We start from the raw sequence: 57,671 nt of genomic DNA on the forward strand, positions 1-57,671 counted from the left end.
TAACAGTATGGTTAACTAAAAAACAAATTTTTAATTTACATTGCAATTAATGACAAAATTTCGTTTAATGAGCCGCCAGATTACGAGTGATGGATGACTTATGTTTTCATCTTTATGGCATCAATGTTTAACAATATTTGAGTCCAATGTTCCAGAAAAACAAATTACAACTTGGTTAAAGCCTCTTTCTTTACATTCTGAAGATGGCCTTAACTTTTATTTATTAGCACCTAACCGCTGGGTGAAAAATTGGGTTACCCAACATTATTTAACTACGATTGAACAAGCCATGTTGGAATTACATGAGCAAATGATGTCGGTTAAAATTGTTGATGATCTTAATGATGCAGGGGATGTTGCCGCTGAACCTGTTCCCTCACATATTCAATCTGCTAGAGAATTAGCAGAAATACCGGGTGTGATAATAAATAATGAAGCTATCGCTCAAAATGAGCCTGTAACCATTACACAACCTTTATCTAACCCTTCTTCTATATCTGTACAGCAAACTTCTCAACCCCAAGTTAATGCGATGCAAGGGGCTTCCTCGATGCCTAAAATTTCATCTCAAATGGATAATAGAAGACAGCAAACGAAAGCGCCGGTTAGAACTCATCCTAGTTTTCTTGAAACGGATTTTACGTTTAAATCGTTAATTGAAGGTAAGTCGAACGAAATTGCTTATGCCGCTGCGCAAAAAGCCGCTGAAAATCCAGGAAAAGTATATAACCCGTTATTTATTTACGGCGGGGTGGGGCTTGGTAAAACCCATATCATGCATGCCATTGGAAATGAAATTTTAGCGAATAATCCCGAAGCGCGAATTATGTATTTATCGTCTGAGCGTTTTGTTCGTGAAATGGTCAGTTCAATTCGTGATGGCGCCATCGAAGAATTCAAAAGTTTTTATCGTTCACTTGATGCGATTTTAATTGATGATATTCAATTTTTTGTGGGTAAAGAAAAATCTCAAGAAGAGTTATTCTTTATCTTTAATGCTTTATTAGAAGGCAAACAACAAATTGTATTAACCAGTGACAAATTAGCAAAAGAAATAGACGGTATTGAAGATCGATTACGCTCAAGATTTGGTTGGGGATTATCGGTTCCGGTAGAGCCACCAGAAGTAGAAACAAGACAGGCAATTTTGCAAAAGAAAGCAGAGTTAAAACATCATATTCATTTATTAGATGATGTGGCGTTTTTCTTAGCAAGCAAAATTCGCTCTAACGTTCGTGATTTAGAAGGGGCGTTAAACAAGGTAGTGGCGGATGCAAATTTTACGCAAAAACCAATTACAATTGAGACTGCTAAAGAATCAATTAAAGACATATTGGCCATGCAGGATAAACAGGTCAGTATTGAAAATATTCAGCGTGTGGTTGCTGAGTATTACAAGATTAAAATATCGGATTTACATTCGAAAAGTCGTAAGCGCAGAGTAACAAGACCAAGGCAGTTAGCCATGCTTTTAGCACGTGAATTAACCAAGCTCAGTTTGATCGATATAGGCGACAGTTTCGGTGGTCGAGACCACAGTACTGTTGTCAATGCATGCGAAAAAATAGAAGAGCTTAAACGTTCAAATCGTGATATCGTAGAAGACTATAACAACTTGTTACGTACACTAACAAACTAGAATATTGGATAACGTTCATGATCAAATTTTCCATTTCAAGAGACGCCTTAATTCACCCATTACAAATGGTTTCTGGTGTCGTTGAAAAACGTCAAACTTTACCCGTTCTTTCAAATGTATTATTCGTTGTGAAGGATGGTTTTTTATCATTAACCGGTACTGATTTAGAAGTTGAATTAGTCGGTAAAATTGCATTGGAAGGCGAGGTTAGTGAGGGCGAAATTACAATCCCAGCTAAGCGTTTAGTTGATATTATTAAATCACTTCCAGATGCAGCACAAATTAACTTTTCTCAAGGCGAAGACAAAATCGTTGTGAGTTCAGGTCGTTCTCGTTTTACTTTATCAACGTTATCTTCTGATGATTTTCCAAACGTAGATGACGAACCGGATTTACTAAGCTTTGAAATTAAACAAAGTAAATTAAAGCAGTTAATTGATGCAACCAGTTTTGCAATGGCGCAACAAGATGTGCGTTATTATTTAAACGGCATGTTATTAGAATTAACAGGCGAACATATTCGTACGGTTTCTACCGATGGTCATCGTTTAGCAATGGGTACGGTTAAATCAGAATCTGATATTACTGAACGCAAACAAGTGATTGTTCCGCGAAAAGGTATTTTAGAATTAAATCGTTTATTAACCAAACCTGATGAAAACGTTACGGTTTATCTGTCTGATCGTCATATTCGTTTAAAAACGGATCCATTTACGTTCACATCTAAGCTTGTAGACGGTAAATTCCCTGACTACGAACGTGTATTGCCAAAAGGCGGTAACAAAGACGTGATCGGCGATCGTGCCTCTTTAAAAACGATTTTCTCTCGTGCTGCGATCTTAGCAAACGAAAAATATCGTGGTGTTCGTATTAATTTATCATCTGGCAACCTTCAGGTGACGGCGAATAACCCTGAGCAAGAAGAAGCAGAAGATAACTTAGTAGTGGATTACCAAGGTGAAGATTTAGAAATTGGTTTTAATGTGTCTTATTTATTGGATGTTTTGAACGCGGTTCAAGGTGAGCAGGTTAAATTCATATTATCTGACACTAACAGTTCTGCACTTATCCATGACTTTGATACTGATGAATCGGTATACGTAGTTATGCCAATGCGTTTGTAATTCTACTTTAAGGCCTTTAATTTTTCTTTGAATTAAAGGCCTTTGATTACACTTCTGACTATCACTCTTATGTCTATATCCCAACTTTCCATTACTCAAGTTCGAAATCTTTCCCAAGCAAACCTTTCACTTTCTCCCCATATTAATATTTTTTTTGGTCAAAACGGCGCCGGTAAAACTTCGGTGTTAGAAGCTGTGCATTTATTAGGTTTAGCCAAATCTTTTAAACCTGCGCGCACTCGCTCCATGATTCAATGGGATCAAACAGAATCCGTGGTGTTTTGCAAAGTAGGAGAGGCGAACTTACCCGTTGGTATTTCCCGTAAAAAAGATGGAAAACATCAAGTTAAAATTTCGGGCGAACCTGCTACTTCTTCAGCAGAACTTGCCTCGCTTTTACCTGTACAATTAATTAACTCCGATGCGTTTTTATTATTAGAAGGGTCTTCTAAGAATAGAAGGCAGTTTTTAGACTGGGGTGTGTTCCACGTGGAACATACTTTTTTTCACCAATGGCAAAGGTTACAAAAAAGTCTTAAAAGCAGGAATATTCTGTTACGTTCTGGTAAAATATCCGACCCGCTGAGAGATACTTGGGATCGAGAATTTATAGAAGCCGCAACCGAAGTCGATAACCTTAGACAGCGCTTTTTAAAAGGCTTTGTTAAAGAGTTTGAGAGAGTATTAGGGCTTCTTATTGATTTGCCAGGTTTGAAACTGCATTACACTCGAGGTTGGGATAAAACCAAAACCGTTGAAGAAGTTTTAAAGCATAATCTACAACGTGATTTAAAATCAGGTTTTACTAATGCAGGTCCACAGAGGGCCGACATGAAATTAAAAATACACGGTGAGTTAGCCAGCGATGTGTTATCTCGCGGACAACAAAAGCTTGTCGTGTGTGCACTGAAATTAGCACAGGGTTATTACTTGTCTAAACAAACGGGTAAGCAATCTATCTATTTAGTTGATGATTTACCGTCTGAATTAGACAGCCGACACATTAAATTAATGTGTCAATTATTAGAAGAAATGGATGCACAAGCATTCATTACTTGTATCGAACAACAACAACTAGCGACATCTTGGCAGCGTCATCAGCCGAAAATGTTCCACGTGGAACACGGACGGATTGTAATCGCGCCAGAAAACGGAGTTCAAAAATGACAAATGAATATGATTCTTCCAGTATTAAGGTCTTAAAAGGCCTTGATGCGGTTCGTAAACGACCGGGTATGTATATCGGTGATACCGATGACGGTACGGGTTTGCACCACATGGTGTTTGAGGTGGTCGATAACTCGATCGATGAAGCCTTAGCGGGGCACTGTTCGGATATTAATGTTGTTATCCATACAGATAATTCAATCTCAGTATCGGATAACGGTCGTGGTATTCCGACTGAAATGCACGAAGAAGGCCAATCAGCAGCAGAGGTTATTATGACCGTACTGCACGCTGGCGGTAAGTTTGATGATAATTCATATAAAGTATCAGGTGGTTTACATGGCGTGGGTATATCCGTTGTAAACGCACTATCTGAAAAAGTTAAGTTAACCATTCGTCGTGGCGGTAAAATTCATGAGCAAAACTATGTTCATGGTGTTCCACAAGCGCCACTAGCTATCGTTGGCGATACAGAAACAACGGGCACCATGGTGACGTTCTTGCCGTCTAAAGAGACCTTTACTCAAACTGAGTACAGCTTTGACATATTAGCAAAACGTTTGCGTGAGTTAGCTTTCTTGAACTCTGGTATTCGAATCAATCTTAAAGATGATCGCTCAGGTAAAGAAGATAAGTTTATGTACGAAGGTGGTTTAAAATCTTTCGTAGAATACTTAAACAAAACTAAGCAATGCATCAACGAAATATTTTATTTCAATTACAACCGAGAAGCTGACGGTATTGGTGTTGAAGTTGCGCTACAGTGGAATGATTCTTACCAAGAAAACATCCTTTGTTATACAAACAATATTCCTCAACGTGATGGCGGAACGCATTTAGCGGGTTTTCGTGGCGCATTAACGCGTACACTAAACAACTACATCACTAAAGAAACAGCCAATAAAAAGACAAAAGAAAAAGTCGCAACAACGGGTGATGACGCTCGTGAAGGTTTGATGGCGATTATTTCTGTTAAAGTGCCGGACCCTAAATTCAGTTCTCAAACAAAAGACAAATTAGTATCAAGTGAAGTGAAGTCTGCTGTTGAACAAGAAATGGGTCGTTTATTTGCAGAATATCTAGATGAAAATCCAGCGGAAGCAAAAACAATCATCGGTAAAATGATGGATGCTGCGCGTGCACGTGAAGCAGCTCGTAAAGCGCGTGAAATGACTCGTCGTAAAGGCGCGTTAGATATTGCAGGTTTACCGGGTAAGTTAGCGGATTGCCAAGAGAAAGATCCAGCGTTATCAGAATTATACTTAGTGGAAGGGGACTCTGCTGGCGGTTCAGCCAAGCAGGGGCGTGATCGTAAAACTCAAGCAATCCTACCGCTTAAAGGTAAAATCTTAAACGTAGAACGCGCACGTTTTGACAAGATGATTAGCTCTCAAGAAGTCGGCACACTAATTACTGCATTAGGTTGTGGTATTGGTCGTGAAGAATATAACTTAGCAAAACTACGTTACCACCGCATCATCATCATGACCGATGCCGATGTCGATGGATCGCACATTCGTACGCTTCTATTAACCTTTTTCTTCCGTCAATATCCGGAGTTAGTTGAAAATGGTTACATTTATATTGCACAACCGCCTCTTTATAAGCTTAAAAAAGGCAAGCAAGAGCAATATATTAAAGATGATGAGTCATTAACCAGTTATTTAACAAGCGCAGCGTTAGATGGTACTACGTTACACGTAAGCCCTGACGCACCTGGTATTTCGGGTGCAGCATTAGAGTCGTTAGTGCATCAATACAATAATACGTTGATGATGATTAACAGAATGAGCCGTTTGTATCCACTTGAAGTGTTAAGTGAACTGATTTATCAGCCGTTAATCTCAGTTGCTGATTTATCTGATCAAGCTAAAGTAAGCGCTTGGGCAGATACTATTGATGATGGATTTGCACAAAATATTAAATCCGGTGATGCAACCTATGCCTTTGGTGTTGAGGAAGACAAAGAACGTCATTTATTCTTACCAAAAGTGACGCGGACAGCACACGGTATTGATCATGATTATGTATTTGGTTTAAACTTTTTTGAATCAACGGAATACAGAAAAATCTCTGAATTAAACAGTGCAATTAATGGTTTAATTGAAGAGGGTGCTTACGTTAAACGTGGCGATAAATCGTTTGAAGTTGATAGCTTTAAAACGGTTTTAGATTGGTTAATGAAAGAAGCAAAACGTGGTTATTATATCCAGCGTTATAAAGGTCTAGGCGAAATGAACCCAGAACAATTATGGGAAACAACGATGGATCCAGAACAACGTAGAATGTTACAAGTAACCATTGAAGATGCCATCACAGCGGATCAAATATTCTCAACACTCATGGGTGAAGATGTAGAACCGCGTCGTGAATTTATCGAAACCAATGCACTAAATGTTTCAAATTTAGATTTTTAAAAACAAAGTAAGAAATGGAAAAGCCACAGAATATTTTCTGTGGCTTTTATGGAAGAAATAGGAAAAGAATGAATATCTACAAATATATAGGAGTTTTATTTTTAATAACTTACAGTCAATTTATTTATGCAGAAAATGGAAATAATGCTTCATACAAAGATCAATTCAAAAATAAAATTGTTGAATTTGATGATAGAGAATATAAATTAGCTTGGGAAAGTAATAAAAATTCTACCGTTGCAAAAGAATTTGTAACAGGAAATGAAACGTTAAGTAATTGGACAACGTTAATTTCAATTAGAAAATTTATGTCACTGGAAATGAATAAAGTCATACCATTATATTTGAAAAAAATCGGTAATTATTTAACAGACAAACCCAAATTTTTTAAAAACAAACATATAATAGGTCGTCATGTTTTTATAGAAAATTTATTGACACCCAAAAATGAAGAATATACTGAATATAATTTAGTATTATTTGTAGAAAAACATGATGGTGTATTCATGTATCAGTATTCAGAAAAAATCCCAAGAAATGGATCAAACAAACAGGCACAAGCACTGGATGTTATTATGAACGCAATGACGGATTTATTGTAATCAACTTTTCAAATTAGCTTTATAAAAAATATTACAAAATAACTTTAAAATAAATAATAAAAAGAGAAATCTTATGGAAAACTACTCAGCACCAATATCTAATAGTTTTGATGAAGTGCAACAGCAACAAATGAATGCCCTACTAAATAATATAAATTCGAATGAAATTGTATATCACGATGAATTTATGATTGATTCAGAAGAAGGAAAGGCACCACCTACACCAATATTTATGTTTTTTCATATTTATGATGCAATACCAAAATGGTTAAAAAAATTAATAGACAGGCAAAACCAAACTCAATCTTATCAAATTGGTACAGAAGAATTTCGTGTAGGCAATGAGTTTAAGATAGGCGATATGCGTATTTCTGGATTTTCAAATGACAGGATTACTATTTTTGGTGAAGGGCAATACTATAAATTGAGCGGTTACCTTGGTATTCGTAGCACACTAAACCATGCAGGTTGCACAAATAATAATGTACATTTTGGCATACGCATTGGGGTGTTAACTCCTCAAGCACGTTATTTGATGTTTATGCTTAATCCAATAATAAAATATACATTAAAGAAAGTGATTCTAAAGGTTTATAAAGCGAAAAAAGCTGAAGAAGGAAAAGCAGAAAGCTAAAAATAAAAAAGGTCAATGATAATTATGAAATCATTGACCTTTTTAAATTTGAGCTAAAGAAAAATCAAATATAAAGGCTATGTTTAAAAGTTATGTTGCTGTATCTGCAACAGCTTGAATTCTAACAATTTTTCCTGCTCATTTAAATTTTCAGAAAACACCTGATATTTATGCCAAGCCAACATCCTAAACCACCCCAGATATTTCGGTAAATACTTACTCGCCACCCCATGCATTTTTAAATACCACTGCTTCAATTGTGAGTGATAATTGTTGATATTTTGAATATGAAACACGCCTTCTTTAGTACGCGCATTGGTTAAAACCACGTGATGCAAATGATGATTTTCACAAATTCGATGATACGCAGGCTGGCCGTCAGTACATAAAATGGATTCATCCACAATTTTTGAGCCTAAATACATCTCGATTTCGTCACCGGTTACCTGCTTTAAAACATGATCAAACTCGTGATGATTCCGATCCATCGCGGTTAACACTGCCACCCAATCTGTATTATTAAGCCCTTTTGTTGAGGCTTTTGTGCCGCGTTTTCGCGTTGGCCGATTAAGGTGTTTGTCGCCTTTTTTAGATTCTCGAAAGTAAGTTTCGTCAGCCTCAATAATGCCTTCAAGCCTGTCTTCAAAGGTGTTTTCGGCTGCATTCATATAACGGTGGCGCCAGTTAAAAGACGTCACCGAACTGATGCCCACTTTTTTAGCACAAACCCGAATGCTGTCTTGGTCCAGCATGTGCTCCAAATAGGCTTGCCAGTCGTCGGCTTTATGCTGATAAAAATACGCGCTGCCTCTTGTGCAGACAAATGTTTTTTGGCAATGATTACAATAAAACCGTTGGCGGCCGTTGCTTTTGCCGTATTTTCGCAAACGCTCACTTTCGCAATGAATGCACTTTCCATGAGAAATGCACTCTTTGGCTAAACGCTCTAATATGGGGTTTTCTTGCAATGTTAGTGTTTGGACAAGCTTTTGTTTTTGTACCGGGTCTAATTTAGCGGCTTGTTTAATTAATTTTTGAAATTGTTGGCGGTTCATACTTCGATCTATCATTAAGGTATAACTTTAGGATAGATCGTGAAATGAATTTTGCTAGTAGCAACAAAAATGTTAAACATAGCCAATATAAAGGTAGGGTATTCAACGAAGTGTTATTCATTAAAATCCAGAAAAATCCTGTTCAATTGCTTCTAAAGATTCAAATAAACATTGCGCACGTAAAACAGTATTATTAGCCTGCATAAGTTTGATTCGTACCTCTTCATTTAAAGGTAGCCACATGCATAAAAAATTCAAAAGTTGTAGGCTATTTGATGTGTCAGGTAATAACGATTGGCGCTGTAAATAAGGATGTTGCTTTAAAGTGTCATAAAGCGTGATTAAAAGTTGATGAGTCGCTACGTCAATTTCAGTATGGGTAAAAGGCAGTACATTGATTTTACTTTCCCATAAACCTGAAATAGATTGTACAGGATTGATGATTTTTACTAACTGTGTGGCTTCTAACAATAATTCCAAACTGTCATTTTGATTAAAATCTTTAATTTTTACCATACAACCAAAATTACTAAATTCAATAGACTGATTGGGTTGATGAATTTCACTGCCTTTTAATATTTGGGTGATCACAAAGGTAGAATCTGAACGCATCGTTTGACTGATCATGTTCAAATAACGTTGTTCAAATACCTTAATCTTGCATTCGCAATGGGGCATTAACGGAATATGCAGGGGAAATAAAGGCGTCATCATTTCACGAATCCTAGAATTAAATACACAATACATTGTCCTTATGAAATACAAACAGTAAAGTAGTCGATTTTTGCCTCATGAATCAAGCCTTTAGTTTTAAGTCGTCGTTACAAGCAGTGCACTTGATCGAGTTTCAAAGCGCCTGTTTAGATGAAATATATGAAAAATTACAATTTATTGAAAAAACCACCCCTAATTTAATTTTTGGCGCACCGATTGTTTTAAATTTAGAGCATATTGAGCAAGTTGTCAGTAAAGAGTACCTATATGAGTTATTGACGATGCTTAAAGGCTTTTCAATGCATCCTATAGCAGCGCAAACAAGTCGATATGAAATACAAACCTGGTTAACTGATGCCGGTTTAGCCTCTCATAAAATATCTCAAAAGAAAAATGCAAATTTCATTATTGAACAAAAACAAGAGTTATCCACAATGTTTATAGAAACAATGGATAAACAAATAGTGTATGCAAAAAATCAACATGTTATGTTGTTAGGTGATTTACCCAAACATCATGAGTTAATCGCTGATGGCAATATCACAGTTTTGGGGACAATATTTGGAAAGGTCATAGCCGGTGCTCAAAAAAGAACCAACAGTTTTGTGTTTGCATATCAATGTCAGGCACAAAAAATTAGTGTTGAACAAACTTGCTTTAAAACAGCTGAAATACCTATACTAGCCAGTCCGAGCCGTTTCTTTATTAAGAATAATCGGATAGAATATGCGGTCTTTTTTCAAGAGAAGGGAATAGTAAAATGTCAATCCAGTATAACCTAATAGAAGATGCTTTTGACTTTGCCAGTTTTGGTTATTACGGTCAAAGTGAAGCGTATATCAATATCGATACAGACGAAATCGTGCTGTATCGAGAAAATGATCCACAATATGGTGAATTACCAGCGGATATCGAAGACGATAAGTTCGTTAAAATACCTCATAAGCGTGATTTAAACCTTGGCTCAAGTTTACCAAAACGATTTGCCAAAATGTATCCAGCTATCGAATCTGAAGTTGCTGCTATTTTTAGAAAAGCAGGCGCGTATCAAAATTTCAGACAATTGCTAGCAAGAGAAGATCTGGTCATTGCTTGGCGTGATTTTGATAAGTCTGAGCAAAGCAAAGCATTATTAAACTGGTGTGAATTGAATCAAATTGATTTTGTTGAAACAGCAATAGATGATGAAGACGAAGACGATTCAGGCTTTTTTGAAGAAGATTAATTCAACGCTATTGAGTTAAAGATAGTGATAGTGCGTTATTGGTCAATAACGCACTTATTTTTCCTTTTCCTTATTTTCTACTTAAAATTATTTAAACCTCCCTACATCGCTGCATGAACCAGTTGGCTGATACAACTTGAACTCATCGACAGAACTTTAAAAAATATCGCCATCAGACAGGCTTAGTCCATTTGGGCAATAGATTGAATGGATTTACCCACTATACTCAATGCCACATTTAAGAGTGAATGAGGCAGTATATGAATTTATTTTTAAAGCATCTATGGGTCATAGTATTGCTTAGTTCTTGTTTAGATATTGAACAATTAAGCGATGATTCGACATTCAGTCAAACTGATACTTCAACCGATCAAGCCGATCAAATAGAAAACGAAACACAAACTGAAATAACTACTCAAACACACAGTGATACAACGGTACAAACTCAAACAGAATCTACTGATAGCCAGCAAACATTGTTTATCCAGGTAAAAGCCAGTTTGAATACATTAAACGACCCTTTACCAAAAACTTATTATTTTGAAGTCATTGTGCCTGCGCGTGAAAATTATGAGATTGCGCTTAATCAACAAGTTGTGACAACTGCAACTGCTGGACTGGGTGACATCATTGGGCCTGCCTCCGGTTTACGATCCACTCATACTAAAGTGTTGCAAAGTATCATGATTGAACAATCTGGCACCTACAACATTGCAGTGCAAAATGAGATCGAAACGCAGTTCTATTCTGTGGATATCGCAAATTCAGAATGTCTGAGCAATCAACAGTATTACGATCAATACGTAAAAAATAGTACAAACCAATGCTTAAACTGCCATAGCCAGACAGGAAGCGCACCATACTCTTTTAGCAGTTATTTAGACATTGAAAACTATATAGAAGGGCATCACACAACATTTGCTGCCCAACCTGGTAAAACCTATCACGGTGGCGGAAAAAGATTCGAGCAAAACGACAGCATGCATCAACGTTTTTTAAACTTACAGCATCGAATTGTGAATAACTGGGTATGTTTATAACTTGAGCAAATAACGAGCTGATTAAAATAAACGCTTGTGGATAACTTTAAACCGATTCAAATCGATGGCAAATTAATTGATAAAATCGTGTTAAATGAATCGGTTTATCCTGTTGATAAGGATGAATCGCATAAACAGGCCATTTAGGCCCTTGAATTTGCTTAGCAATGTGGACTAATTCACCAGATTCAATCAACGGTTTAGCCAAAATATCCGGTACTAACACAATCCCCAAGTGTCTCAACGCCATACCAACCGAGGCGGGTAGTGAGTTATTTTTGGCAAATTGCTTTAATTGAACGGTCTCTTGTTTTTGTGTAGATAAATCCGTTACCAATGTTTGAGCATGTTGCCACGAAGAAGCAATCCAACGATGTTCTGTTAAATCCTGTTGAGTATGAATCTCACCGTGTCTTTGAATATAAGTAGCAGACGCACAAAACACTTCCGTTAATGACCCCACTGGCAACGCCCGATAACTACTATCTGGAAGCTCGCCAATATGAATCGCCATATCTAATTGATTCTCGACCAAATCCAATGATTGATCATCTGCAATTAAAACAGGCTCAATATTAGGGTATTCAATACATAACTGTTCAATAGCAGGCAGTATGATCGAATCCTGCAAACTATGAGCAAATGTCACTGCAAAACGTCCACTAGGTGTAACGCCTTCTTCGCTTAAATCATTAAACAACAATGAAACCTGATCTTGTAATACCACACAACGCTCAAGCAATTGGGAGCCAAGCGCCGTTAAAGACAATTCACGAGTGGTTCGATTAAGTAAACGAATACCCAATTCACGTTCAAGCTGCGTAATTTGCTGACTGACTGCCGATTTAGAAATACCTAAATGTTTGGCCGCCTGAGTAAACGAATGCTTTTGTGCGACCACGGTGAATACCATTAATCGAGGTACTAATTTTAGATTGTTCATTTTTACTTAACTATATTGTCATTTTATAACTATTGTTTCATAAAATATGACTGTTAACATGGTTTTATTGAAGCGAATACACGCCTCTTTAAAATGGAGCAAACAAATGACAGCGTATGTACACGTGAGTTTTACAGTGAAAAATCCTGAATTAATGCAGGCATATAGCGCAAATGCCGCACAAACCATCAAAGCGTTTAAAGGGGAGTTTTTGGTAAAAGGGCCGGTTGTGAATCTACACGGTAAGTCTGACTATAACTTTATGGCAATGATCGCATTTGAATCTAAAGAAATGGCCACACAGTGGTATGAATCAAGTGAGTATCAAAAACTAATAGCACTAAGAAATGAAGCAATGGATTCGCAGTTTTCATTAATTAATGGCTAAACAAGTAAGTATCCAAAAGATTTAAATAGACTGGAAAAGTCTATATCATCTGTCTTTAGGATACTTAAAACAGCCACAATACAAAGAGAGCATAATGACAAATACAGAATTAATGGACTCGTTAAATATTCAGAGAAATGGATTAGACAATACAAACAGAGTGTTAGAATTAAATTTAAAAGAAATGGACACTCATAAAGATTTATTAACAAAAGATGAAAAAATAAAAGTATTGGATTTATGGCGTTGTGTTGCGCAAAGTATTATTAATATAGAGTTAATCAATGAAGAAACTTCAGGAAATTATTTATTAAACACACAACAAAAAATAGAACAATTTCATTTAAATTTATTGTCATTTTCAACAGCGTATCGATTTGCACTTCAATTTATAGCGTTAATTGAAAAAGATAAACGTTGTGTAAAAATATTAGAACAAAAAAATTCTTCATTAGGCCTTCAAAAAAGTGCATATAAATTATTTAAATTTCACTTTTTAAATATAAAAATGGCCAGCCGCTTCAGCGCATTATTATTAGTATATAAAACCAATTCCGAATTAATGGCTGATCCACAACAAAGCCAATTTTTAGAAGATAAGAACATTATTTATCAATATGCAAAAAGTGAAGGGGTAAAACTGACCCTTAAAAATGCATTAAATATATTAAAAACCGGCTCGTTTAAAGCGTGGTTTCCTATCCAAAAAGGCGTTGCCAATACCATTGGTAATATTAAAGTTTGGCGAAAAGGACAGTCTTTAATCACAACAGAGCAAGTTGAACAATTATTAACCACTATAGAACCTGGCGATATTTTGCTGCAAAGACGAGAATGGCAAGCCACCAATGTGGGCATTCCTGGGTTTTGGTCCCATGCAGCTTTTTATCTGGGTAATAATCAAGTTCGAGTTGCTTTTTTTGAAGATGTTGAAGTGAAAGAGTGGGTGAAAGGCAAAGGAATGGAAAGCGGCGAGTTTTCAGAGCTACTGCAAACCACTTATCCAGAAAAATACGCAATGATGCAACAAAAGCAAAATGAGAAAGACAGAAACGTCATTGAATCCATTGCGCCAGGAGTGGTCTTTACCTCATTACACCAGTCTTTATTATGCGACAGCGTTGTTGTTCTTCGTCCAAGATTATCCAAACTAGAAAAAGCCAAAGCCATATTTAACGCATTTTATTATGCAGGTTTGCCTTACGATTATAATTTTAATTTTTTAAAAGATGACGCGTTAGTTTGCAGTGAATTAATTTATAAATCCTATCAAAAAACAGACAAGCAAAAAGGCATTGAATTTCCAATCAATAAAATAGCAGGAAAAGTCATGATGCCTGCAAACGACATTGCAAAAATGTTTAGTGAACAAGTTGAAACTGACAAACAACAATTGGAAATGGTGTGTTTTTTAGATGGTAATGAAGCTGAAAAAATAGCCGTTGAATCGACTCAAGATGAATTTGTTAAAAGTTATAAGCGACCTAAGTGGCATGTATTTTTGAATGAGAAAATTTAAATAATGAAAGCGAAAATATTGAAAAAATTATGAAGTGTAGTTAAAAAAAATAAAAAATCAGTTGTTAATTTAACCAATCTCTCGCAGTTTGATTAATAGCAATTAGTGCAGGGTTTGATAATCGTCGTTCACTTGATATCGCAAAAAATTTTTCACGAATGTCTTCGCATTGTCCAATTATTTCAACTTGATATTGGTTAGCAACTTCATTGGCGATAGCGGATGGCACAATAAAAATGCCTGCGCCTGCTTGACCAAAGGCTTTCATCAACGCGCTGTCGTCAAATTCTCCTGTGATATTTGGATGAAGGTGCAATTTATCAAGCCATTGCAGAAGCTGGGTCTGTACTAATGACAGGTCGCTGGGGATCAATAATGGCGCACCTGATAAGCACTTTGGAAAGCTTTGAGTTAACTCTTTTGCTAAATTAGGTGCTGCCATAAACGACACACCACATTCTCCTAGAGAGTGACTAAATCCACGTACACCAAGGTGTTGGGGAATCGGTCCATCGGCAATAATTAAATCTAATTTATGAAGGGCTAATTCAGCTAAAAGGCTTTCAAGGCTATTTTCTTTACAAATGAATCGAATAGGATCATCTAAGTTCATAGCAGGAGCAAGAAGACGATACGCAATAGATTTTGGCACGACATCCGCCACGCCTACTTTAAGAACCTGGGTGCGATCTGTAGAGGCATTTTTTACCGATTGTTCTAACTCACTTCCCAAAGAAAAAATCTCATCAGCATAGCTTAATACCATGCGACCAGTTTCCGTCAATTCTAGATTACGGCCAGCTTTAGTAAAAAGCGCTTCGCCTAATTGTTCTTCAAGTAAGCTAATTTGCCCACTGATGGTTTGAGGAGTGATATGCAAATATTCACTGGCTTTAATGATGCCACCTTGTTTTGCTGCGGCCCAAAAATATCGTAAATGCTTGAAATTGATCATAATTATAATAGTTCGAGAAAAACTGATAATAGCGAATGATTATTCGATTATATATTATAAGATTTTGTTTGTATGCTTAAAACTCAAACGTAATTAATCCAATATTGGAATCAGGAGAGAAAGATGAAGATCAAAATTAAAGCCCGTCATTTAGCATTAACTTCAGAGTTAAAAAACTATGTAAAACGTCGTATTCTTTTTGCATTAGATTCGCGTCGTGAAAACATAAAACGCATTGAGGTGACACTTTCTGATATCAACGGACCAAAGGGTGGAGAAGATAAACGTTGTCAGGTACTGGTTAAGCTTAATGGTCAGCAAGATGTGATCATTAATGACAAGCAAGTACAAATATTTTCAGCGATCGACAAAGCCGCGGACAGAGCAAGTCGATCAGTATCTAAACGTATTGAGCGTTTACAGCATAAAGCGACTCGTATTAAATCGGTTTTTCGAAAAGTTAGACCACAAAAAAGTGAGAAGCCAGATATTTATGAAGAGTATGAAAATGAATATGGGTATTTTGAACACGCGTGAGTGGTCTATGCTCAAAATCTGAAAAACTAGAAAATATGTTATAAAGGCGAATTCATTATTTAATATGTGGTTCGCCTTTTTTGTTTCTTTAGTATTCTCCTGTCTGTCTTGATAGTCTGTTTGTTTTGGAATGGGAGAGCGATTTTACATTGGTTCAAACTTAGCGGTTATTGAAATGATGATGTGTCTGGGTATGATATTAAAAACGTTTGATATTCAAAAGGTAGACAATCAAAAAGCTCAAATGGATGTTTCAATCTATTTGAGAATGAAACATGGTTTGAAGTTGGTGTTGATTGAAAAATCCATTTAGTTAATAGATTCTAAATACTGTTCTACCACATCATATCCTAAATATTTATTTGTTAAAGTGATATACGGTGATCGTTGATTTATGCCAATAAATGCTAAAACGATGTTATTGTTTTCTGGATGATCGACTGCATTGCTAAGTAAGAAATTAATCAATAATATATTGGTTGATTTAGCTTGTTTCTCTTTCAATAACTCGATTACCCATTGATTTGATTCAATCGAAACTTCAATGCTTTGAATTAATATATTTTTTTCAAATACTTTAGAGTTGGGCCATTTCTCTTGAGCGTTATTTAAGTTTGTGGTTGTATTTGTACTAAAATTGTTTTGTACAAACGCTGAGAAGTCATCAATTAATGGGTGATCTTTAAAAGAAATGCCGTATTTGTTGTATAAATAGTTTTTTCTATTTTTTAAAGTTTCGACTATTACTGTGTGTTGAATATTCCTATTGTGCTTATTTTTCTGCAATCTATAAAAGCTTGAGTAAAGATTATGTTTGAAATTATTAGGTAATGTAGATTCAACTAATCCAAGTTCTTTTATGTCTTTTTCTTTAAACTCGATCGTTTCCAATACTGTATAAATAGGTAAATACAATTGTTTGATTTGAACTTCATTATAATGATCGTAGAATGTATTAAAATACATAAGATAATTAGAAAAAACATCAAAATTTGATTGATGTTCATTCATTAGTTGATGAGTTTTATAAAACTGATTAGCATGTTCTGAATTGTTATAAAATGAATTATTCTTCAAATATACAGAGTTAGTTTTATCGGTTGATGTAAAATTTGTAAAAAATGGGTCAGTTGTAATACGATTTATTTCAACTGATTCGGGTGCAAAAAAAATAAGAGCCAGACTTAAGGATTCGACTATGATGGATGATACGATAAGTACCTTCAGCCAGTTTATTCTCTTCTTGAACTTTTTCATATATTTAACGACCATCGGATTCCCAATCAAACAACCAAGCAGCCAACCCTAAAAACACAGCACTCATAATCAACAAAAACCAAATATGCGATTGTACTTCCATTAAGCTTGCGCCTTCATTACTGACTTTGCGTGCGGCTGTGACAATATGAGTTAAGGGTAAAAACTCGCTGAACGTTTGTAGGCTTTTTGGCGCACCTTCTAGGGTGAACCAAATGCCACTCAAACCCATCATTGGCCAAGCTAAAATATTGAGTAGTCCGCCTGTTAATTCTTCTGATCTTGTTCGCGCTGCTATCAGTAAGCTAAAACTTGTCAGACAAAATGCGCCAACTAAAAAGATTAAAAATAAATGCCAGTATTTGCCAAACATTAATGTTTCAAAAATAAAGTGTGTGCCCAAATAAATCACACAACTTGAAAACATGACAACTAATAAACGCGAACATAAATGTGCCAAAATAAATTCACCTGATCGAATCGGCGTGGCTCGAAAGCGTTTTAATACGCCATTTTTTCGATAACGTACAATCGCGTAACCCACTCCAAATAAACAGGAATACATGATACTCATGGCAATGATGCCAGGCAGTACCCAGTCGATGTAACGAATATAGGTGCCTTCTACACTGGTTCGACTGTAGTCATGATCGTCCGCTAATAATAAACGCTCTATCATGTAACCTTTTGGTGAGGTTCGGTTGACCCAATAATGGCGTTGGTCGATGTCTATTAATAAATCTAATTGGTGTCGTCGAATTAAATCTTCGGCGTAAGACGGATCGTCATAATGAATAAAATTTATATGTTTTAAATCCATAACAAGGGGTTTGTTGATGTACGCGTCTTGTTGACTTAATACACCCACTTGATATAAATCGTTTTGAGATTTAAAAATAAACGCAAATCCAAACACTAATAAAAATGGAAACAAAAATGACCACATAAAGGAATAACGGTCTCTAAAAAATTCTTTATTGCGCGCAGCAAAAACTGAATAAAAACGCTTAATCATTTAATGAGTTTCCCGTTAATTTTATAAACAAATCATCCAAGGTACGTTGCTGGATATTGATGTGGGCAATATTGATGTGGTTTTCTAGTAAAAATGAAATGGCTTCGGGTAAATTTTCTGTTTCTAATTCAGCGTTTTGTTTGTGAAAAATCCAGCCGTAGTTTTCTAGGGATTGTTTAAATTCAGTGATGTCTTCAATGGGTAAATTTAATACTGAACGATTAAAGTGTTTACGCAACAATTCTAAAGGCTGGCCTTGCTCTATAATTTTACCTTGATGCATGATGGCAATTTGGTCACACAATTGATGCGCTTCATCCATGTAATGGGTGGTTAAAATAATAGTTTTACCAAGTTGTTTGATCGACTCAATTAATGTCCAAAAATCACGTCGGGCATGTGGATCAAGTCCTGTTGTTGGCTCATCTAAAAAGATCACTTCAGGATCATTGATCAATGCTAAAGCAAGTAACAAGCGTTGACGTTGGCCGCCGGAGAGTTTTTTTACATCGCGATGTAAAATATCTTCTAACTGGCAAGATTGGATAATTTGGTTTTGATCAAGTGTAGATGGATATAGGTTTGAAAACAGCGCTAAGGTTTCTTTGACTTTAATGAAATCAGGTAATGCAGTGTGCTGAAACGTCATACCTATATATTGATTAAGATGCATTTTTTTAGGAAGTGCAGGAAACACAACACTGCCACTGTCTGCTTTGCTGATGCCTTCAAGAATTTCAATACAGGTCGTTTTACCTGCACCATTGGGTCCTAATAAACCAAAGCATTGGCCTTTAAAAACATTAAAATTAATGCCGTCGACAGCATTGATGCCTTTAAAGGATTTTTTTAAATCGGTGATTTGAATCACGATGTCTTGAAAATGAGGCATAAAATATTGTTAGACATGAAAAAACATCCATTCTAACAACTGAGGATTTATAGCGCGAATTTATATGTGTGTTGGGCAGGGACTTTTATATGGAATTAAGCGTGTTTAGCTTCGTCATCAAGGCTGTCTGTATTTTCATCAAACACACGGTATCTGCCTTTGCCTGATTCTTTTGCGTGATATACCGCAACATCGGCTTTTTTCATGATGCTAATATGATTGTCAGTTAAGTAATCGCCTTCGGCCACTCCTAAGCTTAAGCTGATTCTATAATCAAACGTTTCAAATTCAACATTGCCTGACACATGTTCTAAAATATTTTTTGCAACAGTTTCAACGGGTAAAGGGTGAATAAATGAATCCACAATAACTGTAAATTCATCGCCACCTAATCGACATGCAACGCCATTAGATCCGGTAGCATCTTGTAAGCGTGTGGCAATTCTTTGAAGTAATAAGTCACCAGAGTCGTGTCCTTTGGAGTCATTGACCCATTTAAAGTTATCTAAATCGATAAAAATTACTCCAACCTTTGAGTGATACGCTTGAGAGTGAGCAAAACTTCTAGCTAGCTGCTCTTTAAACATTCGTCGATTGGGCAGTTCAGTTAAGGCGTCAACATAAGCCATTTCTTCTAAAAGACTTTGGTCAGTTTCAATTTGAGAAAGCATTTGGTTAAAACCATCTACCAATTCGCCCACCTCATCATTGTATCGTTTTAACGCGCGTTGGGAGAAATCTCGATTTTCTTTAACATCATTAACCACATCTTTAAGCGCTAAAATTGGTGAAGTAATCATTGATAATAATCGATAAGTCGCAACGTAAGCCACAAATGCGCCAATTGTTCCGATACCAAGAATGCTAAATATTATGCTCCAAAATCGTTGATTTAATTCTGAGACATCAACATATAAAATCAATGCACCGCGAATTTGATCGTCTTGATAAATGTACTGATGACTGCGTAATAATTGAGTTTGAGGAAAATAGATGCGTTCAGGTGAATTTCTAATATCACATTTATAGTCATATTTGGGGTACTCAATTTTGGCCACAATTTTATTTAATGCATCAAACCCTTCAATTTCAGAAAAACGGTAAAGGCAGGCATAGAGTACATTGGTATCAAATTTTAAAGACTTTAAATTTTGGTCTGCTTGAGTGGCGTCATCAAAAGCAATTGCAGCGGATGAACGTTTGGATAATACATCGGAAATTGCTTGGTACTTTTCTATAAAATTAAGTCGGCTGTTATGTCGGTCTACAAAACTAAAGACAATAGATGTCACCGCTAACGACAGAGTTAGCAATATAGCGGCAGTGGTGACCACCTTGCGCTGTAGACTTAAATTATTAAACCAATTTCTCAAGTGACCTCTTAACTTCATAGAATATTTTGATCTCTTAATTAACTATAGCTTGGGAAAGTTAGTTCACAAAATTTGAATGTAAATAAACTTGAATTTACGTAAACAGTTGTAAGTTTTGAAACAGTACATTTATTCAAGCAAGTGTATGCAATATTCTGCATGATTTTTGTGCGGTCGGTCTGTTTAAAACATCTTGTTACATAACTAAGTAAATTTACAATATTCTTTGATCTACAATTAAGAGAAGCTTCTAAAATAGTAAGATAAATAGTGAGATAAATAGCGAAGCAAATTTTATGTAGCTCTCAAACTTATTAAATCCTCAGCGGGTTTATTAAGTTGAGCTGATCTTTCATTGAACTTAGAGTGATCATTTGCAAAAACATACTGTTAACCCTAAATTTTTGAAACCACTTTATTGCGCGAAACGTCTAAGCCGTTGGTTGGTTTTGTGTCTATTACTGACCAGTACTCAGCTTTTTGCGGTTCAGGTGGTTGGGTTTAAAGCGTACCCAGAGTTTGGCATTACCAAAGAAATGTTGCAGGCGCGATTAAAGGCGGCGGTCAGTCAACAACCGATCGTCTTAGCGGACGTGGCTCGTGATTTGACGTTGTTTTACCGAGACCAGGGTTTGAGTTTTCATCAAGTGATGGTGGTGCAAGGTAATCTTGTGTTGGTTGAGGGGCTTTTGACTAATGTTGTCGTGCCCAATTTGTTGTGGAGCGATTTAATTAATGATGCCCTTGCGGATTTAAAAGGCAAGGTGGTGTTTGAGCCTCGTATGCGCAATACGTTATTAAAGTTTAATCACTGGCCTGGCATTGAGTTGTTTTCTTTTTATTCCGTAGCTGACAGTAATGGCGGGGTTAATTTAAACGTGATTGTGAAGGCATCCAAAACGATAAATCTGCAAACCAGTGTGGATAATTTTGGTGCCGAGTCATTAGGCAAACATCGGTTACTGTTTAACGCCAATGCTTATAACGTGCTGGTAAGGCCTAGCCAATTGGGCATTAGTGGGCACGTCAGTAATGCGTCGAATAATTATTCACTGAACATGAATTTACTTAAATACCAAAAGTTTGATCAACTGTGGAAAGTTAACCTCAGCGCCCAGCGGTTGTCTTTGGATAACACTGGGCAAATTTTGGATTTAGAAGGCTCGAATCTTTCTGCCAAAGTCGCCGCCCAGTGGAACTTACAACCCAGTGCCTTAAAAAGTAACTCTAGGCAGCTGTGGTTTCGCTACAGCCAAAGTGAATTGAGCAGCATTTATAACATCACCAGTTTAAATAAATCCAGTGATTATCTGCAATTTGGAGCGAGTTATTCGGCCAGTTTTTTATCGCCCAATAACAAAAGCCAAGTGAATGCCGACACCCAGTGGATTGCAGGTTACACCTTAAAACAAGATACGTCAGAGCCAAATGCACTGTGGTCGGGCAAGGTAAAAATGAACAGCACTTGGCGACACACTTTAACGAAAGGGTTGTATCGCAACCAAGATGTGGCCTTGGGTTTTAGCGGACAATTGGGGAACCCAAATATGCACAGTTCCGAGCGATTTTCATTAACTGGACAGGGTGGTTTGACTCAATTTGAGCCCTCAAAAGGCAGTACCGAGCAAGCGTTGTTGTTGGACGCTAAGCTGTTTGCGCTTCAAGGTAATGTCAACGCACTGACTTATAATTTAGTTTTCAAAGCCCAAGCAGGATTAGGCTACAGCAAACCCACCGACGATGCCGAACTGATCATTAAACTGTCAGGCGCATCGGTGCAATCTAATGTGAGCTTTAAGGATGTTTCATTACAAGCCAGTTATGAACAACCCATCGTCGTGCCAGATGACGGATGGGATCAATCCGGACAAGTGTTATTTAGGGTGAGCTATGAAACGCAATTTTAATTTTATCAGGGTAAAAGTGATTCTGTTGCTGTGGTTGGCCGCATCACTTGCTTTTGCAGCGCCTGAACATGGCGAAGTGATCGAAGGCAGCGCGAATATTACTCAAAATGCCAATCTCACCACCATCACCCAGCACTCAGACCAGGCGCTCATTGAATGGCAAACCTTTGATATTGAACAGGCAGAAACCGTTGAATTTGTGCAGCCTGACAGCCAGTCATTAATTATCAACAATATTGTCGGCGGCGACACCAGTTATATTATGGGTGAGCTTACTGCAAACGGCCAAGTGGTATTGATTAATCAACAGGGGTTTGTGTTCACCGGTGGCAGTTTTATTCAAGCCGATTCCCTAACGATTGCCGCGGCAGATTTACTCAAAGACGAGTCCGGAAATTGGCTGCTTCAGTCCACATCCGACCACGCTCAAATACTCAATGCAGGTAAAATAGAAGTGCAAAATGGCCACTTATTATTAATGGCCAATCAAATTATTAATACCGGTGACATGATTAATCACTTTGGTGACATCACCGCCATTGCCGACCAAGGTGGATTTTATGGGCTGGATCCAACAGGGTTAACCTACTTAGCCTTGCCCAATGAAATGACCAATAATCAAGCCACGTTGATTGATCAATCGGGAAATATGCACGCAGAAAATGGCTCCATTGACTTAAAAGTGATCAGCCGAAACGACGCATTAGACGCCATGTTAAACCATCAAGGAACCAGCACAGCAGGCTTGATGGATTCCAATGAAGGAGAAATGATACATTTTGAAGCAGATAATATCGTGATTCAAAATGAAGTCATGGCGGATCAAATTAATATATTAAGTAAATACTCACTATCAACAAATGATGCAAAAATAGGCTTTAAATCAAGTCGTATTGAATTAAATGCCGACAGCATCCACATCAAAAACAGCCAGATTAATGCCGCTAACACCCACAAACCAGGCAGCATCAAAATCGGTGGCATGCATTTAAGTAGCGACAAACAAGCAAGTAAAGTGATCATCGATCGGCATTCTATTTTAGATGTGTCAGCACAGAACCAAGGCAATGGTGGCGATGCCGTCGTATGGTCAAAACAAGGTACGCATTTTACAGGCAAAATATACGCAACCGGTGGCAGTCAATCAGGTGATGGTGGATTCGTAGAAATTTCAGCCAAACAAAATTTACACTTTGATGGTCATGTTGACACTCGAGCAGAAAATGGAAATTGGGGCACATTACTGTTAGATCCAGATATTATCATCATCACCGATGGATCAGGCGGGGCAGACGATGCGCAAATCAGTGGCGACGGCGCAACGCTGGCCAATGAAGATGCGATGAGCACTTACACTATTTCCGAACAAGCTTTAGAGGCGGCATCGGCGACCTCCAACATCAGCTTATACGCCACGCATTCGATCATCATCAATGACCTGTCAGATGACACACTATCATTAGCTCAAACGGGCACCGTGACCTTAAATGTAAATAACTCCGATAACACCAAAGACAATGGCTCTGCATACATCACGATGTTGGATAAAAATGACACCATAGAATTAACGGGGTCAGGGGATTTAGAGATCCAAGCCTCAGGCCGCACGACAAATCTAGGGGAAGTGAGTGTTGATATAGGAAATATCAACAAACTGAGCACGGGTAATATTTTAATCACAGCCGATCAAATTGACGATGGAGCGGATGACAACGTTGGGCGAATGATTATATCAACGGGTGATATTGATGTAGCAAGTGGCGGTATTGTTTTTAGATCGGACAATAATGACTCAAATGTGGGGTCGCAATCTGTTGATGTAACGGTTGGCGATTTAACAGTCACCGCTGCAGTGCAAATTCATCTTAATAGTCATGACGCTATCAACCTAAGTACACAAACATTTACTTCAACTTTAAATGCAGGGGATGCATTGCAACCATTATTGACCTCAGGAACATCCGAGGCGCGTTATACCATGAACGGTAATTTTACTTCTTCAGGTGGAAATTTGAATCTAAATACAGATTATTTAATTTTAGGGTCAGATGTCTTATTAGATGCCGGCAGTGGATCGTTAAACTTGTCAGGAATTTCGACAAGTTTAGATGGGCAGAATAATAACTTTACAATAAATACAGCAGCGTCAACAAGTTTACTAATTGATTGGGCTGATGTAACTAATGTTAATGAATTGCATTTATATGGTCAGGTCGATTATTCATTTGGTAATACATTTGTTGGCGGTGCACTCAATTTTAATCAAACCAATTACGATAAATTAGCTTTATCAAGTTCGACAATAAAGTTAGAAACTACCGAAAATTTTACAAGTACAAATTTAGACTCAAATAACACAAATTTGATTGTTTTATTTGATACTGATCAAACCGGAGATTTAATTTCTGTTACAGACTTTGATTCAAATAATGGTGATATCACTTTTAATATAAATGAAAATACAACATTAACTAATATTAATATTACCAATGGTGATTTAACTTTATCAAATATCGATAACACTAAATCTGTAGGGGTGGGTTCATCTTTGGGTGCACATGATTTGATATTTGACAATGCAACTATCAATAGTTGGGCGGCTCAAAATGTTGTCATGCAAAATGCCTCGCAATATACTTTCAATAATGTCACGCATACCTCAAATTTTGTAATAGGTGATGGAACTCAAGCTGTTTCGTTTCAATCATTGGGAAATACAGTTAATGGATTAGATGTTAATGCTAGTCAGGTCAATATTTTCGGTCAAGTTACAACGACAAGTAATGATTTAAATTTGATATCAACAGGTGGTTTAAGTCTGAACGATGATTTGACTTCTGCAGATGATATTCTTCTATCGGTAAGTACGTTTGTAGGTTTGGGGAGTCAATCAACCTTTACCGCTGTAAATAATATAGATACTCAAAATGCGGGAATTTATGGATCAGATGATTTGGTATTTATTGGCGGCTCAAGTATGGATTTAGGTGTTGTGAGTATTGGTACTGCAAACCTGACTATTAACCTTGATCAAAATGCTGGATATATAAATAACAAAGTACATTTACGTAACGGTATTACAGCAGGTGCTGTCATTATTGAATCACATGGAATGTCTGCAACGACGCCAGATGATTATTTTATTGCAAATAGTACAATAACCGCTAATTCTTTAAGTGTGACCAATTTTGAATCTTTAGAGTTAAGAGGTGATTTGATAATTATAGGTGATATTGAATTTGATGCGTTTGATTTTTCATTTGATGGAGATATTCAAGCAAGTGAATTAAGCATATCCAGTTTGGATCCAGTAATTGCAGATCGAAATAATATCCAAATAATAAGTGATTCCATTATTACGGTGGATGATTTAATTATTAATACTGGAATACAAAGCTCAAACGATTTAGAAATCAATATTCAAAATCCAACGGCGGATGTCACATTGGAAAATATTGAAGTGACGGGAGCTGACTTAACTATTGCAGTTGATAATTTTGGATTAACGTTAGATCAAGTGGGCGCAACGAATATTAATCTTAGTAATAATAATACGGGAGACTTATTTTTAAATTCAATAACTGACGGCAGTCAAATATCGATAACGAATTTTAATAATATTGATATTTTAGAAGCTTTAAATTTGGCGGGATTGGATATGACATTTAATAATGTCTTATCTTTGCAAAACGATATTACTCTAGCCTCCGATTTTATTATAAATTCTGGACAGGTAGAGGTTGACGCGGACTCAAGTATTACAGCTAATAATATTGAATTAATAAATGTCGTTTCCAATAATGATTCAAACTTAATTCTAAATGCAACTGGTGATGTGTCGGCTTCGATGATTAATTTGGGCACTGGTAATATAGAGGTACACTTAGATAAAGATGCATTATCGGTTTCCAATTTTGATATGAATGGCGCAATTACAGCTGGAAGTATCTTGATTGATTCTCACTCAGTTACTTCTGGAACAGTAAATGACTCTGTTTTATTTGCAGGGGCAATTTCAGCTAATCAAATAACAGTGAATGATATATTAAATATCGATTTACAAAATGATTTGATTGTCTCAGGAGATATTGCATTAAATAATTCAGCAGTATCCATTTCAAATAATACAATTATTGATGGCGCGTCCGTTATTGTGGGTGACATAACTTCGGTTAATGATTCTTCGGTTCAAATCAATAGCTTGGGTGACATTATATTAAGTAATGTGAATATTGGCGCGGGGGATCTAACTATTGATTTGGATCCTAATGCGTTAATTGAAAGCACTTTACATTTACAAGGTAGTGTCGATGCAAATTCTTTATTAATTGAGGCGCAAAATTTAAATGCTTTAGCAAATAATGATCATTTAATAATAGATGGAAATATACAGGTTAATGATTTATCAGTGACAGGGTTTACAGATATTGACATTGGTGCTGATATTACTTCTGTAACGAATTTAGATTTACTTGATGCTAATCTGATTATTACTGAAGATGTGATACTGACTTCAGAAATTATGGAATTAAGTAATATTACTACCTCTAATGATTCAAATTTAACTTTGATCGTTGATAAAGATTTGGATCTAAATAATGTGAATTTAGATCTGGGTAACTTGAATGTAAATATAGATAATACAGGCACAAGAGCATCAACAGTTAATTTAGATGGCCAAATTGATGCAAATATTGTGAGTTTTGTAGCGCATGAAAATTCAATGAATGTACCAACGGATATTTTTAATCAAAACTCTAATATTAATGCTAATGATTTATCGATTACACAATTTGGTAGTCTAAATTTAAAGGCAGATATGAATGTTGCAAACGATGCTTTGTATTCATCGGAGCAAATTAATATTATTAATAACATTCAAATCGATGCAAGCAATTTAACAATGGATAATTTGGTGTCTTCAAATAATTCAAATATTACTTTAAATATTAATGAAGTACTAACATTGGAAGAAGTTTCTATTGGTACTGGGAATGTAATAATAAATATTGATTCAAACGCTGAAAGTATAGGTCACGCAAATTTAAATGGTGCGATCACTGCAGGTGATATAACAATTAGTGCACAGGATCAAATCACATCAACTTTAAATGACTCTGTCATAATTTCAGGTCAAATAGATGCCAATAATTTAACATTAAATGATTTTGCAAATACCATTATGAATGGAGAGATTAATTTAAATGGTAATCTTGATATTGACACACTGTCATCGCAACTTGGGGCAAATATAACGGCGAATGAATTTATACATACTAGTCAAGATTCAAGTGAGATAACTATTAGTAATGATGTTGTTATTAATGTAAATGATTTTTCAAAAGATTCGTTAATAACCGGAAACTCAGATTTAACCTTAAATATATTAAACCCTTCAGGTGCGGTTAACCTTGATGATATTATACTTATTAACGGTGATTTAACATTACAGATCCAAAATACATCAGATGTTTCGGTCGAAAATATTGGTGCTGACAATATTGAAATCAACAATAATAATACTGCCGATTTAAATGTTGGATCAGTGGTAGATCAAAGCCAACTTGATATCGACGGCTTCAATAATGTTACGTTTACAGATGATTTGATTTTGGCAGCAATTGATGTTGATGCAATTAATGACATCATTCAATCAGATGGCAGTAAAGTGGAAGTAAATGATGGAATTTTAAATTGGAATGCGGGGGATGATATTTATATTACTCAAATAGTATCCAATAATTCTGATGCAGATACCGTCAATATTGATGCCGGTAATTCTTTGGTTGATGTCAATGATACTCAAATTGATTTTATTGTTGAAAACAGTGAGGTATTAAATATTACAGTATCAGGTGGAGTGCCAAGTAATTTAGACGATTTTGTGATTGAATATACTGAGGCAGTTATTCCTGAAATTTCCATTCCAGATATTGATATCATCCAAGATTTAGTAGAGGGTGTGTTAACTCAGCCGAACAAAGATATAGATGAATCCCAAGAAGTGGTTGAAAAAACAAATGAAGTAAGAGTAAGTAAATTAGAAAAATCATTAGATGCACAGTTTGAACAATGTGACGATAAAGAAAAACAATGCAAAAAAGAAAAAGCAGTTAAAACCTTTTTAGGTCGATTATTAATTGGCGGGGAGTTACCAAACCAATGAAACATTTTGTCGTTATTTTAAGTGTATTATTTTCGTTACAGTATGCCCAAGCAGTTGCTCCTGTGGATGAACGAATGAAAGCGATGTTTATCTATAATTTTTCAAATTTTGTACAATGGCCAGATTCTGCCTTTACAAGTAAAAATGCGAATTTAAAAATATGCCTTTACGGGAATGTGCCTTTTTCTGGAGACATGATATTTTTTGAAGGTGTACCTGTAAGGGATCGAAAGTTACAATTTATCATTACTGATGAACGTAAAGATATTGAATCAGGATGTCATATTTTATATGTGGGCATTGATCAAGCAAAAAACTTAAATTCGTTTTTCAAAAATTTAAATCACAATTTTGTTTTAAGTGTGGGTAATGTTGACGAATTCGTTCAACAAGGTGGAATTTTAAATATTTTACGTACAAGTGATCAAAGAAAGTTCGAAATTAATTTACAAAAAGCGCAAAAAAACGGATTAAGCATGAGCTCTGATTTGTTAGAACTTGCTAGAATTATTAATCAATAAATAATTATTCAACTATAAAATAATTATTCAACTATAAAATAAATTTAAAATTACTAAAAATATATAAATCAAAAACAAATTTAAAGACAAGGATGTCTTATTCTAATCAAGCAATAAACCTTACTATATTTTTAATACATAAGGTTACATATCTTAGCGTCAAGTTTTTTTCAATCCCCTACAATTAAGAGAAGCTTCTAAAATAGTGAAGCAAATAAATAGTGAAGCAAATTTTATGTAGCTCTCAAACTTATTAAATCCTCAGCGGGTTTATTAAGTTGAGCTGATCTTTCATTGAACTTAGAGTGATCATTTGCAAAAACATACTGTTAACCCTAAATTTTTGAAACCACTTTATTGCGCGAAACGTCTAAGCCGTTGGTTGGTTTTGTGTCTATTACTGACCAGTACTCAGCTTTTTGCGGTTCAGGTGGTTGGGTTTAAAGCGTACCCAGAGTTTGGCATTACCAAAGAAATGTTGCAGGCGCGATTAAAGGCGGCGGTCAGTCAACAACCGATCGTCTTAGCGGACGTGGCTCGTGATTTGACGTTGTTTTACCGAGACCAGGGTTTGAGTTTTCATCAAGTGATGGTGGTGCAAGGTAATCTTGTGTTGGTTGAGGGGCTTTTGACTAATGTTGTCGTGCCCAATTTGTTGTGGAGCGATTTAATTAATGATGCCCTTGCGGATTTAAAAGGCAAGGTGGTGTTTGAGCCTCGTATGCGCAATACGTTATTAAAGTTTAATCACTGGCCTGGCATTGAGTTGTTTTCTTTTTATTCCGTAGCTGACAGTAATGGCGGGGTTAATTTAAACGTGATTGTGAAGGCATCCAAAACGATAAATCTGCAAACCAGTGTGGATAATTTTGGTGCCGAGTCATTAGGCAAACATCGGTTACTGTTTAACGCCAATGTTTATAACGTGCTGGTAAGGCCTAGCCAATTGGGCATTAGTGGGCACGTCAGTAATGCGTCGAATAATTATTCACTGAACATGAATTTACTTAAATACCAAAAGTTTGATCAACTGTGGAAAGTTAACCTCAGCGCCCAGCGGTTGTCTTTGGATAACACTGGGCAAATTTTGGATTTAGAAGGCTCGAATCTTTCTGCCAAAGTCGCCGCCCAGTGGAACTTACAACCCAGTGCCTTAAAAAGTAACTCTAGACAGCTGTGGTTTCGCTACAGCCAAAGTGAATTGAGCAGCATTTATAACATCACCAGTTTAAATAAATCCAGTGATTATCTGCAATTTGGAGCGAGTTATTCGGCCAGTTTTTTATCGCCCAATAACAAAAGCCAAGTGAATGCCGACACCCAGTGGATTGCAGGTTACACCTTAAAGCAAGACACGTCAGAGCCAAATGCACTGTGGTCGGGCAAGGTAAAAATGAACAGCACTTGGCGACACACTTTAACGAAAGGGTTGTATCGCAACCAAGATGTGGCTTTGGGTTTTAGCGGACAATTGGGGAACCCAAATATGCACAGTTCCGAGCGATTTTCATTAACTGGACAGGGTGGTTTGACTCAATTTGAGCCCTCAAAAGGCAGTACCGAGCAAGCGTTGTTGTTGGACGCTAAGCTGTTTGCGCTTCAAGGTAATGTCAACGCACTGACTTATAATTTAGTTTTCAAAGCCCAAGCAGGATTAGGCTACAGCAAACCCACCGACGATGCCGAACTGATCATTAAACTGTCAGGCGCATCGGTGCAATCTAATGTGAGCTTTAAGGATGTTTCATTACAAGCCAGTTATGAACAACCCATCGTCGTGCCAGATGACGGATGGGATCAATCCGGACAAGTGTTATTTAGGGTGAGCTATGAAACGCAATTTTAATTTTATCAGGGTAAAAGTGATTCTGTTGCTGTGGTTGGCCGCATCACTTGCTTTTGCAGCGCCTGAACATGGCGAAGTGATCGAAGGCAGCGCGAATATTACTCAAAATGCCAATCTCACCACCATCACCCAGCACTCAGACCAGGCGCTCATTGAATGGCAAACCTTTGATATTGAACAGGCAGAAACCGTTGAATTTGTGCAGCCTGACAGTCAGTCATTAATTATCAACAATATTGTCGGCGGCGACACCAGTTATATTATGGGTGAGCTTACTGCAAACGGCCAAGTGGTATTGATTAATCAACAGGGGTTTGTGTTCACCGGTGGCAGTTTTATTCAAGCCGATTCCCTAACGATTGCCGCGGCAGATTTACTCAAAGACGAGTCCGGAAATTGGCTGCTTCAGTCCACATCCGACCACGCTCAAATACTCAATGCAGGTAAAATAGAAGTGCAAAATGGCCACTTATTATTAATGGCCAATCAAATTATTAATACCGGTGACATGATTAATCACTTTGGTGACATCACCGCCATTGCCGACCAAGGTGGATTTTATGGGCTGGATCCAACAGGGTTAACCTACTTAGCCTTGCCCAATGAAATGACCAATAATCAAGCCACGTTGATTGATCAATCGGGAAATATGTACGCAGAAAATGGCTCCATTGACTTAAAAGTGATCAGCCGAAACGACGCATTAGACGCCATGTTAAACCATCAAGGAACCAGCACAGCAGGCTTGATGGATTCCAATGAAGGAGAAATGATACATTTTGAAGCAGATAATATCGTGATTCAAAATGAAGTCATGGCGGATCAAATTGACATAATAAGTAAATACTCACTATCGACAAATGATGCAAAAATAGGGTTTAAATCAAGTCGTATTGAATTAAATGCCGACAGCATCCACATCAAAAACAGCCAGATTAATGCCGCTAACACCCACAAACCAGGCAGCATCAAAATCGGTGGCATGCATTTAAGTAGCGACAAACAAGCAAGTAAAGTGATCATCGATCGGCATTCTATTTTAGATGTGTCAGCACAGAACCAAGGCGATGGTGGCGATGCCGTCGTATGGTCAAAACAAGGTACGCATTTTACAGGCAAAATATACGCAACCGGTGGCAGTCAATCAGGTGATGGTGGGTTCGTAGAAATTTCAGCCAAACAAAATTTACACTTTGATGGTCATGTTGACACTCGAGCAGAAAATGGAAATTGGGGCACATTACTGTTAGATCCAGATATTATCATCATCACCGATGGATCAGGCGGGGCAGACGATGCGCAAATCAGTGGCGACGGCGCAACGCTGGCCAATGAAGATGCGATGAGCACTTACACTATTTCCGAACAAGCTTTAGAGGCGGCATCGGCGACCTCCAACATCAGCTTATACGCCACGCATTCGATCATCATCAATGACCTGTCAGATGACACACTATCATTAGCTCAAACGGGCACCGTGACCTTAAATGTAAATAACTCCGATAACACCAAAGACAATGGCTCTGCATACATCACGATGTTGGATAAAAATGACACCATAGAATTAACGGGATCAGGGGATTTAGAGATCCAAGCCTCAGGCCGCACGACAAATCTAGGGGAAGTGAGTGTAGATATAGGAAATATCAACAAACTGAGCACGGGTAATATTTTAATCACAGCCGATCAAATTGACGATGGAGCGGATGACAACGTTGGGCGAATGATTATATCAACGGGTGATATTGATGTAGCAAGTGGCGGTATTGTTTTTAGATCAGACAATAATGACTCAAATGTAGGGTCGCAATCTGTTGATGTGACTGTTGGAAATATAACAGGAACCAGTACTTTGTATTTCCACTTAAATAGTTTAGCTGGCATTAATTTAAGCACTGAAAACTTAACCACCACACTCACTGCTGGCGATGCAATTCAACCCTTATTAGGTTCTGGCTCAGGTGAAGCCAGATTTACAATGAATGGAAATTTTTCATCACAGGGTAGTGGAATGAACATTGTCACGGATTATTTATTGCTCGGGTCTGATGTGAATTTCAATACAACAGGTTCAAATGCAACAAGTGGCGATATCAATCTATCTGGAGTGACAACCGAGTTTAATGGGCAAAGTAATAGCCTAACAATTGAAACAGGTAAGTTATCAGCTGTTTTATTAGATTGGTCGAAAGTATCAAATATTAATCAACTCAAATTTCAAGGAAATATTGATTATTCAGTAGGAAATTTTGTTGCAAGTACTTTTAATTTTAATCAAAGTACATTTGATGAAATTATAGCGTCTAGTGAAGATGTGATATTTAGTACCACGGAAAATTTAACAAGTTTGAACTTAGTCACCACAGAGGATGTCACGTTTATTTCTGATAGCGATTTAGTAGGTAATGAAATATTAACAGTCACAAATTTAAGTGCTGCCAATACAACAATCGGAATTGGGGTAGGGCCTAATACAGATTTAACTGGTCTAGATTTGGGCGCAGGTGCATTAAATTTAGTTGCTATAGATGAAACACAGTCCATTGGGTTTGGTAATGCATTAACAACTGATATTCAATTTTCAAATTTTATGATTCAAAATTGGAATGTGGCTTCTATTACTTCAACCAATGCTGATTCATATGAATTTAGTAATCTTGATTCTGTTCTTGATTTTACTATTGGTGATGGTTCTCAATATTTAAGGCATGTTGGGGCAGCCAATTCTTTTGGTAGTTACAATGCAAATGGTAGCTCTGCAACCATATCGGCTGATATGTTTACAACTACGGGTGATTTTAATCTTGAATCAATCTCAAATATACAAATTGTAAATGGCATTACCTCCGCAGGCAGTTTAAAAATTAACTCAGATGAAAATATCATTATTGGTGGTGATATCGTGCTTACTGCCGAAGAAGACGTACAAACAAGTTATATATGGTCAACAGATACAACCGATTTAATAATTAATGCAGGTGCAGGGAATGGAGTTGAAGATTCAATAATTGGCGGTATGGGAATTGGCTCAGGGAATTTAACTATTAATTTTGATGAAAACTCAACGGGTGAAAACAATCTTGTATTTAATTGGAATGTGGTAGCCAATAACATTGTTATTAATACAAATGGTCTGTCGGCAGATCCTGCAGACGATAAGTTTACAATTAAACAAACAATCACAGCAAACAGCATAATCGTGAATGATTTTTCTGAGGTTCAAATAAGAAATGATTTAACTATTTTAGAAGCTTTAGATTTTTCTATAATGGATGTCACTATTTTTTCTGATTCACAAATTCAAGCACAAAGTATTAATTTAGGCGATGTTAACTCAACAACAGATGCAAATTTAACACTGATTTCTAATGAAGCATTTTCGATTAATAATATTGATTTAGGTGAGGGTGATTTAACTGTTGAATTGGATTCTGATGGAGCATCTGGAGTAACTAATAATTTTATTACTGGTCAAATTGATGTGGGAGATCTGAATGTTACTGCACATTCAAGTTCGGCATTATTAAGCGATGATTTGATAAGTTTTGACGGATTAGTAAATGTAAGCAGTTTAAATATAGACGGATTTGATGATGCAAATTTTGAATTAGATATCACAGCCATAAATGATATTGATTTTAACGAAACAGCTTTACGTTTAACCAACGATATAAATATTAATGCAAAGCAATTAATAATGGGGTTGATTGAAACAGCAAATAATTCTAGCGTCACATTTAACGTCGCTGATAGTTTAAGTTTAGATAATATTGATTTAGAAAATGGAGATTTAATCGTCAATTTAGATGAAAATTCTGAAACAGTAGGGGTTGTAATATTAAATGGTGACGTGATTGCAAATAGTATTTTAATTGAGAGTCATTCAATAATAGGGAGTACACCTGATGATAGTTTAACAATAAATGGAGGTGTTACCGTGCAAAGTATTATTATCGACGGATTTTCAAATACAGCGATTAATAATGCAATTAATGTCGTTGATGTATTATCAATAACAGGGTTAGTCACCGAAATTGGCTCAAATATAACCGCTGATAATTTTACGAATGTCAGTCATAATAACAGCGCAATCCAAATCACAGAAGATTCCATTTTGAATATAAACACACTTAATGTTGATTCAGAAATTCAAGGTAGTTCAGATTTGACCCTTAATATGTTAAATCCATCTGGAGCTGTTAACATTGAAAATATTATTTTAACCAACAGTGAATTAAATATTTTGATTAACAACACGTCAACTGTGAGTGTAAATAATCTTGGGGCTGAGAATATTATTGTTTCAAATAATAATACGGCAGATTTATCAGTAGGGTCCATTGTGGATGACAGTCAATTAAATATTAATGGATTTAATAATGTGTTTTTTACAGAAAATATCATCGTTGCGTCTATTGATGTTGAAGCAATAAATAATATTACACAAACTGATGATACGAAAATCGAAGTAAATAATGGTGAATTAAATTGGGTAGCCGGTGATGATGTTTTTATCACACAAGTTGAATCAATAAATATTAACGCCGATTCAGTGAATATAACGGCAGGCAATGACATTATTGATAGCAATGATACGCAAATCGATTTTATTATTAATAATGAAAATGTATTGAATTTAATCGCAATAGGATCAGTTGATGAATTTGAAATAGACTACACTGAAGTGGTGCCACCGATTGTGGTTGTTCCTGTGATTGAAGGAACAGTAATTGAACAAATCCAAGAGCTTGCTGAAGATGCATTATCTCAACCAGATAAAGATGCCAATCAAACGGAAGAAATGGTTGAAAAAACAAATGAAGTGAGAGTAGCTAAAATAGAAAAATCGCTAGATGCGCAATTCGATCAATGCGATGAGCAAGATGAAAATTGTAAAAAAGAAAAAGCAGTGAAAACCTTTTTAGGTCGATTATTAATAGGTGGAGAATTACCAAGTCAATGAAACACATAGTGCTCGTAATGGTTTTATGGTTGATGATAGGCGATTGCTTTGCATTAAGTTCTGCTGAGCAAAGAATGAAAGCAATGTTCATTTATAATTTTTCAAATTTTGTGCAGTGGTCTGATTCTGCTTTTAAAAATGAAAATTTGAAAATATGCCTGTATGGAAATGTGCCTTTTGCAAAAGATATGGTTCATTTTGAAGGCGTCCCCGTAAGAGATAGAAAATTAAAATTCATCATCACAAGTAATCTTAAAGAAATTGAATTTGGTTGCCATATTTTATATGTGGGTATTGATGAAACTGAAAATTTACAAACTTTTTTCAAAAATATAAACCATAATTTTGTATTAAGTGTAGGGAATGTGGATGGATTTGTGCAAAAAGGAGGCATTATTAATATTCTTCGCACAAGTGATCAAAGAAAGTTTGAAATTAATTTAAAAAAGGCCCAAGAAAGTGGGTTGAATATGAGCACTGATTTATTAGAGCTTGCAAGGGTGATCAAACAATAAATCACTGCTTAGCAATAAAATTAATTAATTGTTCTCTTGTAACAATCGAAAGCTCATTATCAAAGGGTAAAATAAATCCTGCCAAATTAATATTATGCAAATGCGAAATTGCTTGATTGATATGTATGTCTTGTTCAATTAACTCTAAACGATACGCTCCTTTTAAAATAGATTTTGCTTCAAAGGTATCGGAGGCATGAGCAGATAAATCTGCAAGCATTTCTAATAGTTGAGACTTTTCTATTAAATAATTATCAGATTTTACTGAATCTCCGATAATCGCAATCCAGCGAGTTTTAATTTGCACAACATCTTGTAAGGTAAATGTCGACTCAAGCATTTCAAATTGTTTACTTGAAAGCTCACCAAGCCATTGTTGACTCAGTTGTAATGAAATTTTTTCGTCATTAATTTTTAAACCTTGAGATTGTAAAATGCTTAAGAATATTGAAGGTTGATTAAATAAATAATGACAAACTAAATTTGAAATTATGATGCACAGCATGGCTGGCAAAATAATATTTTGATTGGTGGTTAACTCAATAACAGCAAGCAACGCTGCTAAAGGAGCCTGTAAGGTTGCTCCCATCATTGCAGTCATGCCAATTAATGCATAAAACACGGGATTTGCTTGCGCCCCAGGGATGATAAAAGGCAGTAGAGTGCCAAGAATTGCACCTAATGCTGCGCCAATTACAAAGGTTGGTCCAATTAATCCCGCTGGCATACCAAAGCCAATGGTTATGGCTGTTGCAAATAATTTGGCAAATAATAATGCAATTAACACACTCAATACGGGTTGACTATGCAGAATCATAATCAAGCTGTCGTAACCTGCCCCCATAACATTTGGGATAAAAATAGCCAAAATGCCTGTAAACATACCAGCTAATCCTAAGCGTAAAAAAATATTCCAATGTAAACATTTTAAACATGTTCGGATAATCCTATTAAACAGTGCGGCAATTCCACCGATCACAAAACCTGCGAAAATGACATATAAAAGCTCTAAATAAGATTGAGTGCTGAATTCTATTTCTGTTAATAAAGGCTCGTGAGGATAAATCACACTGGTAACATAAGTGCCTACAACACTTGCGGCGATGATTGGCATAAAACCAAAAACAGTGTACTCCATTAAAATAACTTCCATTGCAAAAATAACACCCGCAATGGGAGTATTGAATGACGCAGCCACTGCAGCTGCGGCTCCTGCGCCTAATAAAATTCGCGCAAACGAAGTTGGAAGGCTTAAACGAAACGCAAAGCTGGATGCGACACCTGCGCCAAGATGCACTGCGGGTCCTTCGCGTCCAACCGATTGCCCAGAGATTAGTGCAATCGATGCTACAATAAATTGAACCATTGTATTGGCAAATGGAATACGGGCTTTATTTTTGTGTAATCGATCTAGAACATAAGCCAACCCAGTTTTACTGGTTTGTGTTGGTAGGGTTTTTAAAATGAAGGCAATGGCTAGCGCACCCACAATTGGTAGCAAGAAGCGCGATGAAGTGGAAAGTAATTCGAATTGATCTGCTTGTTGACTTTGCGTCAGCCACATTTGACCGGAATCAATCACCCAGCGAAATAAAATGATGATGAAACTTGCAAGTAACCCACAACCTGCACCTAGTAAAGTTAAGAACACAAGACCGCGTTGTTGGCCTAAATTTAAGCGCCATTGTTTCGTATTGGATGCTTTCATTTGTTTGTTCTATTGTGAGTGTTCATTTATTATAGGCGTTTGGTGACCGATATTTCGACTCTTTAGTAACATTAATTTACAAAAGCCAAAAAATGTCATGAAATAATCTAAAAATCAAATTAACAAGTGAGATGTATTGTGAAAATAAAAGTAGGCGTTGTCGGTGGCACAGGTTACACCGGAGTAGAGTTATTAAGATTATTAGCCATGCACGAAAATGTAGAAGTAGTCGCGGTTACCAGTCGTGGCGAAAGTGGTAATTTGGTGTCGAGTTTATTTCCAAGCTTACGCGGTTTTTTAGATATTGCGTTTTGTGATCCTGAATCTGTGGATTTATCAATATGTGATGTTGTGTTTTATGCAACGCCAAATGGTATTGCTATGCAACAAGTACCTGAATTATTAGCAAAAGGCGTTCGAGTTATCGATTTAGCCGCTGATTTTAGAATCAAAGACATCCCAACTTGGGAAAAATGGTACGGCATGACTCATGCGTGCCCAGATGCAGTTGCTAAAGCGGTGTACGGTTTATGCGAAATAAACCGTGATGAAATTAAAGACGCACAGCTGATCGCTAACCCAGGTTGTTATCCTACAAGCGTACAATTGCCATTAATTCCTTTACTAGAAAAAGGGTTGGTGTCTAAAGACAACATAATTGCCGATTGTAAATCAGGTGTTTCCGGTGCAGGTCGTGGCGCGGCAGTTTCTTCGTTAATGTCTGAAGTAAATGAATCATTTAAAGCTTATGGCGTTTCAGGGCATCGTCATTTACCTGAAATTGAGCAAGGCTTGTCTTTTGCGGCTAAGCAAGAAGTTCAAATGACATTTACCCCGCACTTAGTCCCAATGAATCGTGGAATTTTGTCCACAATTTATGTGGATTTAATAGATACAGATGTGAATGCCGTTCAAGCCTATCTAGAAGAATTCTATAAAGATGATGCGTTTGTTGATGTGTTGCCTATAGGTAGCTTGCCAGAGACTCGCTCAGTTAAGGGCGCGAACATCTGCAGATTTTCATTGCATCAACCGCAAGGCAGAAACAAATTAGTAATCGTTTCTGTGATTGATAATTTGGTAAAAGGTGCTGCGGGTCAAGCGGTCCAGAACATGAATATTATGTTTGGATTTAAAGAGACTGCGTATATTAACTTTGTGCCACTTTTGCCATAAGGCTTAGATATGTCCAATGTAAAAGGCAGCAAAATACACAGCATTAATATCACAGAACGTAACCCTATAAAAATTTGGGGGATACGCGCAGTGTATCTGTTGTTATTTGTTTGTGCCTGTGCTGCCTCTTACGTGGTTGGATACACTAAAGGCGATACAGACGGGTTGCAGGCGCAAAAAAATATAGATGCTCTGGCCGAAGAAATATTAGACAAAACATCTAAATTGGTGCTGTTAAATCAGCAGTTTGTTAAACTCCAAGAGCAATATACACATTTAGAATTAGCCGCCCAAATCGATGCATCACAGGTTAAAGACTTTCAATTAAAAGAAGTTGAGCAATTAGACGAAGTAAATGAATTAAGGTCTCAACTTTCTTTTTATCAATCGATTATGTCACCTTCGGATTTGAAAAAAGGCTTAACTGTTGAGCAATTTGAAATTGAAGGCAGTCAACAAATTAAGGCCATTTTGACTCAAGTAACGGATAAACCTCTCAAAATAATGGGTGATTTTCAGATTTTGGTGACTGGTCTATTAAATAACGAGGCAAAAGTGTATAACCTCAGTGAAATATCCTCATCTAATGATCGAATTAAATTTGGTTTTAAGTATTTTCAACGATTTAATATAGACTTAGATTTGCCTGATGGATTTGAGCCACTCACTGTGGAAATCAATGCAAAGCAAACGGGTAATAATAAAACAATAAGTAAATCAATTTCTTGGCCAAAAGCCAACTAGGGAGCACAGTATGTCAGCAAAACATAAATCAACCGATACGGTGATTTCACATCAAGCTCAAATCAGCGGAGACATTAAAGTCAGTGGTGGTTTGTTAGTGGAAGGGCACATTTTAGGAAACATCTTAGCGGATAAAGATTCAGGTGCAACTGTTATTATCAGTGAAAAAGGCTCTGTAACTGGCGAAATTCATGCTCCTGTGATCATCATCAATGGGAAAGTAGATGGTAATGTTTACGCTATGACGCAATTAGAATTAGCAAAAAAAGCTGTGATTTCAGGCGATGTACACTACGCAATGATGGAAATGGTCATGGGCGCTCAAGTTAATGGTCGTTTAGTGCACAGTGACAATATCAGTGAATCGAGCAATGTGATTGAGTCTGTTTTTGGTAAAAGCAAAAATAAACAAAAAGAAATTGAATCTGCAAGTTAATTCAAATTGAATTAGTACTTGACTAAAACACTCGGGTATAAGGATAATACCCACTCATTTCCAAGCTGTAGTGTCATTATGTCTAACCAAGCCATTATTGTTGAAGAATCTGCAATTAATAAAGTACGCCAATTATTAGCAGAAGAAGATAATGAATATTTAAAGTTAAGAGTATTTGTGACAGGCGGTGGTTGTTCGGGTTTCCAATATGGATTCACTTTTGATGAAGACCAAGCCGAAGACGATACAATAGTAGATCACGGTGATGTAAAAGTTTTAGTGGACAGTTTGAGTTATCAATACTTAGTAGGTTCACATGTGAAATTTACAGAAGGGCTTGAAGGTTCAAAATTTGAAATTCAAAACCCAAGTGCTGCGTCTACATGTGGTTGTGGATCGTCATTTTCGATTTAAAAGTAAATACTCAGAATAATTAAAACAGCAGCTTCGGCTGCTTTTTTGTTTGTCTAAAACAAAGTAAGTTTATATCTAGAAATGGCATTAAATGTTAATCACAAGGCTGTAGATTGGCAGTCTGACAGTGCATCTGTTAAAATTCCCCCAAATTAGAAGAAGTGGCTGGTTTTTAGCCCTTCTGCATTTATCCAGTTAAATCTCTAAAACTTTGAAAGAACACCATTTATTGGTCGATAAAATATGCTTTTGAATAAAGTGTATCTCTTTTTAACAATAAGATTCCAATGGTTTAAATGAGTGTCACAGTTTTGAGATATTAGTAATCATGAGCACATGTCTTAACTTGTGATTTGATTACTCTGTGTGGTTTTAATTCAATCAACATCCTGATATGTGCAGATACATTCTAAAGAAGAAGCAGTAAAACACGATTATGCGTGTTTATGGGTTTATTTTGGAATGGCTTCGTAACAATAATTTCCGTTAACTGAAAATCTATATTGGAGTGACAGATTGAAACGTATTACATTAAAAGTGGGCAGTAGCGTATTAGCAGAGAACAATGAAATTGCTAAACAAAGAATGCTTAATTTAGTCAGCTTAATTGTAAAACTTAAGCAACGCTATGAAGTGATTTTAGTGACATCAGGAGCCGTAGCAGCAGGAGCTACGGCGCTAAAATTAGATCGTAAAATCAATATTAGTAAAAAAGTTTTGGCCTCAGTCGGTCAGCCAATTCTAATGAGTAGCTACAAAGCTATGTTTGATATTTATGACACCGATACTAGTCAAATATTATTAACGGAGGAAGATTTTGACTCTGTGACACACATAAATATCGTTAAGCAAATTATCGACGCGTTAATTGAAAATAATATACTTCCTGTTGTCAATGAAAATGATATAACCACTATTTCAGAGCAAGTGTTTGGTGATAACGATCAGCTAGCTGCCCATGTTGCTCATCATACTAATTCAGACTTGTTGGTGATTTTAAGTGATATTGATGGGTATTATGATAAAAACCCATCAGTGCACAACGACGCTAAAATCATCAGTTACATCACTGAAATTCCTCAAGAAGCATTAGATAAAGGCCATACTCCTACAAACACCTTTGCAACGGGTGGGATTGTGACAAAGCTGAAAGCGGCTAATTTTTTAATGAAGAAAAACCGTAAAATGTTTTTGTGTAATGGTTATGATCTTACTGCTGCTGAAGATTTCTTATTGAATTCTGTGCAATCAAGTGGGACATTGTTTCAACCTGAAGATTATGACGGGAAGTAATTGATTTCTAGCCTTGATTTATTTATGTAATTTCTGGAAATTTGTAAATGTCCATAATCAAGGCTTTTTTGATCATTTAAACATTTATTGAGCAAGTGCAATACTTCGCTCAATTATTCTTTTAACTCACCTTTAACTATTTTTCTAGAAACCAAAATAAAAACCATCGTTAGGATTAAAGATGTCGACACCTATAATAAAAATTAAAGACTTAAAAAAATATTACAAAGTATTAAATCGCCAAGAAGGCCTTCTTGGTGCCCTTAAAGATTTATTTTCAAATGATTATCGAATAATTAAAGCCGTAGATGGAATTAATTTTGAAGTTAACAAAGGCGAAATTATTGGATTTTTAGGCCCAAATGGCGCGGGTAAATCCACCACCATTAAAATGATGACAGGCATATTAAAATCATCTCAAGGACATATTGATGTTAATGGATTTGAACCTCACGACCAGCGCCAAAAATACGTAGCAGATATTGGTACTGTGTTTGGTCAAAGAACACAGCTTTGGTGGGATATTCCAGTGGTTGAATCGTTTAAAATATTAAAAGAAATTTATAAATTATCCGATGAAGATTACGATCGTAATATTAATTTTTTTGAAGATTTAATTGGCATAAAAAAGTTCTTTAGCAGTACTGTACGCTCTTTGTCATTAGGTCAAAGAATGTTGTGCGATATCGCTGCTGCATTTTTGCATAATCCATCGGTGATATTTTTGGATGAACCGTCAATTGGTTTGGATGTAGCCATTAAGCAAAAAATTAGATTTTTGATCAAACAGTTAAATGAACGTTATCAAACCACAGTGATTTTAACATCTCATGATATGGGTGATGTCGAGTCGTTATGTCAGCGTGTTGTGTTAATTGATAGCGGAAAAATTATTTACGATGGGCAAACTGAAAAGTTTAATCAAATCTTTGGAAGCTTTAGAACATTATTAGTAAATCTTGATGAAACAGTAAATGAATTAATGATTCAATCTATAAAAGAAGTGTGGAATCAATATGAAGAAACTGAAATGTTTATTGATGGCCTAAATTTAAAAATCACTTTTAAACAAGAGAATATTCCATTAATTAAAGTACTTGAAATTCTACAAAATAAAATTAAATTCAGTGATTTTAAAGTACAAGAATTAGACATGGAGACAGTAATAACCCGAGTATATGACGGGGCGCTAAAATGAAACAATATTTGTTTATTATAAAAGGTGCGATGCAAATGAATTTTGCATATCGAGCATCGACCTTAATTAATTTAGCGGCAAATTTAGTGTTTATTATTATTTTATACTATTTATGGCAGGCAATTTATGCCAATAAAACTGAACTAAATGGGATGACATTTGAGCAAACTTTTTTATATTTAGTAATTGCAGCTACATTATTTAATATGTATCGAACTTTTACTGACTATAATATTTCATTTGATGTGACTTCTGGTGATATTGTTAACTACTTATTAAAACCAATAGATTATCAATTATATTGCATGTCTAGAGCGTTAGGGCGAATCAGTGCGAATGTTATTATGATTTTAATTCCCACGGCATTACTGCTTTATTTTTTTATGGGATTAACCTTACCATTAAATCAGAATTGGATTTTTAGCATAAGTAGTTTGGTGTTTGCTTGGTTAATTATTTTTATGCTTGATTATTTAATTGGCTTGCTTTCATTTTACACTCAATCCATTTGGGGCATTTTTCAAACAAGAGAATCTTTAGTGATTGTGTTTTCAGGTGTAATGATCCCTTTTGCCTTTTTCCCGCAATGGTTGCAAGACTTTTTAGAGTTCTCTCCGTTTGTTGCTATGTATTATACGCCCATTACTTTATTGATGGGGCAGGTAGACGATACTAATCAGGCGTTCAGTATGTTAGGTAATCAGTTATTTTGGTTGTTGATATTATTTACTATGTGTCGCGTATTTTTTAAAAAAGCCACTCAAGTTATTACCATCAATGGAGGTTGAAATGAAATTTTACCTTAGAATTTATGGGTTGATTATCGCACAGCATTTTAAAAGTAAAATGGCATATCGAGTTGATTTTTTTATAAGTATTATCGGGATGATTGGGACACAATTTGTCAGTTTATTTGCATTGTGGGTGTTATTTCAATCGATCGAAACTATTGAAAATTGGAATAAATGGGAAATTTTATTTTTATATGGATTCGCACAATTTGCGATGTTGCCTGCTCAAGTTTGTTTAGATCATTGTTGGCAATTAGGTAATCATTTGCAGTCGGGTACGTTTTTGAAATATTACATGCGACCTTTGAATTCATTGTTTTATTTTTTAAGTGAAGTGTTTGATGTTAAAGCAATCAGTCAATTGATTTCGGGAATTATTTGCACCGCGATTGCAGTGGGTAATATGGAATTTGAGTGGATTGGATTGGATATATTGTTGTATGTGTATTTGTTGTTTTTTGCTTCATTTATTTACACTTCGATGTTGATGCTTGCATCCACAACGGCTTTTTGGATTACTGCTTCAAATCCTGTTTTACAATTCACGCATCGATTACGTGATTACAGTCACTTTCCAATGAGTGTTTTTTCAGATGGATTTAAATTTTTATTTACCTTTGTATTACCCATTGGATTGATTGCTTATTACCCAGTAAATTTAATATTAAATGGAGGGAGTGTGTTGTTAGGTGTCATTGCATTAACGATTGCGTCCATCGCGTTTATATCGCTTGCCTATTACAGTTGGGTAAAAGGAACGGCAAGATACGAAGGAACGGGTTCTTAATTTTCAATTAATACTTCGAAAAAATTATAGATTTTGATATTTAGCAAGGACGCTTTCAATAAATCCATCATCTATCATAGATTGCCAAGCTTGATTGATTTCAGGCAGATTTTTATGAAATTCAGATTTATGCCCAATCATAATATACATTTCAGCAGGTTCTACGAACCCTTCAGTCACAACAATGTCTTGCTCCGCCGATAGCTCTTTGATTAATTTTGTCATGGATGCGCGAATATCTACAAAACCATCTGCTCGCTTACGGGCTAAAAAAAGTACCATTTCATTATCAGTTGGCACAATGGCAGTATTAATGCCGAAGTCTTCGATGGTTTTTTTATGCCAGCCATTTCCAATGGTTGAAATCATTGTAATGTCCAGAGCTTTGAGTTGTTCGACATTGGTTACTTTGTCCATTTCTGCAATTTTGGGATGATTTTTAAAAGTAAATAAATCAAAACTTAATCTAAAAAAAGGAGCATCAGAAGGCGTTGCAAATGTAGCGCGTTTTTCGGTTTTGATAGTGATTAAACCGTCGGTCTCACCAAATTCAACATCTCTTTGCGCTCTTGCCCAGGGTTTTTTGATGTATTGAAGTTTATATCCCAATCGATTTTCAAATAATTCAATATTGAACTCGTGAAACATACCAGCATTTTCATTTTGTTCATTTTTGAAATAAAAAGGAGGCCAGTTGACGTTTGAGGAGGAAAGGTGAAAAACCGGTTGTTCAGCAAATATAGGCATAGCGAACAAAACAGTGGTTAATAGGACGGCAAGTCGAATTGTCATAACAAAACCAAATTAATGAAAGGTACAATTATAATTGTAGACCATTGAAATCTGTATTGGATTAATTTCGTATTAGGTTTTGCCCTGAATAGGGCAGGACAAATTGAGATTTATAATTGATTAAACCAGGTTTCAAAAATTAAAACGGCTGCAAGGGAGTCCACGGAATGCTGTTTGAAATTGCTTTTGCCTTTTTTCAGCGCGATGCCTTTTGCTTCAAAGCTGGTTAAACGCTCATCGACACTTTGAGTATCTAGTTTGTAACGTTCTTTTAATCTGTTTTTAAACTTTCTTGCTCGTAACCCAGTGTCGCTCATGGTTCCATCCATATGCACTGGAATGCCCACAAGTAAGATGTCAGGTTGCCATTCTTGGATGATTTTATCTATATCTTCCCAGTTTGGAATGCCTTCGATAGCTTTGAATGTGGGTAATTCAGTAGCACCACCTGTAAGTGTTTGCCCGATGGCAGCGCCAAAGCGAGTAGTGCCAAAATCAAAAGAAAGGACGGTTTTTTCTGTGCTGGACATTATAATGACTCCATCGTAAAACGCTGATTACTATCAAAAATCCATGTACGAATGATGTGAACTTCTTGTACCTTGCCTTGAATAAGTGAAGGGGAGAATTTTTCAAAAGGGGAGGCTTGGGAAATAATATGCTTCACTGCATTGTCTAGAATATCGTGGCCAGAACTTTGGGCGATTTCAAAATTAATTAATTCGCCTTTTTGATTAAGTACAAATACCACTCGAATGGTGCCAGATAAATTTTGCTCAATGGCGGCTTGAGGGTAATTATTGTTGCCAATGCTTTCTATTTTTTGAATGAGTCGATAAACGTATGAAGCCTCTATATCTTCTTTTGCTGACATCGCAGTATTCCAAACTTTCTTCGGTTTTTTTGCTTGAGTTTCTTCAATTTGTGCAAGTTTTAAATTTAATGATTCGATCTTTTTGGAAATCTCATTTAAATTAACCTGTTCAACTTTGTTGGGTTCGGTGATTTTTTTTTCTTCTTCAGTCAGGTCTTGTTGCTCTATTTTTATAACACTTTTATTTTGAGTACTAATCACTTGGTTTTTGGTGGAGGGTTGATAAAAGTATTGATAAATGGGCGGCGTTTGATTGGCTTGGTTAACTTGTGTGTCGTTAAATTCTGCCTGTTCGGTTGTGGATAAAATATGACTTTCATCAGATTCACCACTGCCCTGTTGATTTGAATCCGCTAGAAAGTCACTTTCTTCGTCGCTGATTTCAGACTTGAGTTTAACTTCAATGACTTCTTTGGCCTTTTGGTTTTCATAAGTGGTTGGTAATGCAGTAAACGAAATACCAAAAATAAGCAGAACGTGAACAGCCAGTGCGATTATAAGCATGAAGCTGAATCGATCTGATGAGCTAACGATGGGTTGTGATTGTGTGCTCATAATTAATTGCGCGCGTTAAGTTTTGCTTCAATGACGTTCATAAGTTTGCCTGCTATATCTGTTTGATATGCTGCATCAATTTCTCTTATGCATGTTGGGCTTGTGACGTTTATTTCAGTTAAGCCCTCGCCAATAATATCTAAGCCTACAAATAATAGCCCTTTTTCTTTTAACATTGGGCCAATTGCATTGGCAATGTTAAAGTCTGATTCACTTAATGGTTGTGGTCGTCCAGAGCCGCCTGCTGCTAAGTTGCCGCGGGTTTCACCTTTGGCTGGAATACGGGCCAAACTGTATTTAATAGGTTCGCCATCAATCATTAATATGCGCTTGTCGCCTTCTTTGATTTCAGGTAAATATTTTTGCACCATAATTTGTTCTTGGCCAAAATCCGTTAAAGTCTCCAAAATAACACTTACATTTGGATCGTTTGGCTGCAATCTAAAAATTTTAGAGCCGCCCATTCCATCTAAAGGTTTGACAATAATGTCATTATGTTGAGCGTAGAACTTTAAAATCTGCGCCTTACTGCGTGTCACTAAGTGCGGTGGGCAAAATTGAGCAAATTGAGTGGCAAATATTTTTTCATTACAGTCACGCAAACTTTGTGGTTTGTTAACAATTAAACACCCTTCTCGCTCTGCTGCTTCTAGGATATATGTGCTATAAATAAACTCATTATCAAAGGGAGGATCTTTTCTCATTAAAATTGAATCAAGCTCACTTAATTCAATGGTTTGCGTATCCCCTAACTCATAGAAATGATCAGGGTTTTCAAAGACTTTAAGTGGCTTGATTTCAGCTTTGGCTACACCGTTTTCTATGAACAAATCTTTTTGTTCCATATAAAACAATTCCCAGCCTTTGTTGGATGCAGCCCATAACATGGCAAGTGAGCTGTCTTTTTTATAGTTGATCTGTTGTATTGGATCCATAACTATGCCGATTTTGATGCTCATACTTTATGCTCTGTCAATTAGTGTGGTGCGTATAGTACCGAATGTGAACGGCATTGAAAATCTAACTTTGTTATTGCATAGATGGTAGCGCCATGCCAATATCTATGGTAATTTTCGTCAACCTATTATGGGCTAAATCTAAATTGGGATAGTTTTCAGACATTCAAATGGAATATCCATTTGAAAAATCCAATTTGCTGCTCATTTCCGCAACCTTATAATCGACAAAGGGTGTTACATGGATAACAACTTTGATGGCTTAAAAATCATGGTCATTGATGACAGTAAGACGATACGTCGTACTGCCGAAACATTGCTTAAAAAAGTGGGCTGTGAAGTGATCACAGCTGTAGATGGTTTCGATGCCTTAGCTAAAATTGCTGATAGTCGTCCTGCTATTATTTTTGTGGACATTATGATGCCAAGATTAGATGGCTATCAAACCTGTGCATTGATCAAAAATAACAGTTCATTTAAAGATACTCCCGTTATCATGCTTTCCAGTAAAGATGGGCTTTTTGATAAAGCGAAGGGTCGTATCGTTGGTTCGGATCAATATTTGACCAAACCATTTGGAAAAGAAGAGTTGCTTGGTGCAATTCGCGATCACATTTAATCGTCAGTATTTATTAGGTTCTTAATATGGCTAATATTCTAATTGTAGATGACTCTCCTACCGAGACTCATGCTTTTTCTAATATGTTACAAAAACATGGGCATCAAGTATTAACCGCTGAAAATGGTGCTGATGGAGTTGCTGTTGCTCGTCAAGAGCTTCCTGATGTGGTTTTGATGGATGTTGTTATGCCAGGCTTAAATGGCTTTCAAGCAACTCGCCAACTAACCAAGGGTTCTGAAACCGCCCATATTCCTGTATTGATTGTGACCACTAAAGATCAAGAAACCGATCGAGTTTGGGGTCGTCGTCAGGGCGCTTCGGGTTATTTGGTTAAACCTGTAGCTGAAGCTCAGTTACTTAAAGCAATTGAAGATGCACTTTCAGGTCGCTAATCTACTATGAAGCAAGCTCCTTTTCAGTTATTAAGCAATATAGCGCGTGCCAACCTTAAACATGCACTTGGCCTTCCTGCCCAGGAAGAAGTGCAAGAATACTGGTCTGGAGTCGCATTTTCACTTTCTGGTTGTCGATTTGTCGCTCCAATGGAGCAAGTCGGTGAAATTATTTCTGTTCCTTCAATTACGCGCCTTCCTGGTGTGAAATCTTGGGTTCATGGTGTTGCTAATATTCGAGGTCGTTTAATACCTGTAATGGATTTAGCGAGTTTTGCTCAAAGTGAAATTAATACCACAGCATTAAAAAACAGACGCTTACTTATTGTTGAATCCGGCGATGTCCTAAACGGGCTGATTGTCGATTCAGTTGAGGGTATGCAGCATTTTCCAGTTGAGAATTTCGATCAGCAAGTTGGTCCCTCACCTGATATTTTAAATCCCTTCTTACATGGTTCCTATAAACATCAAAATTCTCAGTTCACTGTTATCGCATTGCGCGATTTAGTAGTTTCTGCGGATTTTATGCAAATAGCTGTGTAATTTATTTTTAACATGATGCAAGTGCATCTTTTATTCAACGAACTGGAGTTCGGAGCATGAAAAAAGCAGGCTTAGGCAGTAATAAACTTACCCCTATTTTGTTAGTTACTTTATTAATTGTCATTATTGGTACGTTAGTATTAGCCAATCGAGTGAGTACAAATGATAAAGATGCAAAGCAACGTATTAAGTATGTGGATGATTTGAGGGTACTTTCTCAAGAAATCGCAAAAAACGCATCAGAAGCTTCCATTGGTGAAGTGGGTGCATTTCCATTACTTAAAACTGCTCGTAACGAATTCGATCTAAACTGGGGTTTTATTCGCTCGGGTAATAGTGCGATCGGTTTTCCAGGATATGACAAAATTAAAGCCCAAGGCGTAAAAGTTGAAGGTATTGAATCAATTTGGAATTCTGTTCGAACCAACGCTGATAGTATTATTGAGTCTGAAGAAACCATTATCCAGGTAACAATGAGTGCTGAAGATTTGTCAGATAGTGTTGTTGAAATGCAGAATTTATATAATTTTGTTGTTGAAGAATTAATTAATGCAAGTGCTTCAGGCTCAACCATTGCCCTAGCGCAATCACAGACATTAGTTGCCGAAAAAATGTTGAATGCTGCCGAGCACATTTTGACTGGCGGACATGATGCAAATGAGGCTGCTGATGAGTTTGAAACTCATACTTTGACATTTACAGCTAGTTTGGATCGTATGATATCTGGTAATGATCGCATCAAAGGGGTAAATGCTCAAAAATACTTAAAAGAAATTCAAGGTATTTTTAATGAATTTAAAAGTGTAACAGATGGCATAATTGCTCAGTCTGTTGACTTAGAGCAAGTTCAAAACGCTTCTTCAGATATTTTTACAGACTCTCGTCAATTATTGCGTGAACTTTCGTCGCTATCTAACAAATTAACTCAATTAAATAATTCAGATGTTTTATTGGAGCGAATTGTATGGGCGTTAGCAGCATTGGCTGGCTTCATTATTTTGATTATCGGTTACAACTTATTCAACAGTACACGTAAAGATTTACGTCAAACTGAAGAGATGAACGATCAAAACCAAAACGCGATTTTACGTTTACTAGACGAACTGGCCGATCTTGCTGATGGTGATTTAACCACTTCTGCAACGGTAACCGAAGACTTTACAGGTGCGATTGCTGACTCCATTAACTACGCGATCGACCAAATGAGAGCGTTAGTATCGGCGATTAACGCCACTGCCGTTCAAGTATCATCCGCTGCCCAAGAAACACAAGCAACAGCGATGCATCTTGCTGAAGCATCTGAACACCAGGCACAAGAGATTGCAGGGGCATCCGCCGCTGTAAACGAAATGGCCGTTTCCATTGACCAAGTATCTGCGAATGCCGCGGAATCAACAGCGGTAGCCGAGCGATCGGTTGCGATCGCTAAAAAAGGTTCTGACGTGGTACAAGCAACGATCAACGGCATGGATAATATTCGTGAGCAGATTCAAGAGACTTCTAAGCGTATTAAACGTCTTGGTGAATCTTCGCAAGAAATTGGGGACATCGTATCGTTGATTAACGATATTGCTGACCAAACGAACATTCTGGCACTTAACGCCGCAATTCAGGCATCGATGGCCGGTGACGCAGGTCGTGGTTTCGCCGTAGTTGCCGATGAGGTACAGCGTCTAGCTGAGCGTTCATCTTCTGCAACAAAACAGATTGAAGCACTTGTAAAAACGATTCAGAACGATACTAACGAAGCCGTTATCTCGATGGAACAAACAACATCGGAAGTGGTACGTGGTGCTCGTCTAGCACAGGATGCGGGTGTGGCACTTGAAGAGATCGAGAACGTATCGAAATCTTTGGCCGACTTGATTCAAAACATCTCCAACGCTGCACGCCAACAGGCTTCTTCAGCAGGTCACATCTCTAATACGATGAACGTGATCCAGGAAATTACCTCTCAAACATCATCAGGCACAACAGCAACCGCAAAATCCATTGGTAACTTGGCGCAATTAGCCAACGAAATGCGAGCATCGGTTGCCGGCTTTAAGCTACCTGAAGATGAAGATGGTGAGCATGATCTTGAAATTGAAGATCTGGACGACGAAGAATTATTGTCCATTTAATGTATAAATAGATAGCTTCGTGTATGTTTTCTAATATCACTAGCCCAGCTAATAATTGGTCCGTCCCTTCGATTGAATTGGACGACCAACAGTTTGATCAATGGCGCAAGTTATTAGAAGACCGCACTGGCATGCAACTGACTACCGCTCGTAAAAGTTTTTTAAAAACGAGCTTAAGCATGAGAATGCGGGAAATCGGTTGTTCGGATTATCAACAATATTTTGAACTCATACATTCAGGTGTCAATGGCACTGTTGAGTGGTATAAGTTGGTTGATCATCTGACCGTACATGAGACACGCTTTTTTCGAGACCCGGCTTCTTTTGATTTACTTAAAGAATTCCTGCTTGTTCAAAGCCCTCGCTTAAAACGCGACATTCATATTTGGTCAGTAGGTTGCTCCACAGGTGAAGAACCTTATTCTTTGGCAATGCTAGCGCAAGAATGCGTCAGTACAAAATCCAAAGGTTATAGTTTTTCCTTAACAGCAACCGATATTAGTCAACCTTCCTTAAATACCGCTCAAAAAGGCAGTTATAACAAGCGTAAATTAGTAGGAATCAATAGCCTATTTAAACAAAGGTATTTTGATGAGGATGGCGAAAATTTAATCGCCAAATCTACCCTTAAAAAACGTATGTGTTTTACTCGTTTGAATGTTTTAGAGCTGGATAAATCTCCCATCAAAAAAATGGATGTGATTTATTGTCAGAATATGCTGATTTATTTTCGTAAGTGGCGACGCAAAGAAATCGTCACGCATCTGGTAAGCAAACTTGCTCCAGGTGGAATGTTGATTTTAGGTACTGGAGAGCTCACTGATTGGGCTCATCCAGAAATGGTTAAAGTACCTAATGACAAAACTTTAGCTTATCTGAAATCAAAGATAACTAATGAATTGGAGGCGTAATGGCTGATCGTCATGATTATGTCGCACTAGAATGGGTCAAAGGAGAGATTGAATCTACCTTAGACCTTGCTCGACAGGCATTAGAATCGTATGTAGAAGATACTCATGATTCCACTCAACTTGGTTTTTGTTTTAATTATTTACACCAAGTGAATGGGACTTTGAAAATGGTCGAATTTTACGGTGCAGCTTTACTTTCCGAAGAGTTGGAAAAGCTAGCCCAAAAAATGGTCGATCAGAGCGTAGTGGCAACTGAAGAAAATATGTCGATTTTGATGCAAGGCATCATTCAATTACCTAATTACTTAGACAAAGTAAAAGCGCATCATCAAGACCTTCCAATAGTATTACTTCCAATTATTAATGAAATTCGTAGCGCATGTCATGAAGAGTTATTTTCAGCTAGCGCCTTGTTTCAGCCAGATTTAACAGAATCCACTAAAGCGCTTCCTGCTGTTTCAGCAAACTTTAATAAAGACCAGTTTCTTGGCTTAGCTAAAAAACTGCGTCAAATGTATCAGGTTGCATTATTAGGGTTACTAAAAAATCAAGAAATTGAGAAAAACCTCGCCTATCTTGAAAAAGTAATGGGTCATTTGGTCAAGCATTGTACAAATACACCAATGGCCATTTACTGGTCCGTGGTACAAGCGATGATTGTCGGGTTGCAAGAAGGCAGCATTGAATTAGGTGCGACAACAAAAGAGATATTAAAGCATGTTGATTCAACGATTAAGCACGTCACTGAAAAAGGCGCAGCAGGGTTAAGCGTTAACGTTTCTGAAGAACAGCTTAAAAATGCATTATTTTATATTGCTAAAGCACAAAGCGATCAGCCTCATATTCAAACCATCAAGAAGATATATCGATTAAACGAAGCACTGCCTCATATTGATGGTTATACCAATGACAACGCAATGGCTGGCCCTGATAAGGACGCCATGCATTCTGTTATTAAGGCGTTAACTGAAGAAACCAGCAAGATAAAAGAGCAGATCGAATTACTGGCGACTACGGGTTCGACCTTAGAAGATGTCACATCAGTCAAAGAAGCAATTAAGCCAATTGGAGACACTTTGGCGGCACTTGGCATGAGTGAGTTACGCAAGGTGTTATTGGATCAGCATCTGGTTTTAGAAAAAGCGGAACAAAATGCGACGAAATTAACGGATCAAGAATTGATGGAGATGGCAGGCGGTTTATTGTTTGTTGAATCCTCAATGAAGGGCGAAATAAGTCATGCCGATGGCGCGCCAGTTAGCATGATCGAGGGTGTAAGTGATGCACAAAACGCCGTAATTCGTGAAGCTAGAAATGGTTTAGAGCAAACTAAAGACGCGATTGTTGAATATATTGGGTCACAGTGGGATATCGAAAAAATCGAAGAAGTGCCTCAAACGCTAAAAGCGATTGGTGGTGGGTTGTCGATGATTCCATTACAAAAAGTTAGCAATATTTTAGATGCTTGTGAGCGTTATTTTAGTGAGAATTTAATTGAAAATAAGCAGGTTCCTCAGTGGAGTGAATTAGATCAATTAGCTGATGCATTAATGGGAATTGAGTACTATCTTGAGCGACTAACTCAAGATGGGCAGGGCTCGAACGAGTCACTTCTTGATACATCGCAAGAGCGCATGGAGTCTCTTGGTATGCAGGTTGCGGCTTGTGATCCAATTGTTGAAACACCAAAAGAAGATCAAAATTCAGTCGAACAAGCACTTCCAGTTTTAGATACATTGGTCGAGACAGAAGAAAGCGAAATCACAGAAACTGAAACGCCCGTTGAGTCTACTGAAAATGAAATCATAGCTCCAATCTCATTGAAATCTGAGCAAAACACATCAATTGAAAATGAAGATAATACAGATGATGACGATTTAATTGATGATGAAATTTTAGAAATTTTTGTTGAAGAGGCGCATGAAGTATTAGAAGCCATTCATGAGTTCTTGCCAAAATACAAAGCGAATCAAGAAGATAAAGAATCATTAACTGAATTCAGACGTGCATTTCATACCTTAAAAGGTAGCGGGCGAATGGTCGGCGCTAAGGATATTGGCGAGTTAGCATGGTCCATTGAGAGCATGTTAAATACGCATATTGAGGGTAATACACCTTATAGCGATGCATTAATTGAATTAGTTGAAGATGTCACCGAATATGTTCCTACATTAATACATCAGTTTGAGAAACAGCAACAAGCAGATTTAGCAACTATTGAGAAATTGGTCGATCGAGCAACTGTCATAGTGAAAGGTGAGGCGCAATCCGCTGTTGAGCCTGAATTAGAAATTACAGAAAACCCAGTAAGTGATGTTGATTCCCAAATTCCAACCCTTGAGCCATTCATGGAAGAAGATTCATCACTTGAGCAAAATGATGAGCCAGAATTAAGCATTGATCTTGAGCAAATTCCAACTATTGAAGTTGAAGCAATAGAAGAAGGCGCGCCTGTAGAGCTTGAAATTTTGCTTGATGAAGTAGATGACTCATCTGGCGAAAATGAAACCAACGGATCAGTTGAGCTTGAATTAGAGCCTATTTTAGAAGATACCGTTGAACCAGAAATTTTAATAACTGACGAAATGTTAGGTATTAATGATGAAGGTCGTTCCGAGAAAATTCAAAGCGAAGATCCTGAATTTGTTAAGTTTGAAATAGATGAAGACGCAGTTGATAGCTTGTTCAGTGGTGACTTTAGCGAAGAAATTGAAATTGACTCAGAGTCAGCGCAAAGTGATGAGTCAGATTTCGACATTGTCTTAGATGAAGATATTCAGCCTGAAGTCATTGAATTTTCCCTTGAGACGATTGACGAAATTGCACTGGATCCAAGTGAATCGCAAAATGAAGAAGAACAATCGATTGAATTTAGTATCGATCAAGAATCTACTGAAAATGAACAGTTGGCAGATGATGAGCGAATTTATGCGATATTTAAAGAAGAACTGTTATCTCATATTAATGTATTAAACGACTTTATAGAAGGCGGCCCTGATCAAATATTAAGTGAAGAGCTTCAACGGGCGTTCCATACAATTAAAGGTGCGTCGCATATGGCGGGGGTGGTGCAATTAGCAGAAGCCATCTCACCAGTTGAAAAACTTGTGCAAACCATGCACCAGTTGCACGTTCAATCAAATGCAGAAATATTTAATGTCATTAATGAAGCCACGCAGCGTTGTGAACAGGCTATAAATGATATTTCGTCCTGCCTTGAAAGTGATGAGTCGTCTCAACAATTTGCCGCATATGTTTACGAAATTATGCAGCGCCATGTTGATTTAAACTCAAACCAAATAGAGATAAACGAAGATAATCCATTACAAATTTTCTTAAATGCGACAATGGATGTGATTTTAGATTCGGAAGAATTGACGGCCCTCTGGTCTGAAAAGCCAATTACTCAAAACTATTTACAGCAAATAGCATCGAACATGCAGCAATTGGTTGAACATTCCCAGATTGCACAGCAACCTGTATTTGCCAGCTTAGGGCAAAAATTATGTGAATTATACCAATCTGATTTTGATCAAATTACCTCAATGAGTGAAAGGTTCATCAAAATCGCACAACAAGGTCAAGAAGCCCTTGTTAACTTAATGGATAGAATTGCTGCAGCGCAAAAAGTAGAACCACAACTTGATATCGAGCAACAAATTGATCAATTATTGGAAATCGGTCAATTAGATGACAGTGATGGTGATACCGCAGGAATTGAGTTCAGTATAGAAGAGACGCCAGTTGAAATTGAATCTACTAAATCTTCAACTTATAAGCGCTCATTTACTGTTTCAGCAGATGATGACCTGGTTGAAATCTTTATCGAAGAAGCCAATGAATTAGTCGAAAGCGTACGTCAATTATTAGATATTTGGCAAAAAGACACCGAAGATACTTCAATTGTTGAACAGTTGCAGCGTGATTTACACACCTTAAAAGGTGGTGCGCGCATGGCTGAAATCCGTCCACTTGGGGATTTAGCTCATGAAATTGAATTTTTGTATGAAGGCATTTGTGATGGTCGATACGCTGCAGATGAAAGTGTATTTGAACTGTTATTTGCATGCCAAGATGATATTTCGGACATGGTTCAGGACATTGAAGCGCAGGGTAAATGCGAATACGATCCTGAGTTAGTAGGGAAAATCAAAGAATATTGTGATTCTCATAAAGTGGATCATTTAGCTAAAAATGCCGATGAATTATCAGTCATAGACGAGCCAGATTTACACGATACTGAATTAAGTTTGGTTGATGAGTCGGATATCCAGATCAATGAATCGGGTATTATTTCGCAAGATGAAATGTTTATAGTTGATTCAGACCCTGAATTAATTGAGATTTTCCTAGATGAAGCCGATGAAATATTAGTCAGTATCCAAGCTCAATTTGATACTTGGAAACAAGATATCAGCAATCTTGAGCCGGTTCATATACTTCAGCGTGATTTACACACCCTAAAAGGTGGCGCGCGAATGGCGGGTATTTCACCAATTGGTGATCTAGGGCATGAGCTTGAATATTTATATGAAGGTTTTGTAAATCACAAGTATGTAGCAGATGACTCATTAATTGAATTAATTGAAAGCTGCCACAATAGTCTGTCAGATATGGTGCAGGATATACAAAACACCATGCAGTGTAAAAACGATCGTTTCTTATTGGAATGTGTTCAAAATTACTGCGCAGGCAATGGTTTTAATATCGCAGTGAACGATCACAGCAATATAGATGATCAGTCTCAAAGTTTGATGGACATTTTTGTTGAAGAAACTCAGGGGCTGCTTGGGCAATTAACCCAGGCTAGGCTAGCTTGGCGCTATACACCTAAGGATGTGGAACAAAGCGATATTATTAAACGAATATTGCATACCGTTCGAGGCGGAGCGAATTTAGCTGAGCAAGAAGAGCTTGCTCAACTTGCTGGCAATATTGAACA

At 36.8% G+C, this 57,671-nt stretch carries 46 protein-coding genes (1 of these 46 running past the window's edge); 33 read left to right on the forward strand and 13 right to left on the reverse strand.

Annotation, left to right across the window (positions count from 1 at the left end):
• Window positions 1-100 precede the first annotated feature (100 nt).
• The 6 genes from dnaA (at window position 101) to TYM08_RS00030 (ending at window position 7,583) form a co-directional block, all read left to right on the forward strand.
• A complete protein-coding gene (dnaA, locus tag TYM08_RS00005) occupies window positions 101-1,639 on the forward strand; it encodes a chromosomal replication initiator protein DnaA (protein ID WP_422380917.1) in 1,539 nt (512 codons plus the stop codon).
• A gap of 20 nt (window positions 1,640-1,659) precedes the next feature.
• On the forward strand, window positions 1,660-2,763 hold the full coding sequence (gene dnaN, locus TYM08_RS00010; protein WP_422382852.1) for a DNA polymerase III subunit beta: 1,104 nt from the start codon (window positions 1,660-1,662) through the stop codon (window positions 2,761-2,763).
• A gap of 69 nt (window positions 2,764-2,832) precedes the next feature.
• The gene (gene recF, locus TYM08_RS00015; RefSeq protein WP_422380918.1) at window positions 2,833-3,930 is read left to right on the forward strand and encodes a DNA replication/repair protein RecF; all 1,098 of its coding nucleotides are present in this window, start codon (window positions 2,833-2,835) and stop codon (window positions 3,928-3,930) included.
• Entirely contained in the window at window positions 3,927-6,347 is a 2,421-nt protein-coding gene (gene gyrB, locus TYM08_RS00020) for a DNA topoisomerase (ATP-hydrolyzing) subunit B (protein WP_422380919.1), read from the forward strand. Before recF ends, gyrB begins: the two co-directional genes overlap by 4 nt.
• Before the next feature lie 14 nt (window positions 6,348-6,361).
• Window positions 6,362-6,949: a hypothetical protein gene (locus TYM08_RS00025; RefSeq protein ID WP_422380920.1), complete on the forward strand. Its 588-nt coding sequence runs from the start codon at window positions 6,362-6,364 to the stop codon at window positions 6,947-6,949.
• A gap of 73 nt (window positions 6,950-7,022) precedes the next feature.
• On the forward strand, window positions 7,023-7,583 hold the full coding sequence (locus tag TYM08_RS00030) for a hypothetical protein (protein WP_422380921.1): 561 nt from the start codon (window positions 7,023-7,025) through the stop codon (window positions 7,581-7,583).
• An 83-nt stretch (window positions 7,584-7,666) separates the two neighbouring features.
• On the opposite strand, the gene TYM08_RS00035 is transcribed toward TYM08_RS00030, so the two are convergent.
• Together TYM08_RS00035 and TYM08_RS00040 are read right to left on the reverse strand one after the other, a co-directional pair.
• The gene (locus TYM08_RS00035; RefSeq protein WP_422380922.1) at window positions 7,667-8,638 is read right to left on the reverse strand and encodes an IS1595 family transposase; all 972 of its coding nucleotides are present in this window, start codon (window positions 8,636-8,638) and stop codon (window positions 7,667-7,669) included.
• Between the two features lie 120 nt (window positions 8,639-8,758).
• Window positions 8,759-9,352, reverse strand: coding sequence for an LON peptidase substrate-binding domain-containing protein (locus tag TYM08_RS00040; protein ID WP_422380923.1), 594 nt, complete (start codon window positions 9,350-9,352; stop codon window positions 8,759-8,761).
• Between the two features lie 77 nt (window positions 9,353-9,429).
• Here TYM08_RS00040 and TYM08_RS00045 point away from each other — a divergent pair, with 77 nt between their 5' ends.
• The 3 genes from TYM08_RS00045 to TYM08_RS00055 all read left to right on the forward strand — a co-directional run bounded on the left by TYM08_RS00045 (window position 9,430) and on the right by TYM08_RS00055 (window position 11,617).
• Window positions 9,430-10,134, forward strand: coding sequence for a septum site-determining protein MinC (locus TYM08_RS00045; RefSeq protein WP_422380924.1), 705 nt, complete (start codon window positions 9,430-9,432; stop codon window positions 10,132-10,134).
• Complete coding sequence (locus TYM08_RS00050; protein ID WP_422380925.1) at window positions 10,113-10,577, forward strand: hypothetical protein; 465 nt, start codon at window positions 10,113-10,115, stop codon at window positions 10,575-10,577. Before TYM08_RS00045 ends, TYM08_RS00050 begins: the two co-directional genes overlap by 22 nt.
• A 260-nt stretch (window positions 10,578-10,837) precedes the next feature.
• Window positions 10,838-11,617: a hypothetical protein gene (locus TYM08_RS00055; protein ID WP_422380926.1), complete on the forward strand. Its 780-nt coding sequence runs from the start codon at window positions 10,838-10,840 to the stop codon at window positions 11,615-11,617.
• A 46-nt stretch (window positions 11,618-11,663) separates the two neighbouring features.
• On the opposite strand, the gene TYM08_RS00060 is transcribed toward TYM08_RS00055, so the two are convergent.
• The gene (locus tag TYM08_RS00060; protein WP_422380927.1) at window positions 11,664-12,560 is read right to left on the reverse strand and encodes a LysR family transcriptional regulator; all 897 of its coding nucleotides are present in this window, start codon (window positions 12,558-12,560) and stop codon (window positions 11,664-11,666) included.
• A gap of 106 nt (window positions 12,561-12,666) precedes the next feature.
• Between TYM08_RS00060 and TYM08_RS00065 the strand changes: the two genes are divergently transcribed.
• Both TYM08_RS00065 and TYM08_RS00070 read left to right on the forward strand, forming a co-directional pair.
• Window positions 12,667-12,948: a DUF1330 domain-containing protein gene (locus TYM08_RS00065; protein ID WP_422380928.1), complete on the forward strand. Its 282-nt coding sequence runs from the start codon at window positions 12,667-12,669 to the stop codon at window positions 12,946-12,948.
• Between the two features lie 94 nt (window positions 12,949-13,042).
• Window positions 13,043-14,467 carry a YiiX/YebB-like N1pC/P60 family cysteine hydrolase gene (locus TYM08_RS00070; RefSeq protein WP_422380929.1) on the forward strand — a complete coding sequence of 475 codons (1,425 nt, stop codon included), beginning with the start codon at window positions 13,043-13,045 and terminating at the stop codon, window positions 14,465-14,467.
• Window positions 14,468-14,531: 64 nt separating this feature from the next.
• On the opposite strand, the gene nhaR is transcribed toward TYM08_RS00070, so the two are convergent.
• Complete coding sequence (gene nhaR, locus TYM08_RS00075) at window positions 14,532-15,422, reverse strand: transcriptional activator NhaR (protein ID WP_422380930.1); 891 nt, start codon at window positions 15,420-15,422, stop codon at window positions 14,532-14,534.
• A gap of 123 nt (window positions 15,423-15,545) precedes the next feature.
• Here nhaR and TYM08_RS00080 point away from each other — a divergent pair, with 123 nt between their 5' ends.
• Together TYM08_RS00080 and TYM08_RS00085 are read left to right on the forward strand one after the other, a co-directional pair.
• Entirely contained in the window at window positions 15,546-15,959 is a 414-nt protein-coding gene (locus TYM08_RS00080) for an HPF/RaiA family ribosome-associated protein (protein WP_422380931.1), read from the forward strand.
• A gap of 130 nt (window positions 15,960-16,089) precedes the next feature.
• Window positions 16,090-16,272: a hypothetical protein gene (locus TYM08_RS00085; RefSeq protein WP_422380932.1), complete on the forward strand. Its 183-nt coding sequence runs from the start codon at window positions 16,090-16,092 to the stop codon at window positions 16,270-16,272.
• Here TYM08_RS00085 and TYM08_RS00090 read toward each other — a convergent pair.
• From TYM08_RS00090 to TYM08_RS00105, 4 genes are all read right to left on the reverse strand, one after another.
• Window positions 16,269-16,970: a hypothetical protein gene (locus tag TYM08_RS00090; protein ID WP_422380933.1), complete on the reverse strand. Its 702-nt coding sequence runs from the start codon at window positions 16,968-16,970 to the stop codon at window positions 16,269-16,271. The two genes, TYM08_RS00085 and TYM08_RS00090, sit on opposite strands and share 4 nt — an antisense overlap.
• A 250-nt stretch (window positions 16,971-17,220) precedes the next feature.
• Complete coding sequence (locus tag TYM08_RS00095) at window positions 17,221-18,231, reverse strand: ABC transporter permease (RefSeq protein ID WP_422380934.1); 1,011 nt, start codon at window positions 18,229-18,231, stop codon at window positions 17,221-17,223.
• Complete coding sequence (locus TYM08_RS00100) at window positions 18,224-19,123, reverse strand: ABC transporter ATP-binding protein (protein ID WP_422380935.1); 900 nt, start codon at window positions 19,121-19,123, stop codon at window positions 18,224-18,226. The genes TYM08_RS00095 and TYM08_RS00100 overlap by 8 nt, the downstream gene beginning before the upstream one ends.
• A gap of 95 nt (window positions 19,124-19,218) precedes the next feature.
• Window positions 19,219-20,496 carry a diguanylate cyclase domain-containing protein gene (locus TYM08_RS00105; RefSeq protein ID WP_422380936.1) on the reverse strand — a complete coding sequence of 426 codons (1,278 nt, stop codon included), beginning with the start codon at window positions 20,494-20,496 and terminating at the stop codon, window positions 19,219-19,221.
• 374 nt (window positions 20,497-20,870) lie between these two features.
• Between TYM08_RS00105 and TYM08_RS00110 the strand changes: the two genes are divergently transcribed.
• The 6 genes from TYM08_RS00110 (at window position 20,871) to TYM08_RS00135 (ending at window position 36,414) form a co-directional block, all read left to right on the forward strand.
• A complete protein-coding gene (locus tag TYM08_RS00110; protein ID WP_422380937.1) occupies window positions 20,871-22,403 on the forward strand; it encodes a hypothetical protein in 1,533 nt (510 codons plus the stop codon).
• Window positions 22,387-28,569, forward strand: coding sequence for a filamentous hemagglutinin N-terminal domain-containing protein (locus tag TYM08_RS00115; RefSeq protein ID WP_422380938.1), 6,183 nt, complete (start codon window positions 22,387-22,389; stop codon window positions 28,567-28,569). Before TYM08_RS00110 ends, TYM08_RS00115 begins: the two co-directional genes overlap by 17 nt.
• Entirely contained in the window at window positions 28,566-29,090 is a 525-nt protein-coding gene (locus tag TYM08_RS00120; protein WP_422380939.1) for a YfiR family protein, read from the forward strand. Before TYM08_RS00115 ends, TYM08_RS00120 begins: the two co-directional genes overlap by 4 nt.
• Window positions 29,091-29,403: 313 nt before the next feature.
• A complete protein-coding gene (locus TYM08_RS00125; protein WP_422380940.1) occupies window positions 29,404-30,936 on the forward strand; it encodes a hypothetical protein in 1,533 nt (510 codons plus the stop codon).
• A complete protein-coding gene (locus TYM08_RS00130) occupies window positions 30,920-35,899 on the forward strand; it encodes a beta strand repeat-containing protein (RefSeq protein ID WP_422380941.1) in 4,980 nt (1,659 codons plus the stop codon). Before TYM08_RS00125 ends, TYM08_RS00130 begins: the two co-directional genes overlap by 17 nt.
• On the forward strand, window positions 35,896-36,414 hold the full coding sequence (locus TYM08_RS00135; protein WP_422380942.1) for a YfiR family protein: 519 nt from the start codon (window positions 35,896-35,898) through the stop codon (window positions 36,412-36,414). Before TYM08_RS00130 ends, TYM08_RS00135 begins: the two co-directional genes overlap by 4 nt.
• A gap of 1 nt (window position 36,415) precedes the next feature.
• Here the strand turns inward: TYM08_RS00135 and TYM08_RS00140 are convergent, their stop codons facing one another.
• Entirely contained in the window at window positions 36,416-38,122 is a 1,707-nt protein-coding gene (locus TYM08_RS00140) for a chloride channel protein (RefSeq protein WP_422380943.1), read from the reverse strand.
• A 144-nt stretch (window positions 38,123-38,266) separates the two neighbouring features.
• On the opposite strand from TYM08_RS00140, the gene argC reads away from it, so the two are divergent.
• From argC to TYM08_RS00180, 8 genes are all read left to right on the forward strand, one after another.
• A complete protein-coding gene (gene argC / locus TYM08_RS00145; RefSeq protein ID WP_422382853.1) occupies window positions 38,267-39,298 on the forward strand; it encodes an N-acetyl-gamma-glutamyl-phosphate reductase in 1,032 nt (343 codons plus the stop codon).
• Window positions 39,299-39,307: 9 nt separating this feature from the next.
• Window positions 39,308-40,042: a DUF6776 family protein gene (locus TYM08_RS00150; protein WP_422380944.1), complete on the forward strand. Its 735-nt coding sequence runs from the start codon at window positions 39,308-39,310 to the stop codon at window positions 40,040-40,042.
• A 10-nt stretch (window positions 40,043-40,052) separates the two neighbouring features.
• Window positions 40,053-40,478, forward strand: coding sequence for a bactofilin family protein (locus tag TYM08_RS00155; RefSeq protein WP_422380945.1), 426 nt, complete (start codon window positions 40,053-40,055; stop codon window positions 40,476-40,478).
• Between the two features lie 78 nt (window positions 40,479-40,556).
• Window positions 40,557-40,892: an iron-sulfur cluster insertion protein ErpA gene (gene erpA / locus TYM08_RS00160; RefSeq protein ID WP_422380946.1), complete on the forward strand. Its 336-nt coding sequence runs from the start codon at window positions 40,557-40,559 to the stop codon at window positions 40,890-40,892.
• A 516-nt stretch (window positions 40,893-41,408) separates the two neighbouring features.
• Entirely contained in the window at window positions 41,409-42,185 is a 777-nt protein-coding gene (gene proB / locus TYM08_RS00165; protein WP_422380947.1) for a glutamate 5-kinase, read from the forward strand.
• A gap of 181 nt (window positions 42,186-42,366) precedes the next feature.
• Window positions 42,367-43,383, forward strand: a complete 1,017-nt coding sequence (locus TYM08_RS00170) for an ABC transporter ATP-binding protein (protein WP_422380948.1) — start codon at window positions 42,367-42,369, stop codon at window positions 43,381-43,383.
• Window positions 43,380-44,171, forward strand: a complete 792-nt coding sequence (locus tag TYM08_RS00175) for an ABC transporter permease (RefSeq protein WP_422380949.1) — start codon at window positions 43,380-43,382, stop codon at window positions 44,169-44,171. The genes TYM08_RS00170 and TYM08_RS00175 overlap by 4 nt, the downstream gene beginning before the upstream one ends.
• A 1-nt stretch (window position 44,172) precedes the next feature.
• A complete protein-coding gene (locus TYM08_RS00180) occupies window positions 44,173-44,961 on the forward strand; it encodes an ABC transporter permease (RefSeq protein WP_422380950.1) in 789 nt (262 codons plus the stop codon).
• Window positions 44,962-44,985: 24 nt separating this feature from the next.
• Here TYM08_RS00180 and TYM08_RS00185 read toward each other — a convergent pair whose 3' ends face one another.
• The 4 genes from TYM08_RS00185 to gshB form a co-directional block, all read right to left on the reverse strand.
• The gene (locus TYM08_RS00185; RefSeq protein WP_422380951.1) at window positions 44,986-45,753 is read right to left on the reverse strand and encodes a substrate-binding periplasmic protein; all 768 of its coding nucleotides are present in this window, start codon (window positions 45,751-45,753) and stop codon (window positions 44,986-44,988) included.
• Window positions 45,754-45,863: 110 nt separating this feature from the next.
• Window positions 45,864-46,283: a Holliday junction resolvase RuvX gene (ruvX, locus tag TYM08_RS00190; protein WP_422380952.1), complete on the reverse strand. Its 420-nt coding sequence runs from the start codon at window positions 46,281-46,283 to the stop codon at window positions 45,864-45,866.
• Window positions 46,283-47,182, reverse strand: coding sequence for an energy transducer TonB (locus TYM08_RS00195; RefSeq protein ID WP_422380953.1), 900 nt, complete (start codon window positions 47,180-47,182; stop codon window positions 46,283-46,285). Before TYM08_RS00195 ends, ruvX begins: the two co-directional genes overlap by 1 nt.
• Before the next feature lie 2 nt (window positions 47,183-47,184).
• Window positions 47,185-48,141, reverse strand: coding sequence for a glutathione synthase (gshB, locus tag TYM08_RS00200; RefSeq protein ID WP_422380954.1), 957 nt, complete (start codon window positions 48,139-48,141; stop codon window positions 47,185-47,187).
• Between the two features lie 238 nt (window positions 48,142-48,379).
• Between gshB and pilG the strand changes: the two genes are divergently transcribed.
• The 6 genes in view from pilG to TYM08_RS00230 are tightly spaced (at most 56 nt apart) and all read left to right on the forward strand, a layout consistent with a single transcriptional unit that may run on beyond the window.
• The gene (pilG, locus tag TYM08_RS00205; protein WP_422380955.1) at window positions 48,380-48,757 is read left to right on the forward strand and encodes a twitching motility response regulator PilG; all 378 of its coding nucleotides are present in this window, start codon (window positions 48,380-48,382) and stop codon (window positions 48,755-48,757) included.
• A 26-nt stretch (window positions 48,758-48,783) separates the two neighbouring features.
• Complete coding sequence (gene pilH / locus TYM08_RS00210) at window positions 48,784-49,152, forward strand: twitching motility response regulator PilH (protein WP_422380956.1); 369 nt, start codon at window positions 48,784-48,786, stop codon at window positions 49,150-49,152.
• 6 nt (window positions 49,153-49,158) lie between these two features.
• Complete coding sequence (locus tag TYM08_RS00215; RefSeq protein ID WP_422380957.1) at window positions 49,159-49,695, forward strand: chemotaxis protein CheW; 537 nt, start codon at window positions 49,159-49,161, stop codon at window positions 49,693-49,695.
• Window positions 49,696-49,751: 56 nt separating this feature from the next.
• Window positions 49,752-51,818: a methyl-accepting chemotaxis protein gene (locus TYM08_RS00220; RefSeq protein WP_422380958.1), complete on the forward strand. Its 2,067-nt coding sequence runs from the start codon at window positions 49,752-49,754 to the stop codon at window positions 51,816-51,818.
• 23 nt (window positions 51,819-51,841) lie between these two features.
• Entirely contained in the window at window positions 51,842-52,729 is an 888-nt protein-coding gene (locus TYM08_RS00225; protein WP_422380959.1) for a CheR family methyltransferase, read from the forward strand.
• Window positions 52,729-57,671 carry the 5' portion of an Hpt domain-containing protein gene (locus tag TYM08_RS00230; RefSeq protein WP_422380960.1) on the forward strand. 2,251 nt of this gene lie beyond the right edge of the window, so the window shows 4,943 of its 7,194 coding nt (coding positions 1-4,943); it begins with the start codon at window positions 52,729-52,731; its stop codon lies beyond the right edge, outside the window. Before TYM08_RS00225 ends, TYM08_RS00230 begins: the two co-directional genes overlap by 1 nt.

It is taken from the genome of Marinicellulosiphila megalodicopiae, from assembly GCF_045862395.1.
Lineage (GTDB): Bacteria > Pseudomonadota > Gammaproteobacteria > Pseudomonadales > Natronospirillaceae > Marinicellulosiphila > Marinicellulosiphila megalodicopiae.

Bases quoted from the DNA above. Each gene is read 5' to 3' on its own strand.
- dnaA (WP_422380917.1), top strand. From the start codon at position 101: ATGTTTTCATCTTTATGGCATCAATGTTTAACAATATTTGAGTCCAAT.
- recF (WP_422380918.1), top strand. From the start codon at position 2,833: ATGTCTATATCCCAACTTTCCATTACTCAAGTTCGAAATCTTTCCCAA.
- gyrB (WP_422380919.1), top strand. From the start codon at position 3,927: ATGACAAATGAATATGATTCTTCCAGTATTAAGGTCTTAAAAGGCCTT.
- TYM08_RS00025 (WP_422380920.1), top strand. From the start codon at position 6,362: ATGGAAAAGCCACAGAATATTTTCTGTGGCTTTTATGGAAGAAATAGG.
- TYM08_RS00030 (WP_422380921.1), top strand. From the start codon at position 7,023: ATGGAAAACTACTCAGCACCAATATCTAATAGTTTTGATGAAGTGCAA.
- TYM08_RS00035 (WP_422380922.1), bottom strand. From the start codon at position 8,638: ATGAACCGCCAACAATTTCAAAAATTAATTAAACAAGCCGCTAAATTA.
- TYM08_RS00040 (WP_422380923.1), bottom strand. From the start codon at position 9,352: ATGATGACGCCTTTATTTCCCCTGCATATTCCGTTAATGCCCCATTGC.
- TYM08_RS00045 (WP_422380924.1), top strand. From the start codon at position 9,430: ATGAATCAAGCCTTTAGTTTTAAGTCGTCGTTACAAGCAGTGCACTTG.
- TYM08_RS00050 (WP_422380925.1), top strand. From the start codon at position 10,113: ATGTCAATCCAGTATAACCTAATAGAAGATGCTTTTGACTTTGCCAGT.
- TYM08_RS00055 (WP_422380926.1), top strand. From the start codon at position 10,838: ATGAATTTATTTTTAAAGCATCTATGGGTCATAGTATTGCTTAGTTCT.
- TYM08_RS00060 (WP_422380927.1), bottom strand. From the start codon at position 12,560: ATGAACAATCTAAAATTAGTACCTCGATTAATGGTATTCACCGTGGTC.
- TYM08_RS00065 (WP_422380928.1), top strand. From the start codon at position 12,667: ATGACAGCGTATGTACACGTGAGTTTTACAGTGAAAAATCCTGAATTA.
- TYM08_RS00070 (WP_422380929.1), top strand. From the start codon at position 13,043: ATGACAAATACAGAATTAATGGACTCGTTAAATATTCAGAGAAATGGA.
- nhaR (WP_422380930.1), bottom strand. From the start codon at position 15,422: ATGATCAATTTCAAGCATTTACGATATTTTTGGGCCGCAGCAAAACAA.
- TYM08_RS00080 (WP_422380931.1), top strand. From the start codon at position 15,546: ATGAAGATCAAAATTAAAGCCCGTCATTTAGCATTAACTTCAGAGTTA.
- TYM08_RS00085 (WP_422380932.1), top strand. From the start codon at position 16,090: ATGGGAGAGCGATTTTACATTGGTTCAAACTTAGCGGTTATTGAAATG.
- TYM08_RS00090 (WP_422380933.1), bottom strand. From the start codon at position 16,970: ATGAATGAACATCAATCAAATTTTGATGTTTTTTCTAATTATCTTATG.
- TYM08_RS00095 (WP_422380934.1), bottom strand. From the start codon at position 18,231: ATGATTAAGCGTTTTTATTCAGTTTTTGCTGCGCGCAATAAAGAATTT.
- TYM08_RS00100 (WP_422380935.1), bottom strand. From the start codon at position 19,123: ATGCCTCATTTTCAAGACATCGTGATTCAAATCACCGATTTAAAAAAA.
- TYM08_RS00115 (WP_422380938.1), top strand. From the start codon at position 22,387: ATGAAACGCAATTTTAATTTTATCAGGGTAAAAGTGATTCTGTTGCTG.
- TYM08_RS00120 (WP_422380939.1), top strand. From the start codon at position 28,566: ATGAAACATTTTGTCGTTATTTTAAGTGTATTATTTTCGTTACAGTAT.
- TYM08_RS00130 (WP_422380941.1), top strand. From the start codon at position 30,920: ATGAAACGCAATTTTAATTTTATCAGGGTAAAAGTGATTCTGTTGCTG.
- TYM08_RS00135 (WP_422380942.1), top strand. From the start codon at position 35,896: ATGAAACACATAGTGCTCGTAATGGTTTTATGGTTGATGATAGGCGAT.
- TYM08_RS00140 (WP_422380943.1), bottom strand. From the start codon at position 38,122: ATGAAAGCATCCAATACGAAACAATGGCGCTTAAATTTAGGCCAACAA.
- TYM08_RS00150 (WP_422380944.1), top strand. From the start codon at position 39,308: ATGTCCAATGTAAAAGGCAGCAAAATACACAGCATTAATATCACAGAA.
- TYM08_RS00155 (WP_422380945.1), top strand. From the start codon at position 40,053: ATGTCAGCAAAACATAAATCAACCGATACGGTGATTTCACATCAAGCT.
- erpA (WP_422380946.1), top strand. From the start codon at position 40,557: ATGTCTAACCAAGCCATTATTGTTGAAGAATCTGCAATTAATAAAGTA.
- TYM08_RS00170 (WP_422380948.1), top strand. From the start codon at position 42,367: ATGTCGACACCTATAATAAAAATTAAAGACTTAAAAAAATATTACAAA.
- TYM08_RS00175 (WP_422380949.1), top strand. From the start codon at position 43,380: ATGAAACAATATTTGTTTATTATAAAAGGTGCGATGCAAATGAATTTT.
- TYM08_RS00180 (WP_422380950.1), top strand. From the start codon at position 44,173: ATGAAATTTTACCTTAGAATTTATGGGTTGATTATCGCACAGCATTTT.
- TYM08_RS00185 (WP_422380951.1), bottom strand. From the start codon at position 45,753: ATGACAATTCGACTTGCCGTCCTATTAACCACTGTTTTGTTCGCTATG.
- ruvX (WP_422380952.1), bottom strand. From the start codon at position 46,283: ATGTCCAGCACAGAAAAAACCGTCCTTTCTTTTGATTTTGGCACTACT.
- TYM08_RS00195 (WP_422380953.1), bottom strand. From the start codon at position 47,182: ATGAGCACACAATCACAACCCATCGTTAGCTCATCAGATCGATTCAGC.
- gshB (WP_422380954.1), bottom strand. From the start codon at position 48,141: ATGAGCATCAAAATCGGCATAGTTATGGATCCAATACAACAGATCAAC.
- pilG (WP_422380955.1), top strand. From the start codon at position 48,380: ATGGATAACAACTTTGATGGCTTAAAAATCATGGTCATTGATGACAGT.
- pilH (WP_422380956.1), top strand. From the start codon at position 48,784: ATGGCTAATATTCTAATTGTAGATGACTCTCCTACCGAGACTCATGCT.
- TYM08_RS00215 (WP_422380957.1), top strand. From the start codon at position 49,159: ATGAAGCAAGCTCCTTTTCAGTTATTAAGCAATATAGCGCGTGCCAAC.
- TYM08_RS00220 (WP_422380958.1), top strand. From the start codon at position 49,752: ATGAAAAAAGCAGGCTTAGGCAGTAATAAACTTACCCCTATTTTGTTA.
- TYM08_RS00225 (WP_422380959.1), top strand. From the start codon at position 51,842: ATGTTTTCTAATATCACTAGCCCAGCTAATAATTGGTCCGTCCCTTCG.